Origin of the sequence: Pseudoflavonifractor sp. An187 (assembly GCF_002160275.1) — a bacterium.
Lineage (GTDB): Bacteria > Bacillota > Clostridia > Oscillospirales > Oscillospiraceae > Enterenecus > Enterenecus faecium.
In genome coordinates this window covers 1-47901 of record NZ_NFKG01000018.1, presented here as the reverse complement: position 1 = coordinate 47901, position 47901 = coordinate 1, and the positions used below count along the sequence as shown (strand labels likewise).

The window sequence follows — 47901 nt, the reverse complement described above, 5'->3', positions numbered from 1 at the left end:
CTCCCCCACCGCCACCCCGGAGCCTCAGGTGACGGTCACCCTGCCCGACGACACCCAGCTGCCCGTCTCCAACCAGCTGCCCGAGGGCGTCAGCGTCCCGGCGGGATTTGAGCAGTCCCAGCTGGAGGTGGACGGCCAGACCCTTCCCACCGCCGTGCACCAGGACGGCGGACTGGTGGCTGTGTATCTGGCTGGCGACGAGGGCCATCCCGCAGGCTTCTACTTCTACAACGAGAAGACCCGGGAGGTCCAGGCCATGACCCCGGTGGCCATGTCCACGGGCAAGCTGACCCTGGTGGACCTGCCCCAGGAGCTGGTGGTTCCCGAAGGCTATACCTCCACCCTGATGGAGCTGGGGGGCCAGCAGCACACCCTGCTGGTGCCCGACGACACCGAGGAGCCCAACCACTACATTGTCTATGCCATGGACGAGGAGGGCAAGCTGGGGCTGTACCTGTACGACGTGGAGCAGGAGACCTTCCAGCGCTACCAGTTCACCCAGCTGGGGGACGCCCCCCTGGTGCTGGCTGAGGTGGCAGAGGAGCCCCAGAGCGAGGGCTTTGTGTTCACCCTCTTTGGCCGGGAGATCCGCACAGGCTGGAGCAACCGCGCCGTGTCCTACCTGATGGTGGGCCTGGCTGCCCTGGCGGTGGTGCTGTTGGTGGCGGTGATCGTGCTGGTGGTGTGCCTGGTGAAGGCACGCAAGGCCCTGCATCTGGCCTGGATGCGCCAGGAGGAGGAGCGGCAGCGCCGCATCATCCAGGGCACTTGCCTGAGCGTGGATGAGATTCTGGCCGAACACACCAGCCGAAATGCACCCATGCTGGAGGACCGGGACAGCCGGACCTTGCCCTCCCAGACCCAGCAGCCCACCCCGGAGACCATCGAGGTGTCCTGGCAGGAGGCGGAGCCGTCCCAGGAGGACCGGAACCACTACAACTAAATCCAGCCCTGCAACGCCCCACGGCCCGCCGTGGGGCGTTTTTCGGGAGGAGCCCCCGAATTCGACTAAATTACCAAAAAATCGCATGTACTTTTGTATGGAATTGGAATGGACAAGGGGGAGGAAAAGGGCTATACTGTCTCCAGCAACTGAATATTCGGATTGTAACTGGTAAGGCAGGCAAGACCACGTAGAACTCGATTGCAACGGGTTTTATTTGTGGTGCCTGTTTTTTTCTTTGCCTGAAAGGGGGGATGAACCGTGGGAACCTATGTGGTACGTCGCATACTCAACAACAACGCCTTTGTGTCGGTGGATGCCAATGGCCAGGAAATTGTGGTCATGGGAAAGGGAATTGTATTTCAAAAGAGCGGAGGAGATCGGATTCCTTGCAGCAGAGCGGAGCAGGTGTTCCAGCTGTCTCAGGAAAACACCAGCCGCTTTCAGGAGCTGATTGCCCGTATCCCCATGAACTACATGGTCCTCAGCGAGAAAATCATCTCTATGGCTGAGAAAAACATGAACAAGACATTGGATGAGAGCATTCACATCACCATTACCGACCATATCTACTCTGCCGTACAGCGCTACCAGCGGGGGCTGGTGCTGCGCAACTCCATGCGCTGGGAGATCCAGCGCTACTATCCCCAAGAGTACGCTGTGGGGCTGGAGGCGGCCCGGATGGTGCGCCAGGCCCTGGAAGTGCCCTTTGCCGAGGATGAGGCGGCCTTTATGGCGCTGCACTTTGTCAACGCAGGTACGGGCATGGAAATTGGGCAGATGTATGAGGTGACAGAGCTGATTTCCGGCGTGTGCACCATCGTACACCAGGAGTTTGGGATGGAGTTTGACACCCAGGCCCTGGCCTACCATCGCTTTATCACCCATGTCAGGTTCTTTGCCCAGCGTCTGCTGCTGGGCACCTATTACCAGGAGGATGACGGAGATCTGTTGGATATGATCTGCGTCAAGTACCCCCAGGCCTATGCCTGTACCCAAAAGATTGCAGCCTACATTTTGCAGCTGCGGGGGCAGAATCTGGGCCGGGAGGAGGAGCTGTACCTCACGGTGCACATTGCCAGAGTGGCAAAGCACGGTCTTTTGAAGGACGAGAATTAAGATTAGAAGATTCAGTTGAAAAGAGGGATTAAACCATGGATTGGAAGAAGACTGCGGAACAAATTGTGGCCCATGTGGGCGGCAAAGAGAATATTTTAGGGGCGACCTACTGCACCACCCGGCTGCGTCTGGCCCTGGCCGACGAGTCCCTGGCCAACGATGCGGCGGTATCTGAGGTCCCCGGCGTCATCAGCGTGGTCCACGCCAGCGGCCAGTATCAGATCATCATCGGCAACCGGGTGCCCAAGGTTTACGAGGCCTTGCAGGAGATGGGGGTGCTGGAGAACAAGGGCCAGCCCGTCCAGGAGGAAGAGGAGAAAAAGAAAAAGCCCATCCCCGCCCGGATGATGGACGCCCTGCTGGGCTCCATGACCCCCGTCATTCCCGCCATCATCGGCTGCGCCATGATGAAGGTGCTGCTGGTGCTGCTGCCCATGCTGGGGATTCTGGCTGAGGAGAGCTCCACCTATCAGGTGCTCAACGTCATCGGCGACGGCTCCTTCTACTTCCTGCCCATCCTGGTGGCCGCTTCCGCCGCCCGGTACTTCAACACCAACATCTATCTGAGCATCACCATTGCGGGTATTTTGGTGCACCCCACCCTCCAGGCCATGTTTACTGCCGGAGACCCCATCTCCCTGTTCGGGGTGCCTGTGACTGCGGCCAACTACCCCTACTCCATTTTGCCCGCCATCATCATGGCCTGGGTGCTGTCCAAGGTGGAGAAGCTGGTGGACCGCATCACCCCCGCCATCACCAAGACCTTCCTCAACCCCATGCTCATCGTGCTCATCTGCGCCCCCATTGCCCTGTGGGCGGTGGGCCCTGCCGGAGCCATTGCCGGTGAGGCCATTTCCGGCGGTCTGGAGTGGATTCAGACCAATCTGGGCTGGCTGGCCGTGGGCATCATCGGCGGTATTTACCCCGTGCTGGTGCTCTTTGGCATGCACCACGTGCTCACCCCCATCGCCATCGCCTCCATCAGCTCTCTGGGCTTTGACAGCCTGGTGATGGTGGCCCAGCTGGGCGCCAACCTGGCCCAGGGCGGCGCCTCCATGGCTGTGGCCCTGCGCTCCAAGAACAAGAACATGCGCCAGACCGCCGCCGCCGCTGGCTTCTCCGCTTTGGTGGCTGGTATCACCGAGCCCGCCATGTACGGCGTCACCCTGCGCCTCAAGCGCCCCTTCATCGCCGTGCTCATCGCCTCCTTCGCCTCCGGCTGCTTTGCCGGTCTGATGCAGCTCAAGAGCTTTTCCACCGCCTGCCCCGGTCTGGTGACCACCATTCAGTACCTGGAGGCGGGACGGCCCAGCTCCATCCTATACATCGGCCTGACCTGCCTGATCGCCGTGGTGGTGTCCTTTGTCCTCACCTTTATCCTGGGCTTCCGTGACCCCCAGGGCAGCGGAGAGGCGGCTACCACCACCAAGAATACCGCCCCCAAGGGCACCCAGGTGCAGGCCCCTCAGCGCCTGGTGGTGAACAGCCCCATGACCGGCAAGCTGATGCCTCTCAGCCAGGTGTCCGATGAGACCTTTGCCTCCGGCGTGCTGGGCACCGGTGCGGCTATCATTCCCACCGATGGCCGAGTGTACGCCCCCTTTGACGGGGTGGTGGAGACCCTGATGGATTCCAGCCATGCGGTGGGCCTGCGCAGCGACGACGGCCTGGAGGTGCTGGTCCATGTGGGCCGGGACACGGTGGCCCTGAACGGCAAGTATTTTACTCCCCATGTGAAGGTGGGAGACGTGGTGCGAAAGGGCCAGCTGCTCCTCACCTGTGATTTGAACGGGCTTCGGGCAGAGGGCTATGATGTGACCACCCCGGTCATCGTCACCAACTCCGAGGAATACCTGGAAGTGGTGCCCACCAAGGAGATCAACATTGAGCACGGCGCACGCCTGCTCACCGTACTGTAAAAGGAGGAACCACCATGAACCGGAGCTTCCCGGATGGCTTTTTGTGGGGCGGCGCCACCGCCGCCAACCAGTATGAAGGTGGATGGAACGAAGGGGGCCGCGGCCCCTCCATTGACGACGTGTTCACCGGGGGCTCGGTGAACACCCCCCGCCGCATCACCATTCCCGCCCAGCCTGACGCCTTCTATCCCAATCACGAGGCCACCGACTTCTACCACCACTGGAAAGAGGACATCGCCCTGTTTGCTGAGATGGGCTTCAAGGTCTACCGCATGTCCATCTCCTGGTCCCGCATCTTCCCCCGGGGGGATGAGGAGCAGCCCAACGAGGAGGGGCTGGCCTTTTACGACCAGGTGTTTGACGAGCTGGCCAAGTACGGCATTGAGCCTCTGGTCACCCTGTCCCACTATGAAAATCCCCTGTACCTGACCACTCAATATGGGGGGTGGAAGAACCGCAAGCTGGTGGACTTCTTTGTTCACTACGCCAAGACGGTGATGGAGCGGTACAAGGGCAAGGTGCGCCGCTGGCTGACCTTCAACGAGATCAACATGCTGTCTGTGCCCTTTGGCACCTTCATCGCCGGAGGTATGCTCCCGGAGACCACCACCGAGCAAGACCGCTGGCAGGCCATGCACCACCAGCTGGTGGCCTCCGCTCAGGCGGTGCGCCTGGGCCACCAGATCGACCCGGACAACCGGCTGGGCTGTATGATCGCCTACATGTGCGTCTACCCCCGTACCTGCGCCCCGGAGGATCAGCTCACCCAGCTGTCCATGGACCGCCTGCACAACCTGTTGGCGGGAGATGTGCACGTGCGGGGAGCCTATCCCAGCTATGCCCGCCGCCTGCTGGCGGAGAAGGGGGTCACTTTGGACATCACCCCCCAGGACGAGGTGGACCTGCGGGAGGGCACCGTGGACTTCTACACCTTCAGCTACTACGACTCCCGGTGTGTGGGCACCAAGCAGGAGGGAGACCCCTCCACGGGCAACGGCGCTCTGGGCGGCATTCGAAACCCCTATTTGCCGGTCACCGAGTGGGGCTGGCAGATCGATCCCCAGGGTCTGCGCTGGGTGCTCAACCACCTGTATGACCGCTATCAGATTCCCCTGATGGTGGTGGAGAATGGCCTGGGGGCCATGGACACCATGGGGGCGGATGGCACCATCCACGACCCCTACCGCATCGACTACCTGCGGGCCCACATCCAGGCCATGGCCGAGGCGGTGGCCGACGGGGTAGACCTCCAGGGTTACACCCCCTGGGGCTGTATCGACCTGGTGTCTGCCAGTACCGGAGAGATGCGCAAGCGCTACGGCATGATTTACGTGGACAAGCACGACGACGGCAGCGGCGACCTGTCCCGCCACCGCAAGGACTCGTTCTACTGGTATCAGAAGGTGATTGCCACCAACGGCCAGGACCTGACCTAACAGAAAATCCCCGGTGGGATGCATGAGCATCCAACCGGGGATTTTAGATTATCCAAAAGGCAAAAGTTCGTGGGGGGCTTAGGGTAAATAGGCCCTCGGCAGAGTTTTCCCATCCGCAGATGGGAAAATAAATTGAAATCCGTTTTTCCCGGGGACATGCGCATCGGGAAAAACACATCTCAGCCCGCCAGTGTGGAATTGGGTCGCCCTTTGACCCAATTATGCATGCAGCGGGCTGCATCCCCTCAAAAAAATGCTTGCATTTTTTTGATTACTTTTAGGAGTTGGGGCGGCAGGCCCGCACCACCGACAGAGGCGGCACCGGGCGAGGGAGCTTCATGTGAAACACCATCTGCGGGTGCCGGGGCTGGGCCAGGGTGAAGCCCTCCCCGTCGGTCATGAGGGGGGCGGTGAGGGGGAAGGCGGGCACATCGGGGCCCACCACCTCAATCTGGTCCCCGGCGGTGAACTTGTTGCGCAGGGAGAGGGTGGCGTTGCCGTCCTCGTCGCAGTCGGTGACGATGGCCAGCACCTGCCAGTCCCGGATGTACCGGGCGGAGTCGGTGTACTGCCCCGGCTGGCCGTAGTAGAAGCCGGTGGAGTAGTGGCGGTGGCTGACCTTGTCCACCTCCGCCCGCCAGATGGGCTCCAGGGGCTTGCCCTCCACCGCGGCGTCAATGGCGTGGCGGTAGGCGGCGGTGGTCATGGCGGCATAGTAGGCGCTCTTGGCCCGGCCCTCGATTTTCAGAGAGTCCAGACCCGCCTGAAGCAGCTCGGGCACGTGGTCGATCATGCACATGTCCCGGCTGTTCATGATGAAGGTCTCGCCGTTTTCCTCGAACACGGGGAAGTACTCCCCGGGCCGCTTCTCCTCCATGAGGGCGTACTGGTAGCGGCAGGGCTGGGCGCAGGCGCCCCGGGCGGCATCCCGCCCGGTCATATAGTTGGACAGCAGGCAGCGGCCGGAGTAGCTGACGCACATGGCGCCGTGGACAAAGGCTTCCACTTCCAAATCACGGGGGGCCTTGGCGCAGATCTCCGCCGCCTCGTCCAGGGACAGCTCCCGGGCCAGGATGACCCGCTTGGCGCCCAGGTCGTGCCACACCCGGGCCATCTCATAGTTGGTGATGCCCGTCTGGGTGGACATGTGCACCTCCACATGGGGGGCGTAGCGGTGGGCCAGGCTCAGCACGTCCACGCCTGCACTGATGACGGCGTCCACACCGATGGACTCCAGAAATTCCAGGTACTCGGGCAGACAGGCGATCTCATCGTTGCGGGCCAGGGTGTTGCAGGTCACGTGGACCCGCACCCCCTTGTCGTGGGCCAGCTGCACGGCCTGGGTCATCTCGTCCCGGTCGAAGTTGCCGGCAAAGGCCCGCATACCGAAGGCGTTGCCCGCCAGATACACGGCGTCAGCCCCGTAGGCCAGGGACATGGTCAGACGTTCCATGTCCCCGGCGGGGGATAATAACTCTATGTTCTTCATTCTTCCACTCCGTACTTCTCCACCAGGGCCTGGTGCTGGGCGTAGGTCTTGGTGAACTCGTGCTTCTTGGTCTCGGGGTTGAGCACATAGTAGTAGTAGCTGGTGTTCTCCGGGTTGAGAGCCGCATACAGGGCGGTCATACCGGGGTTGGAGATGGGTCCGGCGGGCAGGCCCTGGTACAGGTAGGTGTTGTAGGGGGAGTCAATGGCCTTGTCTGCCTCAGTGGGCACCTTGCCGCCGTTGAGATACACCAGGGTGGCGTCGATTTGCAGGTAGCCCTGGGTCTCGGCATTGGTGTTCTCCAGACGGTTGTAGATGACCGAGGAGATCTTGGCGTAGTCCTCGCCGTCGGTCTCCTTTTCAATCATGGAGGCGATGGTGACAATGTCGTGGAGGGAGTACTTGCTCTCCTCGTTGAACTGGTCCATATAGTCCTCCATCTTGGACTCGAAGTTCACCAGCATCTTGTTGATGACGTACTTGGGGTCCTCACCCAGATAGAAGGTGTAGGTGTCGGGGAAGAGGTAGCCCTCCAGACGGTGGTAGTCGCCCAGGGGCAGGTCCTTGAGCCAGCTGAAGTTGTAGTCCCAGTTGGCGGACATATCCTGGAGCTGCTCCACCGTGGTGACCCCCTTCTCCTCCAGCAGCTGGAAGATCTGGTCGATGGTATAGCCCTCCTGGATGGTGATGTCAATGGTCTGACGGGTGGAAGAGGACGAGCTCATGTTGGTCACCAGGGCCCGGTAGTCCATATCGGTGTTCAGTTCATAGGTGCCCGGGGTGATCTTGTCGCTGGCGTTGGAGAACAGGCCATAGAGGTGGAAGAGGAACTTGTACTCAATGAGGCCGTTGTCCTTGAGGGAATCCACCACATCGCTGAACTTCTCGTCGTTTTCCACCTTGACGATGGCGGAGGTGTACTCCTTGTTCAGGGCCAGCAGGTCGTTGGCCCAGATCCAGCCCACGGTGGCCAGCACGGCGGACAGACCCACCACGAACAGCACATACAGCAGGGCGCTGGCCGCCTTGGTGCGGTGGGGTTTCTTCCGGTTGCGGGAGACCCGTGGCCGTCGCTGGGGCTCCTGGGGGGCGTGGGAACGTTGTTCTGACATGTCTTGTTTCACTCCTCATCAGGATAGGTTGTCTGAAAAATTTCTTCTAAGGTCGGGGAACCAATCTCGCCGTGACCACATAGTATAACGCAGAAACGGGGACGGGCGCCGACTCCGGCGCCGCAGGCCATGTGGTGTGCGGCGTCCGAGCCGGTACCTGTACCGGAAATTTGATGTGAGGTGACTTGTTATGTGTTGTGGTAACAATGGTTTCGGTGGCGGCTGCTGGTGGATCATCATCCTGGTACTCATTCTCTGCTGCTGCTGCGGTGGCGGTAACATGGGCGGCAACGGCTGTGGCTGCGGCAATGGCTGTGGCAACAACTGCGGCTGCGGCTGCAACGACGGCTGCTGCTAAAAAGCGCACGTATCCGTTGGGCGGAGAGGGGACCCCTCTCCGCCCTTGGCGTTTGTCAGGCATCGGTGAGTACCAGCTGCACCGGCACGTCGTACTCGGCGTGGGGCAGCTGCTCCTGGAATCGGTCGGCGGGACACACGGACACGGTGAACCCGGTATAGCCCTTCAGCCACCGGTCGTAGTAGCCGCCGCCCTGGCCCAGGCGGTATCCCGCCCGGTCACACATCATGTTGGGCACCAGCACCACGTCCACGTCCTTCTGGGGGACGATGGGGCACACCCCGTCCGGCTCCGGAATGCCGTAGTGGTTGGGGATGAGCTGGTCCTGGCTGGTGATGATACGGGCCTCCATTTTCCGCTGGGGCAGACACACCGGAAGGGCCACCCGCTTGCCCATGGCCAGAAGCTGGTCAATGAGGGCGGTGGTGTCCGGCTCCCGACCCACGCCGTAGAAGACCATCACGGTGTGGGCCGCTTCCACCTGGGGCAGAGCCAGAAACTGCTCCAACAGGTGGGGGACATTGGCACGGGGAAGGGCTGCGGCCTGCCGGCGCAGCCGCTCCTTGAGCTCCTGGGGGGTCATGCCATGTAGTGAATGGCGTTCTGGACCTGGCGGGCCACGTCAGCCCCAGAAAGAGCGGTGAGTAGCGCCAGACCGAAGTCGAAGCTGGACCCGGCGGCCCGTCCGGTGATGAGGTGTCCCTCCACCACGAAAGGCTGGTCCATGCAGGGCTCCACGCCCGCCTTCACCAGGTCCCCCTCCATGCCGGGGTAGCACACGGCGCGGGCTCCGGCGGGGATGAGCCCGGCCCGAGCCAGCAGGGTGGGGGCGGCGCAGATGGCGGTGAGCCACACCTGGGAGTCGGCGGCGGCCTGGCGGATGAGGGCCATGGCGGCCTCGCTGTGCTCCAGGGCGTCCACACCACCCAGACCGCCGGGGAGCATCACCATGTCGCCGGGAGCCAGGGTCACCTCGGCCAGGGCCACGTCGGTGGTGACGGTGACACCCTGGGCGCTTTGGACGGTGGGGCCAGTGACACCCACCAGGGACACGGGCACATTGCCCCGGCGCAGCACGTCGGCGGGGGCCAAGGCCTCGGCGGTTTCAAAACCAGTGGCTAACAGAATGTAAACCATGATATCGTCCTCCTTATTCCAAAATCAGTTGCATAATTTCCTCATGAATGTCCTCTACGCCGCGCAGCTGGCCCTGGTCGTTGACACAGGGGATGCGCCTCCAGCCGTAGAGCTGGGCGGCCTGGGCGGCGGCCTGGGCGCAGGCGGTGAGGTAGTTGTTGTCCTCCTCGTGGATGTCCGCCTGGGTGTGGGTCACCGCCTCCCGGCGGCGGAGGTTGGCCACCGCCAGATGGGTGGGCATATCCAGCCAGATCACCTGGTCGGGGCTGGGCAGTCCCATGCGCTGGTACTCCAAATCAAAGAGCCAGTGGAAAAACGCCTCCCGCTGGTCCTCCGGCAGTTTGGAGGCCTGATGCACGGCGTTGGAGGTGGTGTAACGGTCCATCACCATCAATCCTCCGGCCTCGTAATAGGCCCCCCACTCCTGCTTGTACCCGGCGTACCGGTCCACAGCAAAGAAGGTGGAGGCGGCATAGGCGTTGACATCGTCGGGGTGGGAGCCGAAGGCGCCCCCCAGATACATCCGCACCAGGGCCGAGGATTCCTCCCGGTAGCGGGGATAGACGGTGGTACGGAATTCCCGCCCCGCCTCATTCAGTGCCTGACAGCACAGTTGAAATTGGGTGGACTTTCCCGAGCCGTCCGTTCCCTCAAACACGATCAGTTTTCCAGCCATGGGGCTGACCTCCTTGGGCATACCTATTTATATCTCGAACATGCCAGCATGTTCTCGAGGGGGATGCAGCCCGCTGCATGCACAATTGGGTCAAAGGGCGACCCAATTCCACACTGGCGGGCTCCAGATGTGTATTTTCCCATGCGCATGTCCTGGGAAAATACGAGATTTCAATTCATTTTCCCATCTGCGGATGGGAAAACTCTGCCGAGGGCTGCTGGATGATGCGAGATGATGGGGGTTCTTTACCATGAAGTTTTTTGGCAATCTACCATTGAACAGTATACCATACTCCCAGGGGAAAGTCCATGCCCGGCCAAGTTGTTTCCCTTTCGTTCACAAATGTGTAAATCCCCCTTGACATCAATGCATTAAAGCATTATACTGTTTGCAACGAGCCGGGAGGCTCTTTGTTCAGACTCAGACACTTTGATGGCTAAAAGCGTTGAAGTGCCCATTTGGATAGGAGGAAGGAACATGAAACACAGTTGGAGAGCAGGCGCAGCGCTGTTGGCGCTGACTATGGCAGCGGGACTGGCAGGCTGCGGCGGCCAGACTTCCCAGAATACCCAGTCCGGCGGGGACAAGGACAGCTATACCATCGGTATTGTGCAGCTGACCCCCCACGAGGCGCTGGACCAGGCCACCCAGGGGTTCCAGGACGCGTTAAAGGAGGCGTTTGGGGATAAGGTGACCTTTGATCTGGAGTACGCCGCCAACGACCCCGCCACCTGTGCCACCATCGCCAACACCTTTGTCTCCAGCGGGGTGGACCTCATCATGGCCAACGCCTCCTCTGCCTTGCAGGCGGCGGCCTCTGCCACCGGGGATATCCCGGTGCTGGGCACCTCAGTGACCGAGTACGGCGTGGCGTTGAAAATTGACGACTTCTCCGGCACCGTGGGCACCAACGTCTCCGGTACCTCCGACCTGGCCCCCCTGGACCAGCAGGCGGCCATGATTCAGGAGTGGTGTCCCGAGGCCAAGACCGTGGGTCTGCTCTATTGCTCCGGTGAGCCCAACAGCCAGTACCAGGTGGACACCGTCCAGGAGCATCTGGAGGAGCTGGGCTACACCTGCACCCAGTACGCCTTCTCCGACTCCAACGACATGGCGGCGGTGACTCAGACGGCGGCGGACAACAGCGACGTCATCTACGTGCCCACCGACAACACCGTGGCTTCCAACGCCTCCATCGTGGATAACATCTGCCGCCCCGCCAAGATTCCCGTGTTCACCGGAGAGCAGGGCATTTGCAAGGGCTGCGGCGTGGCCACTCTGTCCATCAGCTACTATGACCTGGGCGTCACCACCGGCGAGATGGCGGTGAAGGTGCTCCGTGGGGAGGCGGACATCTCCCAGATGCCCATTGAGTACGCCCCCCAGTTCACCAAGATGTACAACCAGGCCATCTGCGACGACCTGGGCCTGACACCCCCGGAGGGCTACACCGCCCTGGACGCAGAATAAGGGAACACATCAGCAAGAGAGCGGGGGAACCCCTCGCTCTCTTGTGTCTTGATTGCAAGGAGGAACAACCATGCTGGATTTTTTAAACGCCCTGCCTGGGGCCATCTCCCAGGGCCTGATCTGGGGCATTATGGCCATTGGCGTCTACCTCACCTATAAGATTCTGGACATCGCCGACTTGACCGTGGACGGCTCCTTCTGCACCGGAGGTGCGGTGTTCGTGGTGCTCTTCTCCCAGGGAATCAACCTGTGGGTGGCGCTGCTGGCGGCCACGGTGTCGGGCATGGCCGCGGGGCTGGTCACCGGACTGCTCCACACCGTGTGCGGCATCCCCGCCATTCTGGCCGGCATTCTGACCCAGCTGGGTCTGTGGTCGGTGAACCTGGCCATCATGTCCATGAAGGCCAATGTGGCCTTGAACATCATCAACCCCGACGTGCTCAACAAGCTGCTGGTGTCCCTGCGCTTTGTTCAGGACGTGGGGAAGGGCACCCGCCCCTTCTACCAGCACCCCATCTTTGTGGTGGGCGTGGTCACTCTGGTCATCATCGCGATTTTGTACTGGTTCTTCGGCACCGAGCTGGGCTGCTCCATCCGTGCCACCGGCGCCAACCAGGCCATGGCCCGGGCCCAGGGCATCAACACCCGGCGCAACCAGGTGCTGGGCCTGATGATCTCCAACGGCCTGGTGGCTCTGTCCGGGGCCCTGCTGAGCCAGTACCAGGGCTTTGCCGACGCCAACATGGGCCGGGGCGCCATCGTCATCGGCCTGGCCGCCGTCATCATCGGCGAGGTGATCTTCTCCAAGCTCTTCCGCAACTTCGGGTTGAAGCTGCTGGCGGTGTCCATCGGCGCCATCATCTACTACATGGTCATCCAGCTGGTGCTGTCTCTGAACCTCATGGACTCCAACTACCTCAAGCTGCTGTCTGCGGTGGTGGTGGCCGTGTTCCTGTCGGTGCCCTATTGGAAGGGCAAGTACTTTGCCAAGCCTGTGAAGCGGGGAGGTGTGAACCGTGCTTAAGATTGAGAATATCTACAAGACCTTCAACGCCGGGACGGTGAACGAGAAGACCGCCCTCAACGGCGTGTCCCTCCACTTGAAGGAAGGGGACTTTGTCACCGTCATCGGCGGCAACGGGGCTGGCAAATCCACCCTCCTCAACGCCGTGGCCGGGGTGTGGCCGGTGGACGAGGGCACCATCACCATCAGCGGGGTGGACGTGACCCGTCTGCCCGAGCACAAGCGGGCCCGCTACATTGGCCGGGTGTTCCAGGACCCCATGATGGGCACCGCCGCCACCATGCAGATTGAGGAAAATCTGGCTCTGGCCGCCCGCCGGGGCAAGCGCCGCTTTCTGGGTGCCGGTATCACCAAGGCGGAGCGGGAGGAGTACCGGGAGATGCTCAAGCTGCTGGACCTGGGACTGGAGGACCGCATGACCTCCAAGGTGGGGCTGCTCTCCGGTGGCCAGCGCCAGGCCCTGACCCTGTTGATGGCCAGCCTGGTGAAACCCAAGCTGCTGCTCTTGGACGAGCACACCGCAGCTCTGGACCCCAAGACGGCGGCCAAGGTGCTCGCTGCCACCGAGACCATCGTGCAGCGGGACCACCTCACCACCCTGATGATTACCCACAACATGCGAGACGCCATTGCCCACGGCAACCGACTCATCATGATGTACGAGGGCCGGGTGGCTCTGGATATCTCCGGGGAGGAGAAGAAAAAGCTCACCGTGGAGGACCTGCTGGCCAAGTTCGGCCAGGCCACCGGGTCCGACGAGGCGGACGACAAGCTGCTGCTGGGATAACAAAAAGGCCGCCTGTGGAGGTTCCACAGGCGGTATTCTTGTAATGAAGAATGAAAAAATGAAGAATGTGCCTGCGGCACGGATTTTGGTTAGAGTGGGGCCCTGGCAGAAACCGGACGTAGGGGCGGATCATCCGCCCGGGTGGGTGCGCTGCCCTGGGTTCGGGCGGATGATATCCGCCCCTACGAGGCGCAACACCGGAAGGCTGGCAAGTGTGCAGACGAGCGAACTGGAAAAATGGCTCCCTCCGGGAGGGAGCTGGCTGCCCCTAAGGGCAGTCTGAGGGAGCAAGCGGGCGGAAAGGTTACGCAATTGCCAGAGCATAGACCTCCACCTGCCTTCACGGCCACCCTGCACGGTTCCGCCCATTGTGCCAATGCCCTCGGGTACCTGCTACAGGCTCCCTCCCTGAGGGAGGCGTTGGGCTGGGGAATTCTTCAGGTCTCCGCCTCGTTTGAAATCCGTGCCGGAGGCACACCATACTTATTACCTATTCACTATTACTTCTTACCTTCCAAAAATCGACCCATCGGTTTTAGGGAAGAGTGAAGAGGGAAGAGGGAAGAAGTAAAAATCGACAAGCCCCTAACGGTGCTTGTCGATTTTTGGTGGAGGAGGATGGATTCGCTTTTCTGCGGAAAAGCCACGCCGGTTGCAGAGTGCCACTGGCACTCTGCTAAGAGCCGGCTTTCGAACCCACCCTCAGATGAAAAAAAGCAACCTCATTTGAGGTTGCCTTTTTTGGTGGAGGAGGATGGATTCGAACCATCGAAGTCGAAGACAACAGATTTACAGTCTGCCCCCTTTGGCCACTTGGGTACTCCTCCATATGAAATTGTAGAAACGTGGAGCTGGTGGACGGATTCGAACCCCCGACCTGCTGATTACAAATCAGCTGCTCTACCAGCTGAGCTACACCAGCGTGTGTGGCACATCACGTTTGCAGCGAAGGTTATTATAGCAGGGGTCCCCCCTATTGTCAACATGTTTTCTCAAAAAAATCAAAGTTTTTTTCAGCAGCCCCGGAACCCCCGGTCCCGGGGCTGTGATCGCCTCATTTCTCGCAGGCTCCAATGAGCTCCTTGGCGTAAGGCAGGGTGAGAATCACGTCACATAGGGTGTGCCACTCGTCCAGCTTGTGATTGCGCCGGGCATAATAGATGTTGGCCAGCACCTCATAGTTGAGGGTGACGGTGCGCATCTGGTTGTAGCTGGAGGGGAGCAGCTGGATGAGGTCATACCAGTGGGTCTTGTCCTTGGTCTCCAGATAGCGGTTGCGCACCTGCTCTAAGTAGGCGATGGTGCCGTCGAAGTGGGCCAGGGTTTCAGGGGTCATGTGGTCACAGCTGAAGTCGCTGCGCTCAAAGGCCTTGGCGTGGATTTTGTGCATGGTAGAGGTGGAGTTGGCCACGGTGCCCACCTTGTAGGTGTCAAACTCCTTCCACCAGTACATGGGGGCGGTGATGTCCATGGACACCATAATCTGACGGATGAACTTCCGGTGGTCGGTGCCGGCCGAGCACAGGCGCTGGGCCAGGCCAAGGTCGTTTTCACCCAGAATGTAGTTGCCCTGCTCGTCGTAGTGGCTGTCGCTGCGGGCCCAGCTGTTCAGGGGATTGCGGGCGCCCCGCATGGCGTTTTCCAGATTCATCACACTGATATGGTCAACGGTAAGCATGAAAGAAATACCTCCTGTTAGGTATGAATTTTCTCCAGTATACCAGAACTGGGGCAAAACTGCAAGAAAGATTCCCGCCCACCGGAGGGTGGGCGGGAAAAAGAAACTTAGACGGTCTGGGATTCCTGGGCGATGTCGGACAGAGCGTCCATGGCGCTCCAGTAGAAGGCGGACTCGCCCACCAGCTGGGTGACGCCGCCCCGGTCCATGGCGGTGCGGAAGGCGGGGCTGGCTCCGGTAAAGAAGACCCGGGTGCCGTGGGCCTGCTGGGCTTGGATGAACCGGGAGAAGGTCTGGATGCCTGTGGCGTCCACGGTGGACACGCCTCGCACCGAGAGAATCACCGAGGTGGTGTCCTCGGGCAGCTGGGCCAGGGACCGCTCCAGATACCCGGCAGAGCCGAAGAAGATGGCCCCGGAGATGTACACCACCCGCACCGAGGAGTGGCGGGGGTGATAGGACAGGTTGATGCGCTGGAGCCGCTGGGGGTCCACCTCGCTGATGGTCACCTCCACATGCTGCACGCACTTGACGGTGAAGATCACGCAGCACAGGGCCATACCCGCCACAATGGCAATGGACAGGTCAAAGAGCACGGTGCAGGCCAGGGTGACAAAGAAGGCCAGGGTGGCGCCCTTGAGCTTGTGGGAGAAGAGGTAGCGGATGGAAAAGAATTGCAAGATGGAAACATAACACCACCGCAAGCTCCCTTGCAGTGGTGTTATGTACAAAAAGCTGAATTTAGTTGGCGTTGATGTAGTCGCCCATGATGTAGCCGATCTTGGTGCTGGAATAGCGGATCTCATACCAGTTGTCCCCGGCGTAGGAGACCACGGTGATGGAGTCGCCGTTTTTCAGGCTGGCCAGCACGTCATAGCTGGTGCCGGGGCCGGAGCGCACCCGCAGGCCGTTGGCGGCGTTCATGATGGTGCCCTTGGAGCCGTTGGGGATGTCACCGGACTCAGGAGTGGGTTCGGGCGTGGGCTCGGCCGTGGGGGCGGGGGTGACGGGAGCCGTGGACTGGCAGTACACGGTGCAGGTCACGGTCTGGCCGCCTGCGGTGGCGGTAATCACGGCCCGGCGCTGGGTACCGGAAGCATTGACGTTGGTGACCACGCCGTCCTCGTCTACGGTGGCGCAGGTCTCATCGGAAGAGGACCAGGAGACGGTGCCCTCCCAATCGGCGGGGTCGAAGGTGACGGTGAGGGTGTGGGTCTGCTGGGGCTGGAGGGTGAAGTCGGTGGTGTCCAGGGTCATGCCAGCCAGGCCTTCAGGGGACAGGGTGGCGGTGGGGGACACGGATACCGACGCGGAGGGGTTGGCATCGGGGTTGGTCACATCCCGCAGATGGGGGTAGACCACGGTGAACACCATCACCAGAGCGGCGGCGATGATGACCAGAGAGCACAGGAAGGTGATCAGTCGGGGCCAGTTGATGGGCGGGGGCGGAGTGGGAGCCTGACCGCCGGCTCCGGGCAGACGCTTGCCGCCCTTTCCGGCGGGCTGGGCGTCGGGGCGATCAAACACATCCTGTCCGTCAAATTCATAGCCGCTCTCGTCGGCCATGGCGGGCTGGCTGGTGGGGGTTTGAGCGCCGCCGCAGAAGGGACAGAACTTATATGTGGCACTGTAATCCTCGCCGCAGGATGCACAGTGCACCACGTTGGAATCTTTTTTACGAACCATGGTGTCATACCTCCGTTGACCATAGATACACATATAGTACACGTTTTGCACCATTTCGTCAATCCCTGAAACCGTAGATTCCAGTCTGGCAGCGGAGAGGGAAGAGGGAAAATAACAAAATTTTCTCTTGCGAAATGGGAAATAATATAGTATAATACCATTCGCACCATGCCGGTGTGATGGAATTGGTAGACGTAGTGGACTCAAAATCCACCGGTGGCGACACCGTGCCGGTTCGAGTCCGGCCACCGGCACCAAAAATCGACAAGCACCGTCAGGGGCTTGTCGATTTTTACTTATTCGCTATTCACTTTTCACTCTTCACTAAACTGGATGGGTCGATTTTTGGAAGTGAATAAGTAATAGTGAATAGTGAAGAAGTAAGGTGTGCCGCAAGGCGGCACGGATTTTATTTTTGGGGAGAAGATTATGCCCAGTCCCCTTCAAGATAAATCCAAGGCATTTGCGTTGGAAATCATCAAAGTGTGCAATGAGATTAAACACTCCAAACGGGAAAGCGTCTTGACCAATCAACTCATTCGCTCGGGAACCAGCATCGGTGCCAACATCCGGGAAGCCATGTATGCCCATGGAAAGGCTGATTTTATTGCAAAATTGCAAATCGCACTGAAAGAACGTTCGGAAAGCGAATACTGGCTGGAGCTGCTCATTGAAAGTGGCTACTATGATGATCCTACCATTTTGAAACAATGTACCGAGGTCAAGCGATTGCTCATTGCTTCCATCAACACAGCGAAAAAGAATCAGGTATAAGGGTATCTATATTGTTGTGATATTTAAAAAATCCCGAATGCAAGCGCATTCGGGATTTTTGTTTTATGCTTTTTGGTTTGGTTGCCCTCGAATGCCACTGCATTCGGGGCTTTTTCTCACTCGTTTACAGAAAATTGAGCAATCACCTGGTGCTTGGCTTCCATGAGGGTGTCCGTGCCCTGCTGGGTCTGGGTGCAAAATTCGTGCCAGCGTGCTTCCTTGTACAACATCGTGTCCCCCTGGCCTTCCTCCACCTCTGCGTTCCAATCGGTACAGCAGAGAATGGGGGTAAGGGTGAGATCGTCCCGGAGCTGGTAGACAGGCTGTTCGTAGATGGGCTGGAACTCATCCGCTGGCCCCTGGAGAAACACCAAGTATTCCCAGTTATTTTGGGGCAGATTGACATAGCCGGTCTGTAGATGGCCCGATGTGGGGGACTCAGGAAGTTTCCACTGGGAGCTGGTGAGCCAAATGAGATCACCATTCTGTAGTCCTTCCCCGGCATACACATCCACCACATAAAAGCGCTGTACCATGGCCCCGTCATGGGACATGGAAGAGGAGGTGGCTTCCACACGGGCGATGATGGGGGAGTCGGGCAACTGCTCCACCATCTCTTGGGCGGCGGTGGAACAGGCTTCATCCGGGAGGAGAGGGACGGACAAGGGGGTCAAGTCCTCCAGTTCCAGAGCGGTTGGCCCATCCTGGGCATCAGCGGTGGGGGCGGATTGCTGGTGGATGGCCCAGAATACCCCCGCACCTATCAGGGCCAGAAAGGCCAGCAGGGTAACCAGATGTAAGAAACTCTGTTTCCTCTTTTTCATGACGATTCCTCCAATCTTTTGTTATTTCGGGGGGGGGACAGAAGTGGTTTGAGTTTGGGTTATGACCCGTGTTTTGTGGCTCTTATGCACCTCTGGGGTACTGCTCCAGAAGGGAGTGCTTGAGCTCCAGCATCCTCTCCAGCCCCTCTTGGGTCGTGGAGAAAAATTCGTTGCCGGACACCTGGGAATAGGGGACATAGGTGCCAAAGCCATCACAGGGCACCACCTCCATGGTGCCAAAATCCTCATAGCAGAAGAAGGGGGTGGGGGTGACCCGGGCGAAATTCGGCATCAGATAGGTGGGGATGGTGGGGAAGCCGTCTACGATTTCTGCCTGACCGGAGAGAAAGACCAGGTACTCCCGCCCCGGTTGTGGGGCGTTGGTATAGCCGTACTCCAGGGAACTGGGGTTGCTGTTGGGGAGGATGCTCCAGCCATGTTCCTTCCCAATATAGATGGTATCGCCCGGGGTCAGGCCCTCCCCCTTGAATACTTGGAGCACCTGGAACTTCTGCCGAGCGGCGCGACACAGAGGCTCCAGCTCCTCGGTGGGCGTGACCCGGGCGATGATGGGGGATTTGGGCAGCTCCTGGGCTGCATACTGGCACGCATCTGTACACATCTCTCCGGAGAGTTCCGCCACCATAAAGTCCTGGGTGTAGTTGGGCTGGGCGGTGAGGTCGGTGTAGGTGGAGCGGTACTTGACCCCGAACAGGCCGAAGCCCACCACCACCAGGCAAATGAGAATGGGGGGAATCCATCGCAGTGGTTTCATGACAATTCCTCCAATCTTCCCTGTTCCATGCGGAACAGATGGTCGGACAGGATGCGGATATCCTCTTGGTTGTGGCTGGCCAGCAGGACGATGGCCCCCCGGGCCTTTTCCACCAGGATCAAGTCCCGGATCTTTCGCACGCCGTCGTCATCCAGGCCGTTGGTGGGCTCGTCCAACATGAGCACATCCGGCTTTTCCATGATGGCCTGGGCGATGGCCAGCCGCTGCTTCATGCCCAGGGAGTACTTGCGGTAGGTGCGCTTGTCGTCAGGGTCCAGGCCCACCCGTTCGATGGCGGTTCGGATGTCTGACTCCCCCGCCCGGCGGGTCAAGCCTGCCAGATAGCGCAGATTTTCCGCCCCGGTGAGGTTGGGGTACATCCCCACATGCTCCAGCACGATGCCCAGGCTGGGCAGAACGGCGAAGTCCTGGCCCAGCACCTGACCGTCCAGGGTGACGGTGCCCCGGGTCAGCTTCATCAGCCCTGACAGGGCCCGGAACAGCATGGTCTTGCCGCTGCCGTTGCGGCCCACAAAGCCGTAGATGGTGCCCCCCTCCAGGGTGAGGTCCACATCCTGGAGGATGGGGGCCCCGTGAATGGTCTTATATACATGTTCTGCGGTGAGTTTCATATCCGTTACCCTCCATCCATTTCTGTTTTGAGTAAGTCGTGGCGGCGGATCAACCAGCCGCCCACCGCTGCCACCACCACGGCGGCCAGGAGCAAAAAGGTCAGGGAGTCCCCCACAGACAGGGTATAGCTGGACGAGGGGAATATGCTTCTGTGCCAGCTGAGGACCAGGCAGCTGACGGGATTGATGCGCAGGAACTGCTGGGCCAGTTCGGGCTGCTCGATGAGGGGGACCAGGGCGATGAGTGCACCGATGCACGCCACCTGGACCCCGGCCAGGGCGGCAAAGGCGGCAGAGCTGCCCACATAGATGGCCAACAGATTGACGCCCAAGGTGAAGGTGAAGGTCCACAGACTCCAGAGGGTCAGGTGGATGAGCAGGACCGGAAGCCCCTGGGAGACATCGGTGATGGTCCAGCGCACCGCAGCCAGCCCCACCGCTGTGGCCAGCACCAGAGCCTGGTAGAGCAGGGTTTGCAGGGCCAGGATGCCGCACTCCTTCCCATACCATTTCAGGCGGTTGGGCATGCGGGAAAAGACGTAGACGCTGGCGGTGCAGGTGTGGCGGTAGAGGGAGATGCCCGCCAGAGCCTGGAAGATCAGCGAGGGGAGCAGTCGAAGGGTGAGGTCCAGCAGTGCATGGAGGTTGATATCCAAGGAGAAGTCTCCCCGGGCTCCGCTGAGCTGACACACCAGGGAGGACAGAGAGGTGACACCTCCATAGGGGTTGACGTAGGACCAGGACAGCCACAGCCCAAAAAAGAGAGCGGCGGGGAACATCCAGGCGTTTTGCTTCAGCCGCATCCTCATGACAACCAGTCCTTTCGGGAAGCGCACAGGGTACCCAGGATGACGAAGGCCAGCAGGGCCAAAATGACCACCCCAAAGACCAGGTCATTGCGGGGCTCCCCGTGGAAGAGGGTGACGTAGTGGGCCCAATATACATCAAAGAATTGAGACAGGTATGCCGACAGCTCGAGGAGGAGAAAGGCGGGGAGGAGGAGCACCACCCGGAATTTCACCCGCACCAGGGCGGAGAGGGTGGTGGTGGCAGCGGCCAGCAGCCCCATGACTATGCCGAAGTGGAGAATCCCCACCACGGTGTAGAGGTAGGGGGAAATGCGGTAAATGGGATAGAAGAGAAAGTTTTTGGTGGTTTCGATATACTCCGAGCCGTACAGATTCCCGTTTCCAAAGTCTCCGGCACCCTTGAGGGGGAAGGAGATGCAGTTCAAGGCCAGTTCAATGAAAAAGGGGACGGAAAACACCAGGGTGGTCACCACGAATACGGCGGTGATCTTGGAAAACAGATAGGTGCGGGCGCCCAGCCGGGCCACCATGGCCACCGACTCCCCGGTGTGCTGCTCCTTGGACAGGGAGAGGGCGGCGGGGATGCAGATGAGCAGAGGGACCAGCTGTACCAGCATCATGATGGTGTCTGCCATGTAGTAGCTTCTGTTGTGGCTGAGGCTGAGCATTTTGGCGGGATGATACATGAGCAGTGCGTCGGTGCCCTGGAACTCCAGCACGTTCTCCACGAAGTTGTTCAGGGCCAGGGCCAGCAGCAACAGGAAGGCCAGCAGGGCGCCCCACTGGCTCAGGAGCAGCTTGATCTGGGTGCGGGTGGCTTTGCAGTACATACTCGATTCCCTCCTTTGGATTCCTGTGGGGATTTGGTGTATTCACTGTACCATGGAATTCCAAGGCAAAAAAGCCCTTTTGTCCAAGTGCAAGAAAATCCCGTCAAAGTGCGGACGGGGGGCGGTTGACGGCCCAGCAAGGGGAATGCTAAGATATTTTTGAACAGAAAACCAGGGGGTGAGAAGTGGCGATGAATGTGCTGATTTGCGATGATGAGCCCGTATTTTTGGAGCAGGTGCGGGAGCATGTCCAGGCGTACCTGGCCCAACGGGGCATTGTCGCCCACCTGGACACCGCCACCGACCCCCGGCAGGTGATGGACAGCCAGACGGCCTATACCCTGGCCTTTCTGGACATTCAGATGGAGGGGGTGGACGGCATTACCTTGGCCCATGAGCTGAAACGCCGCAACGGCAAGGTGGCCCTGTTCTTTGTCACCGCCTACCGGGAGTACCAGGACGACGCCATGGACCTCCACGCCTTCCGCTACCTGGAAAAGCCCTTTGACCCGAAGCGGCTGTATGCGGGGCTGGACAAGGCCATGGAGTACATTGACGGGGTCTATGTGGATGTATTCGTGTACAATCAGCAGGCCCAGGTGCGGGTGCTGGCGGATGATGTACTGTATGTCACCCGGGAGAACCGCCGGGTGGTGGTGGTAACCGAGACCCAGCGGTATGTCACTGGGGATCGGTTGGAGGTGTGGGAGGAGAAGCTGCCCAACCTGTTTTTCTATCCCGTCCACAAGTCCTTTCTGGTCAACCTCCACCATGTGACCAAATATGCCTATTCCGAGCTGTATCTGGTGACCGGAGAGCGTATCCCCATTGCGCCCCGGCGACAGGCGGCCTTTCACAAATACTGGTTTGACTATTTGAGGAGGCGATAGGAATGATTGAACTGTTTGGAGAGTGGAACTTCGCCACCTCTCCGGTGGTGGCCTTGCTGGAATTGGTGATTATGTATCTGTTCTTTTCTCGGCTGGCAAAGCCGCGGATACCCGAATGGGAGTTGCTGTTGCTGGGCCTTACGGTCTTGGTGGTACAACCCATGCTGGTGGCGGAACTGTCCCATATGGGGCTGTCTGTATGGAAAGCTTCTGGTGTGGGCACCTTTTTTGTCGTCTGTTTTGCCATGGGCTGGCTGGCCTTCCGAATTTCACCCTGGAGGGTGGTGGGATACGCAGGGGTCCTCTCCATCCTGCGTGTGCTGGCGGCGGTGATTGCCCGTGAATTTGTGTTCAAGCAGCATGGAGATTTTTTTGAGGCGTTGGATATGACACAAGCGGCGCTCTCCTGTCTGCTCTTTGAACTGGGAGCCCTGGTGATTGCCAATCTGGTGGCAGGCGATAAGGGGCGGCCCAAGCTTCCGGTGCCTGTGTATCTGTGTCCTGCCGCTGTGCTGGCGGGGGTGATATGGCTGGCCAAAGGCATAGCCCAGGAGCCGGTGACCATGTCCGGGCGCACGATGATGCTGATGGTCAGCATGGCCCTGTGCGTGGCCACAGTAGTGGTGGTGTTGGTGTACCAGCTGGGGTGGGAGCGGAAACGGATTGCCTTGGCCCAGCGCCAAAAGGAAGAACAGCTCCAGATGGAGCAGTCCTATTATGAGATTTTGGAGCGGCAGAATCAGCAGCTGAGAAGCTATGCCCACGACGCCAAAAATCACCTGGAGGCCATCCGAAACCTGAACCAGGACCCCAAAGTGGAGCAATACATCGCCCAGATGGAGCAGCAGCTCCAGGCATACACCCGCCGCTGTCACAGCGGCAACCGGGCCCTGGACGTGATGGTGGACAAGTACGTCACCGCTTGTGAGCTGAAGAACATCGCCTTCACCTATGATGTGCAGCTGTGCAACCTGGAGGGCGTGGAGGATTTCGACCTGGTGGCCATTCTGGGCAACCTCCTGGACAACGCCCTCACCGCCGCCCGGGACTCCCAGGAAAAGTGGGTGGAGCTGGCCACCGCCCTGCGCAACGGCTACCAGGTGGTGGTGGTGGAAAACAGCTGTGATCGGCCCCCCATTGTGGGAGAAGAAGGGCTGCGCTCCACCAAGGCGGGGGGAGAGGGCCACGGTTTTGGGCTGAAAAGTGTGGCCAAGGCCCTGAAAAAGTATGAAGGGGACTTCCAGTGGGACTATGATCCGGAGAAGCGGCGGTTTACCATGACGGTGATGATTGGGCAGAGGGTATCGGTCCGAGAATCACGGAGGATGGCACAGGACACAAAGTGTTGACAACCGCCGAAAAAAGGACTAAACTGGCATGTTGACAGGGGAGCTCCAGGGAAGGAGCTGAGAGGCAGGTATATCCTGCGACCCTTAACCTGATCTGGGTAATGCCAGCGTAGGGAGCATCCGTGTTTTGTCATGCCCCGCCGGTATTGCCGGCGGGGTATTTTTTATGGATATGGAGGAAGTGCTATGAAAGCAAGTGTTGCCATTCAGAGTCTGCCCCAGGCGGACAACGACCAGGAACTGGTGCGCATGGTGGACGAGGTCATCGACTACATCCGCTCCACCGGCCTGAACTACTATGTGGGCCCCTTTGAGACCACCATCGAGGGGGATAACTACGACCAGCTCATGGATATTGTCAAGGAGTGCCAGCACGTGGCCGTCCGGGCGGGGGCCCCCAAGGTGTCCGCCTACATCAAGGTGGTCTACGAGCCGGAAGGGGAGATTCTCACCATTGATCAGAAAGTTACCAAACACCACCAGGGCTAAACTGCCCGGGATTGCCGGGGTGGCGGTGCTGCTGGTGGTGTGGCAGCTGGTGTGTGTGTCCGGGCTGGTGCCCAGCTACATGCTGCCCTCCCCGGTGCAGGTGGTCACCGCCTTTGTCACCGACGCCCCATCCTTGTGGGAAAACCTGCTCATCACCTTGCAGGAGGCCGCCTTGGGCCTGTGCATCGGGGTGGCGGTGGGCTTTGTGTTCGCCGTGGCCATGGATGCCTTTGAACTGCTGTACAAGATTTTCTACCCCATTCTGGTTATCACCCAGACCATCCCCACCGTGGCCATTGCGCCCCTGCTGGTGTTGTGGTTTGGCTACGAGATGACTCCTAAGGTTATTTTGGTGGTGCTGGTCACCTTTTTCCCGGTGACGGTGGGGCTGCTGGACGGCTTCCGGGGGGTGGACCCCGACGCCGTGGGGCTGCTGCGCTCCATGGGAGCGGGGCGGTGGCAGATTTTCCGCTACTTGAAATGCCCTTGGGCTCTGCCCCAGTTCTTTTCCGGGCTGCGCATCGCCGCCGCCTACTCCATCGTGGGCGCCGTCATCAGCGAGTGGCTGGGCGGCTTCGGCGGCCTGGGCGTGTACATGACCCGGGTGAAAAAGGCCTTTGCCTTTGACAAGATGTTTGCTGTGATCTTTTTGATTTCCGCCCTGTCCCTGGCCCTCATGGCCCTGGTGGGGTGGCTGGAGCGGCGGTGTATGCCCTACCGCTCCGTGGATGAGGAGAAGAGGAGGAACAAATGATGAAGAAATGGACGTATCGTCTGCTGGCCGGGGCGCTGACCCTGGGTCTGGCGGCGTCTCTCACTGCCTGCGGGCAGAAGACCGAGAACAACACCCAGGACGGAGAGAAGGACCTGGAGAAGATCACCTTCGTGCTGGACTGGACCCCCAACACCAACCACACCGGCATCTATGTGGCCATGGCCAACGGCTATTTTGAGGATGTCGGCCTGGAGGTGGAGGTGGTGCAGCCCCCCGAGGACGGCGCGGAGGTGCTGGTGGCCTCGGGCAAGGCCCAGTTCGGCGTGTCCTTCCAGGACTACATCGCCCCCGGCCTCATTGGGGACGACCCCCTGCCCATCACCGCTGTGGCTGCCATCATCCAGCACAACACCTCCGGCATCATCTCCCGGGCTGGAGAGGGTATGGACACCCCCAAGGGCCTGGAGGGCCACAAGTACGCCACCTGGGACCTGCCCGTGGAGAAGGCCACCATCCAGCAGGTGATGGAGGCCGACGGCGGCGACTTCTCCAAGGTGGAGCTCATCCCCTCCACCGTCACCGACGAGGTGTCTGCCCTGGAGAGCAAGTCTGTGGACGCCATCTGGATTTACTACGGCTGGGCGGGCATCGCCTGTGAGGTGGCGGGTCTGGACACCGACTACTTCGAATTTGCCGACATTGACCCGGTGTTTGACTTCTACACCCCCGTGATCATCGGCAACAACACCTATCTCAGCGAGCACGAAGAGGAGTCTAAGGCATTTATGGCCGCTGTGACCCAGGGCTATGAGTACGCCATGGAGCACCCCGAGGAGGCCGCCCAAATTCTCATGGAGGCCGCCCCCGAGCTCAAGAGCAACGAGGAGCTGGTGGTGGCCAGCCAGAAGTACCTGGCCAAGGAGTACCAGGCGGACGCGGAGCGCTGGGGTGAGATGGACCCGGACCGCTGGAGCGGCTTCTTCACCTGGCTCAACGACAACCAGCTGCTGGAGGGCACCGTGGACCCCAACGCCGGATTCTCCAACGACTACCTGCCCCAGAAGTGACCGTGGACAAGCTGGAAGTACGCAACGTCAGCCTGGCCTTTGGAGACAACCAGGTCCTCCGTGACGTGTCCATCCACCTCAAGGAGGGGGAACTGGTGTGCCTGCTGGGGGTGAGCGGCGGCGGAAAGACCACCCTGTTTAACGTCATTTCCGGCCTGCTCCGACCCGATGAAGGGCAGGTATTTCTGGACGGGGAGGACGTGACGGGCCAGCCCGGCCGCATCAGCTACATGCTGCAAAAGGACCTGTTGCTGCCCTACCGCACCATTGAGGACAACGTGGCGTTGCCCCTAATGCTGCGGGGAATGAAAAAGAAGGAGGCCCGGGCCCAGGCCGCCGCCCTGTTTGCCCAGTTCGGGCTGGAGGGCACCGAGAAGAAGTGGCCGGGGCAGCTGTCCGGCGGCATGCGCCAGCGGGCGGCGCTGCTGCGCACCTACCTGTTCTCCCAGAACGTGGCGCTGCTGGACGAGCCCTTCTCCGCCCTGGACACCCTCACCAAGTCCTCGGTGCACGAGTGGTATTTGAAGGTGATGGAGGACATTCGCCTGTCCACCCTCTTCATCACCCACGACATTGACGAGGCCATCCTCCTCTCCGACCGCATCTATCTGCTCATGGACGGGCGCATTGGGGACGAGATCGTGGTGCAAGAGCCCCGGCCCCGCCACGTGGAGTTCAACCTCACCCCGGAATTTTTGGCGTACAAGCGGCGCATCATCGCCGCCCTCCACGCCCAGGGGTGAGAGAGTTACATTTTATACCAGAAATTTACCCCCGTACCCCCGGGAAATTGGCGAGGCCGTGCCTTGACTTGTCCCGGGGTACGGGGGTAAAATATTTCGTATTATTTTTTGACAGGGCCGGACAATGGGGTCCGGCGCAAGGGCGCATCTTCCTGTCCAAAGGAGGAAGCACATATGGCCATGAATACGAAATTTATCTTTGTCACCGGGGGTGTGGTGTCCGGTCTGGGCAAGGGCATCACCGCCGCCTCTCTGGGCCGCCTGCTGAAACAGCGGGGGCTGCGGGTGAAGGTGCAGAAGCTGGACCCCTACCTCAACGTGGACCCGGGCACCATGAGCCCCTACCAGCACGGGGAGGTGTTCGTCACCGACGACGGGGCGGAGACCGACCTGGATTTGGGCCATTACGAGCGATTTATTGACGAAAACCTCACCTTTAACTCCTCGGTGTCCTCGGGTAAGGTGTACTGGAACGTGCTCAACCGGGAGCGGCGCGGGGACTACCTGGGGGGCACGGTGCAGATCATCCCCCACATCACCAACGAGATCAAGGCCAACATCTACTCTCTGGAGGGGCCCGACACCGATGTGGCCATTGTGGAGATCGGCGGTACCGTGGGCGACATTGAGTCCCAGCCCTTCCTGGAGGCCATCCGGCAGGTGGCCGCCGAGCGGGGGCGTCAGGACGTGATGTTCATTCACGTCTCCCTCATTGTCTCCATTCCCGGCTCTGGGGAGCTCAAGAGCAAGCCCACCCAGCACTCGGCCAAGGAGCTGTTGAGCCTGGGGATTCAGCCGGATGTCATCATGTGCCGCAGCGATGCCCCCATTCCCCAGGATATTTTGGACAAGATTGCCCTGTTCTGTAACATTCCGGTGGAAAACGCCATCCCCAACCTCACCGCCGACATTCTCTATGAGGTGCCCCTGATGCTGGAGCGGGAGGGGCTGGCCAACGTGGTGGTGCGTCGTCTGGGGCTCATCTGCCACGCCCCCGACCTCACCGAGTGGGCCACCATGGTGTACCGGGCCAAGAACGTGAAAGACACCGTGGAGATCGCTTTGGTGGGCAAGTACGTCTCCCTCCACGACGCCTACCTGTCCGTGGTGGAGGCCCTCACCCACGGCGGCATTGAAAACGACGTGAAGGTGCACATCCGCTGGGTGGACTCCGAGACGGTCACCCAGGACAACGTGGCCCAGGTGCTGGAGGGCGTGCAGGGTATTCTGGTGCCCGGCGGCTTTGGCAACCGGGGCATTGAGGGCAAAATTTCCGCCATCCGTTACGCCCGGGAGAACAACATCCCCTTCCTGGGCATCTGCCTGGGCATGCAGCTGGCTGTGGTGGAGTTTGCCCGCCATGTGTGCGGCATGACCGACGCCCACTCCTCCGAACTCAATCCCGCCACCACCCATCCCGTCATTGACCTGATGCCCGACCAGGTGGGGGTCACCGACATGGGCGGCACCATGCGTCTGGGCAGTTACCCCTGCCACCTGGTGGAGGGCACTCGGGCCGCTGACATCTACGGGGTCCAGGACATCCACGAGCGCCACCGCCACCGCTACGAGGTAAACAACACCTTCCGGGAGGAGCTAACCAAGGCGGGGCTGGTGCTCTCCGGCCTGTCCCCGGATGGACGGCTGGTGGAGATGGTGGAGCTGCCCGGTCACCCCTGGTTTGTGGCAGGCCAGTTCCACCCCGAGCTGAAGAGCCGACCCAACCGGGCCCATCCCCTGTTCCGGGGCTTTGTGGGGGCGGCCAAGGCGTACCAGAAGTAAAAGATACACAAAAGCGGATGCAGCTGTGGAAGTTGCATCCGCTTTTTCGACTTATTTCTCAGGTGTGGGACCTGCGCCCCTGGCAGGGGACGCGCTCCGCTGGGCCCGATTTCTCAGCGATGAGAAATCGGGGAAAGAATCGCCAAAGGCGGGGCCTTCCCCCGCCTTGTGGAATCCACCCCGCCGGTACTGGTTGGAGTGTGCGCCGTTCTATTTTCAGCCCTTGGCCCGGTGAGGTCACATGGATGGCTTGGCGTTCTATGGGGGGTATCTACTTCTCTGCTGGAGCGTCCATCTACCGCCAGGGCTTTACCTTGGTGAACCGCTGTTCCCAGCTACCGGATGCCTGGTTCCCAGCGGCGGGAACGCCGCTTCTCCAAGGTAGGCCCGGGCATGGAAACCACCTAGCTATAGGGCCAGCTGCCCAAGATAGCCTGGTGTGGTGGCACAAACAGGGGCCGCAGCAAGGGTGACGGGCCGAATAGAGACTTGACGCAGTTCCAGCCTCGCACCCCAAGGGAGGTCCTTAGGGGGGAACGCCCTAAGCGGGTTTTGGTTTCTTTTGCCCGCTCAAAAGAAACCCCCAGCGGGGAGCGTCCCCACCAGGCTGGCAAGCCTGATTGCGAAAAGTTGAAGAAGGGTGCACCTTCTCCATCACTCCCATGGATTTCAGACAAAAGGGACGCTGCACATGGAATGCAGCGTCCTTTTTCAACTTATTCCACGGGTACCACCCAGCCGTGGGTGTCGGGAATGGTGCCCCACTGGATGCCAGTGAGGGTGTCGTACAGCTTCTGGGTCAGCGCTCCGATTTGACCGCCGCTGACCTCCACCTTCTGGTCCTCCCAGGCCAGCAGGCCGATGGGGGAGACCACGGCGGCGGTACCGGTGCCCCAGGCCTCTTCCAGGGTGCCCGCCTTGGCGGCATCAAACAGCTCCTGGGCGGTGACCAGTCGCTCCTCCACGGGAATGCCCCAATCCTTCAAAAGCTCCAGGCAGCTCTTGCGGGTGATGCCGGGAAGCACGGAGCCGGTGAGCTGGGGGGTGATGACGGTGCCGTTGACCTTGAACAGCACGTTCATGGCCCCCACTTCCTCAATATACTTGCGGTGCACGCCGTCCAGCCACAGCACCTGAGAGTAGCCCTGGGCCTCTGCCCGCTCTCCGGCCCGGATGGAGGCGGCATAGTTGCCGCCGCACTTGGTGTAGCCGGTGCCGCCCCGCACCGCCCGCACGTCCTCGCTCTCCACGTAGATTTTCACCGGGTTGATGCCCTCGGGGTAGTAGGCGCCTACAGGGCAGCAGATGATGGCGAAGAGGTAGCTGTGGGAGGCGTGGACACCCAGGGAGCAGTCGGTGGCGATGATGAAGGGGCGGATATACAGGGAGGTACCCAGCTTGTTGGGCACCCAGGCCTCATCCACCTTCACCAGGGCCTTCACCGCCTGGACGAAATCCTCCTCGGGAATCTCGGGGATGCACAGGCGCTGGCAAGAGGAGTTGAGCCGCCGGGCGTTCTCCACCGGGCGGAACAGCTGCACCTTGCCCTCCGGGGTGCGGTAGGCCTTCAAGCCCTCAAAAATTTCCTGGGCGTAGTGGAACACCATGCAGGAGGGCTCCATGGACAGGGGGCCGTAGGGCACCACCCGGGCATCGTGCCAGCCCTGGCCGGCGTCGTAGTTCATCAAAAACATGTGGTCGGTAAACACCTTGCCAAATTGCAGGGTGTCGGGGTCGGGCAGGGGCTTGCGCTGCTCCGCCAGCTTGACTTGAATATCCAGCATGGAACTCGTCTCCTTTACACAGTAAAGCGGTAAATGCTCGGGGTGAGAAGATTGCGTCAACCGATAACTTCGGCTGACGCAAATACTTCCAGGCAGATACCTGAATGATTGGTAAAAACTATTATAGCAACTGGGACGGGGATGTGCAATGGCATTTTATCCAATCTGTCCACATTTCTTGCGGCCCTTCCATTTTGATTTCCAATCCCTTGTTTTTACGGGTGGGATTTGATATAATAATTCATCTATATGGAGTTTTGTATTTTCCCGGGGAACGGGGGCGAAAAACCGCCCAAACACCCCGGAGGACCCCTGTGAGACGGGGATTTTGGGACAAAAGGAGTGAATGAGATGAATCGGACATTGTCCCGGCTGCTGGGCCCTCGGTTTGGCCTGTACTTTTTGGTTATGATTGTCTTTGCCGCCATCACCGCCCTGCTGGGCAATGTACAGATGGCCTTGGGAGAGGCTGCGGTGGTGCTGGTGCTGTATCTGCTCTATCTCCGGGCCTCTCTGCTGCGCCGCCGGGAGGCCACTCGGTACCTGGACCAGCTGCTGGGCAGCGTGGACGAGGCCACCCGGGACAGCACCCTCAACTGCCCCCTGCCGGTGATGATGTTCCGCCCCGACACCGAGGAGATCGTGTGGTCCAACGACCGCTTCCTCCACCTGTCCGGGGACCGGAACCGCCTGTTTGACACCAAGCTCACCGACATTGCCCCCCAGTTCGACAGCCGCTGGCTGCTGGAGGGCAAGCACGAGTGCCCCCACGAGGTGGCCATGGGCCGCCGCCGCTACCAGGTGTTCGGCAACGTGGGCCGCACCCAGGAGGAGGGCCAGGAGAGCCTGCTGGCTACCACCTACTGGCTGGACGTCACCGAGGCCAGCAATTTGAAAGAGATCTACCAGGCCACCCGTCCGGTGGTGGCCATCCTGCTGCTGGACAACTACGAGGACACCATCAAGGGGCTGCCGGAAAATGTGGCCTCCAACATGATCGCAGACATCAACCAGCGCATCTCTCAGTGGATGGGGGATGTGGGGGGCATCTTCTGCCGCCTGGATCGGGACCGCTTCCTCTACATCTTTGAGGAGCAGTATTTGCAGGGGTACAAGGAGGAGAAGTTCTCCATTCTCGACTCCATCCGCCAGGTGCAGACCCCCAACGGCATCTCGGTGACCCTGTCGTTGGGGCTGGGCGTGGACGGGGAGACCCCGGCGGACCTGTACCGCTTTGCCTCTCTGTCCGTGGAGATGGCCCTGTCCCGGGGCGGCGATCAGGCGGTGGTGAAAAACCGCTTCAACTTCGAGTTCTTCGGCGGCCGGGCCAAGGAGACCGAGAAGCGCACCAAGGTCAAGAGCCGGGTCATGGCCTCCGCCCTGGGCGAGCTGGTGGCGGACGCCTCCTGTGTGTTCGTCATGGGCCACGCCGCCGCCGACATGGACGCCGTGGGCGCCGCCGTGGGCGTGTGCGCCATTGCCCGCAAGAAGGGCGTGCCCCACTACATCGTCCGGGAGAGCGGCCCCACCCCCGCCGACCAGCTGTACCGCAAGCTGGAGGGGATGGAAGAGTACAAGGACCTGTTTTTGGACAGCCAGGAGACCCTCTTGAAGGCAGACTCCCGGTCCCTGCTGGTGGTGGTGGACACCAACCGCCCCGAGCAGGTGGCCAGCCGAGAGGTGCTCCAGTCCTGCAACAAGGTGGCGGTCATCGACCACCACCGCCGGGCCGCCACCTACATCGAGGGCGGCGCCCTCTACTTCCACGAGCCCTACGCCTCTTCCACCTGTGAGCTGGTCAGCGAGCTGCTGGGCTACCTCATGGAGCCCGGAGAGCTGCTGCGGGGCGAGGCAGAGGCCATGATGGCGGGCCTGATGCTGGACACCAAGAACTTCACCATGCGCACCGGAGGCCGCACCTTTGAGGCCGCCGCCTTCCTGCGCCGGGCCGGAGGAGACACCGGAGAGGTGAAGAAGATGTTCCAGACCGGCCTGGCCGACACCGTGGCCAAGTACGGCATCATTCAAAATGCCAAGATGTACCGGCAGGATATTGCCATTGCGCCGGTAGACCATACCGTCAATCGGGTCACAGCCGCCCAGGCGGCCGATGAGCTGTTGAATATTGCAGGCATCAACACCTCCTTCGTCCTCTATCCCGACGGAGACCGGGTGGTGGTGTCGGCCAGAAGCATCAACGACACCAATGTCCAGGTGATTTTGGAGGCCCTGGGGGGCGGCGGAAACGCCGGAGCCGCCGGAGCCCAGATCGCCGGGCAGACGTTGAAGCAGGTGACGGAATCCCTCATGGCCACTCTGGAGCGGTATTTTAAGACCGACGACCCGGAGGAGATGGGGGAAGAGGAGGAGTAAGTTCTCCCTAGGGGCTTTCTGAAAAGTCGAAATCATTGACTTTCCCAACAATCAACGCCAGCTACTGCGTTAAAAATGCTCGGAATCCACCCAGGATTCCTGCGCTTTTTGCCTTGTATCTGTCTGTTGCTTGTGGAAAATTCGGCGATTTCTTGGTTTTCAGATACGCCCTCCAAGCAAACCATATTTTTAGGAGGAACACATCATGAAAGTGATTTTACAGCAGGACGTGAAGGGCCACGGCAAGAAGGGCCAGATGGTGGACGTGTCCGACGGGTACGCCCGCAACTTCCTTCTGCCCCGCAAGCTGGCGGTGGAGGCCAGCGCCGAGAACATCAACACCATGAAGATGCAGGACAAGGCCCGCCGTGCCCGTGAGGCCGAGGAGCGTCAGGCCGCCATGGACCTGGTGAGCCGTTTGAAGGAATGCCCGGTGAAGATCGTGGCCAAGGCTGGCCAGGGTGGCCGCCTGTTCGGCTCGGTGACCACCAAGGAGATCTCCGAGGGCCTCAAGCAGCAGTACAACATCGACATCAACAAGTCCAAGCTGGTGCTGGCCGACCCCATCAAGGCCTTTGGCGGCTACGAGGTCAAATGCAAGCTGGGCTATGAGATCACCGGAACCGTCCGTGTGATGGTCACTGAGGAGGCGTAAGATTACGCCCACAGTATACAACTGGGAGGGATGACAGTGGACGAATTCAATGGCCTGCGCCTGCCCCACTCGGTGGAGGCGGAACAGGCGGTGCTGGGCTCCATGCTCATCGACGACCGGTGTATTCCCGACGTGGTGGCCCGCCTGACCCCCGACGACTTCTATCTGCGGCAAAACCGGGAGCTGTATCAGGTGCTGTTCACCATGTTCAACCGCTTCGAGACCATCGACCCGGTGACGGTGCTGGACCGCATGAAACAGGCGGGGGTGTACGACGAGAACACCTCAGTGGCCTACCTGCGCCAGCTCATGGAGATCACCCCCACGGCGGCCAACGTCATGGAGTACGTCAGCATTGTGGCCGACAAGGCCCTGCTGAGAAGAGTGGGGGAGACCGCCGGGGAGCTGGAGGAGATGGTGCGCAGCGAGAGCGGCACCGCCCAGCAGATTCTGGAGGCCGCCGAACAGCGCATTTACGCCATCCGCCAGGGCCGCTCCGCCCAGGGCATGACCCACATCGCCACGGTGATGAGCCAGGTGTGGGAGACCATCAAGGAGCGGCAGGAGAACGGGGCGGAGTTCCCCGGCATCTCCACCGGCCTCATTGACCTGGACCGGAGAATTTCCGGTCTGAACAACTCCGACCTTTTGATTCTCGCCGCCCGACCCGGTATGGGTAAGACATCTCTGGCTCTGAACATCGGCCTGGAGGCGGGCAAGCACTCGGGCAAGAGCGTGGCCATCTTCTCTCTGGAAATGAGCCGGGAGCAGCTGGGTTTGCGCCTGATCTCCACCGAGTGCCTCATTGACAACAAAAAACTGCTCACCGGCCGCATTGTGGGGGAGGAGGAGTGGTCCCGGCTGGCCATGGCGGTGGCTACCCTCAGCCAGGCCAAGATCTACATGGACGACGACTCCTCCCTGTCCGTGGCGGACATGAACGCCAAGTGCCGCCGCATCAAGGATTTGGGGCTGGTGATCGTGGACTACCTCCAGCTGATGACCTCCGCCGGGGGGCCCACCCGGGCCAGCGACAACCGCCAGCAGATTGTCTCCGACATCTCCCGTTCCATGAAGCTCATGGCCAAGGAGCTCAACGTCCCCGTCATCTGCCTGTCCCAGCTCTCCCGTGCCAACGAGAGCCGGGCGGCGGGCCAGCGGCGGCCCATGCTCTCCGACCTGCGGGAGTCCGGCTCCATCGAGCAGGACGCCGACATCGTCATGTTCATCTACCGGGAGAGCTACTACGAGGACGACACCGAGAACCCCAACGTGGCCGAGTGCATTGTGGCCAAAAACCGCCACGGCGAGACGGGCACCGTCATGCTGGAGTGGCGGCCAGAGTTCACCACCTTCCGCAATCTGGCCTACAACTACGACGAAGAGGACTACTGATGGCAGAGCTGTTTTCCTACCACCTGATTGCCCCCGGGGACCGGGTGCTGTGCGCGGTGTCCGGGGGAGCGGACTCCATGTATCTGCTCTGCCGCCTCTTGGACGGGGCGAGCCGGGGCGGCTACCAGGTGGGGGCCGCCCACTTCCACCACGGCATCCGTCAGGCCTCCGACGGAGAGGAGGACTTTGTCCGTGCCTGGTGTGAACGCCACCAGGTCCCCCTCCATGTGGGCCACGGAGACGTGCCCACCGCTGCCGCCCAGCGGGGGCAGGGGGTGGAGGAGACCGCCCGGGCGCTGCGCTATGCCTTTCTCTACGACACCGCCCGGCGGGAGGGGTACACCCTCATTGCCACCGGACACCACGCCGGAGACCAGGCGGAGACGGTGCTCATGCACCTCATACGGGGCTCTGGCCTCCAGGGCCTGCGGGGCATTCAGCCCCGGCAGGGGATGCTTATCCGCCCCATGCTGGAGGTGACCCGGGAGCAGGTGGAGGACTACCTCCGCCGCCGCCACGTCCCCCACGTGGAGGACGAGAGCAACGCCGACCCCGCCTACACCCGCAACCGGATGCGCCACCAGGTGCTGCCCCTGCTCTTTGAACTCAACCCCCAGGCGGTACACCACATCGCCCAGGCAGCGGCCAAGCTGCGGGAGGACGCCCAGCTGCTGGACACCCTGGCCCAAGCTGTGCCCGGGGTGACCCAGGGGCCGGATGGGGTGGCGGTGGACATTTCCCAGCTTCTCTCTCAGCCCAAACCGCTGGTGATGCGGCGGCTGGCCCAGGTGCTCACCGGGCTGCACATCCACCCCTCCCAGGTGTATTTGGATGGGCTGTATGGACTCATGGCCCAGGCCCAGAGCGGGGCCCGGCTGGATTTGCCCGGCTATGTGGCCCGGAAAAGCTGGAATCGGCTGGACATCACCCCCGTGAGGGAGGAAAAAACCCTCAGTCCGGTGCCCCTTCGGGACGGATACACCCCGTGGGGGGAATGGCGGGTGGAGTGCCGCACGGCGATATGCCCCCAAGAGAAGGGGAAAGGGCTGTGGCTCGTCCCCGGGGACTATGTGCTCCGCCCCAGAGAGGTGGGGGACACCCTGCAATTGCCCAAGCGACCCACCAAGACGGTGAAAAAACTCATGATCGAGAAGAAAATCCCCTCCCACCTCCGCCCCCGCCTTCCGGTGGTGGCCCAGGGGGAGCGGGTGGCAGCGGTGGCGCTGCTGGGGGTGGACCAGGCCTTTTTGGCCCAGCCCGGACAGCCCGCCCGATCTATCAATGTGACAAAGGAGAACGAAGACCATGCATGAACACGTGGAATCCATTCTGTATAGTGAAGAGCAGCTCCGTCAGCGCGTGAAGGAGCTGGGGGGCCAGATCACCGCCGACTACGCCGGGAAGGAGCCGGTGCTGGCCTCGGTGCTCCGGGGGTCCTACATCTTCATGGCGGACCTGACCCGGGCCATTGACCTGCCGGTGACGGTGGACTTTATGGCGGTGTCCTCCTACGGAGCGGGCACCAAGAGCTCCGGCCAGGTGGAAATTAAGAAGGACCTGTCCGACTCCATCGAGGGCCGGGACCTCATCATCGTGGAGGACATTCTGGACTCCGGCAACACCCTGTTTTACCTCATGGAGATTCTCAAGGCCCGCAAGCCCGCCTCCATCCGCATCTGTACCCTGATGGATAAGCCCGACCGCCGCACCCAGCCCATCGTGGCCGACTATGTGGGCTTTACCATCCCCGACGCCTTTGTGGTGGGCTATGGCCTGGACTACGACGAAAAGTACCGCAATCTGCCCTATGTGGGCATTTTGAAGCCCTCCGTCTACGGCGGCGAGTGAGCCCCTTCGGGGAGAAAAGGAGCTGTATTCAATTTTGAATCGTGGAAAACATGTGCGCAGCGCCGTGGTGTATGTGGTGCTCATTCTGCTGCTGGTGTGGAGCTTTACCGCCTTCCGCTCCGCCCAACAGGAGAACTTCATCTCATACAGCCAGGTGCGAAGCTATTTCTTAAACGAACAGGTCACCGCCTTCCAGGTGGAGGACAACCAGACCCTGGTGCTCCAGATGGAGGACGGAAAGGTGTGGTACCACCGCCTGGCGGATGTGGAGCTGTTCTACAACGACCTGGGGGACGTCATCGACCAGCAGCAGGCCGACGGCACCTTAAAGGAGTTTGACATCCAGCCCGCCTATGAGATGCCTCTGTGGCTGCAAATCACCATCCCCATTGTGGGTACCGTGGTGGTGGTCATGGTGATCTGGGGCGTGATGGCCATGCGCCAGCAAAACGCCCAGGGCGGACAGGGGGGCATGAGCCGCTTCGGCAAGGCCCGCACCGTCCAGGGGGACGGCACCGTGAAGGTCACCTTTGCCGACGTGGCGGGTGCCGACGAGGAGAAGGCCGAGCTGCAAGAGCTGGTGGACTTTTTGCGCAACCCCCAAAAATACATCGACCTGGGCGCCCGCATCCCCAAGGGCGTGCTGCTGGTGGGCCCTCCGGGCACCGGTAAGACCCTGCTGGCCAAGGCCGTGGCAGGGGAGGCGGGGGTGAAGTTCCTGTCCATCTCCGGCTCCGACTTTGTGGAGCTGTACGTGGGCGTGGGCGCCTCCCGTGTCCGTGACCTGTTCGACCAGGCCAAGAAAGAGGCCCCCGCCATTGTCTTCATCGACGAGATCGACGCCGTGGGCCGCCAGCGTGGCGCTGGCCTGGGCGGCGGCCACGACGAGCGAGAGCAGACCCTCAACCAGCTGCTGGTGGAGATGGACGGCTTTGCCGCCAACGAGGGGGTCATCGTGCTGGCCGCCACCAACCGCCAGGACATTCTGGACCCCGCCCTGCTGCGCCCCGGCCGCTTTGACCGCCAGGTGTATGTGGGCCGCCCCGACATGAAGGGCCGGGAGGAGATTCTGAAGGTCCATGCCCGGCGCAAGCCCCTGGCCGAGGACGTGGACCTCAAAGAGGTGTCCCGGGAGACCACCGGCTTCACCGGGGCCGACCTGGAGAACCTGATGAACGAGGCCGCCCTGCTGGCCGCCCGGAAAAATCAGCCCTTTATCACCCTCAAGGACATTCAGGAGTCGGTGATTAAGGTGATTGCCGGCCCCGAGAAGAAGAGCCGGGCCCAGCTGGAGGAGGACCGCCGCATCACCGCCTACCATGAGGCGGGCCACGCCGTGGTCAGCCACGCTCTGTCCACCCAGGACCCGGTGCATCAGATCACCATCGTTCCCCGAGGCCAGGCCGCTGGCATGACCATCAACCGACCCCAGGAGGACAAAGGCCATGTGAGCCGCCAGGAGCTGTGCGAGACCCTGTGCACCCTGCTGGGCGGCCGGGCCGCCGAGGCCCACGCCCTGGGCTTTGTGTGCACCGGGGCCATCAGCGACTTGCAGCGGGCCTCCGCCATCGCCCGGGACATGGTGACCAAGTACGGCATGAGCGAGAAGCTGGGACTGGTCACCTTCTCCTCCGAGCACGACGAGGTGTTCCTGGGCCGCTCCATGGCCCAGGCCAAGCCCTACTCGGAAGAGACCGCTGCCCTCATTGACAGCGAGGTCAAGCACCTGCTGGACCAGGCCTATGAGGCCTGTCAGGCGATTTTGAAGCGGGACAGCGACAAGCTGGAGCTGGTGGCCCGCTATCTGCTGGCCTTTGAGACCATGGACGCCGCCACCTTCCAGATGGTGTACGACGACCCCCAGGCTCTGGCCCAACAAATCCCCACAGAGGAAGTGGAAAACAATGGATGAACTATGGCAGGACAGCCAGCCCACCACCCCGTCTGAGCCGGAGGGCACCGACGGCCTGGAGAATCTGAATCTCGGTGATCTCTCGGACCTCACCGACCTCACGGAGACCACCACACCCACCCCGCCGTCCAATTCTACCCGGACCAAGAAGGACACCTCCCTGGGCTACGAGCTGTACTTGAATGTCCGCACCCTGGTGTTTGTGCTGGCCGCCCTCATTTTGATCTTCACCTTCGTGGTGCGCATCATCGTGGTCAGCGGCAGCTCCATGGAGAACACCCTGCAAAACGGGGACTCCATGCTGGTGTGGTGCCTGGGCTATGAGCCCAAGCAGGGGGACATTGTGGTGCTCACCCAGCGCTCCTACCAGGAGGACTCTCTGGTCAAGCGGGTCATCGCCACCGAGGGCCAGCGGGTGGACATTGACTACGACACCGGGACCGTCTATGTGGACGGCACCCCATTGGAAGAGGATTATATCAAGGAGGCCATGAAGGTGCCCAACTACGGCGAGGGCGTCAACCATGTGACGGTGCCGGAAGGGTGTATTTTCGTCATGGGCGACAACCGCAACGACTCCGCCGACAGCCGTTACCCCAGCATCGGCATCATCGACACCCGCAGCGTCATTGGGCGGGCGGTGATGGTGCTCTTCCCCTTCCAGGATTTCACCCTGTTGTAACGGAAGGAGGAGAATTCCATGCGTGGAAAGAAACCCTATCAGATTTTGTGGCTGGTGTGCACCCTGGCTCTGGCCGGGCTTGCCACCGGAGTGCGGCTGTGGCAGGAGTCCACCGTCTTTGAGGGGGACTTCGGTCTGCCCGTCCGGGGCGCCACCGCCAGCGTGGCCATGGTGTGTGTGCTGGTGATGGCGGCGGCGGTGTTGTGCATTCTGGCCGCCCGTCAGCCGATTGTTCGGCCCCCGCGCGCTCAGGTCCGGGGCCGGAGATGGGCCATGAGCTTTTTCGCCACCGGAGACCTGGTCTTTCTGGCCTTGATGTGGTTCAGTGCCTTCAGCGCTCTGGCCGCTGTGCCTATGCTCTTTGGACAGGGCCGGGCCCTGTGGAAGGCCTATCAGGTGGCTTTGGCCATGAAGACCTGGCAGGGGGGCGACAACGGTGTGCTGAGTATGGTCACCGCCGTGCTGGCCCTGCTGGCCTTCTTCGGACTGCTGCAAATTGGCCGGGACGGCTACCACCCCGGGCGGAGAAGCCGGGGCGGCTTCTGGGCGGCCCTGCCCGCCTGTGCCGGGTGCGGCTGGCTGCTGAACACCTACCGCAACTGCGCCGCTGACCCGGTGCTGTGGGACTATGTGCCCCTGCTGCTGGCGGTGATCGCCGGAATGCTGATGTACACCGACTGGGCGGGCATGTCCTGTGCCGCCGCCCGGCCCCGCCGCACCCTGTGGCTGGCGGGCATGACGGTGGTGTGCTCCTGGGTGGCCCTGGCCTCCAGTCCGGACACCGGCACCGCCATGCTGCTCATCTCCCAGTCTGCCGCCGCCCTGGCGGCCCTGTGGCGGCTGCCCATCAACCTGCAAAATCCGCCCAAGGTGGGCTGGGAGGGCAATCTGGACACCTGCTCCATTCAGGATGCAGAGCCCCAGGTTGAGCCCCAGGAGCCGCAGCCGCCTTTGACCCAGCCGGAGCCTCAGCCCCGGGTGGAAGAGGACTGGAGCTGGAGCCGGGAGGAATCCCAAGCCATGAATTGTACCGGAGAGAACAAGGAGGAGGATACCCATGTCTGACAATCGTTTTTATATCACAACCCCCATCTACTACCCCAGCGATAAGCTGCACATCGGCCACACCTACTGCACCGTGGCCACCGACGCCATCGCCCGCTATCAGCGTCTGCGGGGCCGTGAGGTGATGTTCCTCACCGGCACCGACGAGCACGGCCAGAAGATCGAGGACAAGGCCGCCGAGGCCGGTGTGTCCCCCAAGGAGTTCGTGGACAAGATCGTGTGCGGCGACCGGGGCGTGCTGGACCTGTGGAAGCTGATGAACATCTCCAATGACCGCTTCATCCGCACCACCGACGACTACCATGTCTCCGCCATCCAGAAGATTTTTAAGAAGATGTACGAGAATGGGGACATCTATAAGGGCAAGTATGTGGGCAAGTACTGCAAGCCCTGCGAGTCCTTCTGGACCGAGTCCCAGCTGGTGGACGGCAAGTGTCCCGACTGTGGCCGGGAAGTGCAGGACGCTGAGGAGGAGGCCTACTTCTTCCGCCTGTCCAAGTACGCCGACCGCATCCAGGACCTGCTGGAAAACTCCGACTTCCTGGAGCCCCGCAGCCGGGTCAACGAGATGGTGAACAACTTCATCAAGCCCGGCCTGGAGGACCTGTGCGTGTCCCGTACCTCCTTCACCTGGGGTGTGCCCGTGGACTTCGACCCCGGCCACGTGGTGTATGTGTGGGTGGACGCCCTGTCCAACTACATCACCGCTCTGGGCTATGACAACGACAAGTACGACGACTTCGACAAGTTCTGGCCTGCCGACGTGCACATCGTGGGCAAGGAGATCGTCCGCTTCCACTCCATCATCTGGCCCGCCATGCTCATGAGCCTGGGACTGCCTTTGCCCCGCAAGGTGTTCGGCCACGGCTGGCTGCTGCTGGACGGCGGCAAGATGTCCAAGTCCAAGGGCAACGTGGTGGACCCTTATATCCTGGCTGAGATGTTCGGCGTGGACGCCCTGCGCTTCTTCCTCATGCGCACCTTCCCCTTCGGCTCTGACGGCAACTTCTCCAACGAGCTGCTCATCCAGACCATCAACACCGATCTGGCCAACGACCTGGGCAACCTGGTCAGCCGCACCACCGCCATGGTGGGCAAGTACTTCGGCGGTCAGCTGCCCGCCGGGTGCAAGACCTGGGCCGAGCCCCAGGAGGTGGACACACAGCTCATCGGCATGGCCTCCGCCCTGCGGGACGCCTACCAGAAGGACATGGACACCTACGCCCCCCACAAGGCTCTGGAGGAAGTGTTCAAGGTCATTCAGCGGGCCAACAAGTATATCGACGAGAACGCCCCCTGGGCCCTGGCCAAGGACATGGAGCAAAGCGGCGCCCGGCTGGCCCACGTGCTGTACAACCTGCTGGAGACCACCCGCATCTGCGGCGTGCTCCTCACCCCCTTCATGCCCGAGAGCATGGACAAGCTGTTTGCCCAGATCGGCGCCTGCGAGGGCTGCCGCACTTGGGACAGCGCCGGTGTGTGGGGCAGCTTGAGCGACGCTGCCACCGTGTCCAAGGGTGAGAACCTGTTCCCCCGTGTGGACGCCGAGAAGGCCCTGGAGGAGCTGGAGCGGGTGGCCGAGGAGGCCAAAAAGGCCGCTCTCCCCGCCCTGGAGGTGGAGCCCCTGAGCGCCGAGCAGGTGGACTTTGACACCTTCTGCAAGAATGACCTCCGTGCTGTGAAGGTGGTCAACTGTGAGAACGTGAAGAAGAGCAACAAACTTCTCAAGTTCACCCTGGACGATGGCTCCGGCACTCCCCGACAGATTCTCTCCGGCATTGCCCAGTACTATAAGCCCGAGGAGCTCATTGGTAAGACCCTGGTGGCCATTGTCAACCTGCCCCCCCGCAAGATGATGGGCCAGGAGAGCCAGGGCATGCTCATCTCCGCCGTGCACACCGAGCGTGGCGAGGAGAAGCTGAACCTGCTCATGGTCAGCGACGCCATCCCCGCTGGCGCCAAGCTGTGCTAACGAGGGTGTCTACCATGCTCTTTGACACCCACGCCCACTACGACTCCAACCAGTTCAAGGACGACCGCATGGAGGTCTTGGCCGCCCTGCCCCAGGCCGGGGTGGGGCTGGTGGTGAACCCCGGCTGTGACCTGGCCACCTCCCGCACCGCTGTGGAGCTCTCTGAGACCTTCCCCCACGTGTACGCCGCGGTGGGTGTCCACCCCGGGGACTGCGCCGATTGGCAGGACAGCTGGCTTTCTGAATTGGAACAGCTGGCCCGGGAACATGAAAAAGTGCGGGCCATCGGCGAGATCGGCCTGGACTACTACTGGAAGGACAACCCGCCCCGCCAGCTGCAAAAGCACGTCTTCCACGCCCAAATGGACCTGGCGGAGAAGCTGAATCTTCCCATCATTGTCCACGACCGGGAGGCCCACGGGGACTGCCTGGAGGCGGTTCAGGCCCATCCCAATATCACGGGGGTGTACCACTGCTACTCCGGCAGCCTGGAGGATGCCAAGACTTTGGTGAAGATGGGGTGGATGCTCTCCTTTACCGGGGTGGTCACCTACAAAAATGCCCGCAAGGCGTTGGAGGTGCTGGAGTGGCTGCCTCTGGACCGGATTATGATTGAGACGGATTCTCCCTATCTCTCTCCCGAGCCCTTTAGGGGCCGCCGCAACGACTCCCGCCACGTCTACCGGGTGGCGGAGACCATCGCCCTGGTGAAAAACCTCACCGTGGCGGAGGTGGTGGAGGCCACCTGTGCAAACGGGTGCCGCTTCTTTGGCATCCAGAAACCAGAATGATGAAACATCACCCAATCTCTGGGAGAAATCCCGGGGATTGGGTGTTTTTGCAAATACTCACCCATATAGGGGCGTAGGGGAGGGGCTTGCTCCTCCCCGTCTTCCTGGTTTTGCCCTGCCACCCTGGCAGGGGAGACGCGCTCCGCTGGGCCCCATTTCTTAGCGATAAGAAATGGGGGAAAGAATCGCTTAGGGCGTTCCCCCCTAAGGACCCCCTTTTGATACGGGGTTGGAACTGCGTCAAGGCTATGGTCGGCCCTTGGCCCGGTGGGGTCACATGGATGATTGGGTCATTCTATGGGTGGTGCCCGATCTTCTGTGGGATGGTACTTCTATTGCCAGGGCCTTAGTTTGGAGTGTTGCAGCCGTTCCCGGCTGCCGGGAGCCTGGCTACCCACGGCTGGGAACAGTCGTTTCTCCAGGGTAGGCCCGGACGGGAAAACCGCCACGCCATAGGGCCAGCTGCCCAGGATGGCCTGGTGTGGCGGCACCAACAGGAACACGGCCAGACAAACGGGCCGAACAAGCACCTTGACGCAGTTCCAGCCCTGTACCCCAGGGGAGGTTCTTAGGGGGGAACGCCCTAAGTGGCTTTTCGTCCATTTTGGCCAGTCAAAATGGACCCCAGCGGAGCGTCCCCCGCCAGGCTGGCAAGCCGGCACCTGAGACATTGGAGGAGGATGATCCCTCCCGGAGGGAGCCGATACGGTGCACCCTACCCTTGACAATTCCCCCCACAGGTGATATAGTGTCCTCATCAAAATGGCGTGGACGGAGAAGAGCCGAAATCAGCAGCTGCCCAGAGAGGGATGTGTTTGGTGCAAGCATCCTGCAATTGCCTTCGGCGGTACCACTCCCGAGCTGCCCGGGACATGACCGGGACGGGACCCTCCCGTTACAGAGGACACAAGCGGCAAGACGTTATGTGCAGGCACTGGCGCACTTTTGGTGTCATGCTCGCACCCTTCGCAACGGCCAACTGCTCCACACTCCGCCGAACATGCCGCCGGGCTGCACCCGGCCTGTTTTTCGGTCTGCGTGTGTCGCTGTTGCCCTGCTCTCGGGTGCTCCGCACTTCTTCTTGTAAGCAGGGTGGAACCGTGGAGTATAAGTGCGTGGAACCGTCGTGAGCAGCACGGATGGACCGGAGCAAGGGCGAAAAATAAGATTTGCTGGCAAATCTGTTTTTTGCCCGAGTCGGAGGGAAGCCGTGCGTCGCGAACAGGTGCAGCGTAGCTACATACCTCACCCCTGAACCAATCTCAGGGGTGAGGCTTTTTGCATACCTTCGCCCCGAACCAATTTGAATAGGAGGGCAATACCATGAGCGAAGAAAAGAATCTGTATACCTTTGAAAATCCGGAGTACCGCAAGACCTATTGGCACACCTGTTCCCATGTGCTGGCCCAGGCCATGAAGCGGCTGCACCCCGAGGTGAAGCTGGCCATCGGTCCCGCCATTGAGAATGGCTTCTACTACGACTTTGACACCCCCGAGCCCTTCTCCGAGACCCAGCTGGCTGAGCTGGAGGCGGAGATGCGCAAGATCTGCAAGGAGAAGCTGAAGCTGGAGCGGTTTGAGCTGCCCCGGGCCGAGGCTCTGGCCCTGATGGAGGAGCGTGAGGAGCCCTACAAGGTGGAGCTCATCAACGACCTGCCCGAGGACGCCGTCATCTCCTTCTATAAGCAGGGTGAGTTCACCGACCTGTGCGCCGGTCCCCACCTGGACTCCACCGGCCGCATCAAGGGCAACGCCATCAAGCTTACCGCCTGCAACGCCGCCTACTGGCGTGGCGACTCCAACCGCCAGACCCTCCAGCGTATCTACGGCGTGGCCTTCCCCAAGAAGGACGAACTGGATGAGTACCTGGCCAAGATCGAGGAGGCCAAGAAGCGGGACCACCGGAAGCTGGGCCGTGAGCTGGGCCTGTTTATGCTCCGGGACGAGGGCCCCGGCTTCCCCTTCTTCCTGCCCAAGGGCATGGTGCTGCGCAACACCCTGATTGACTACTGGCGTCAGGTGCACAAGCGCTACGGCTATGTGGAGATCTCCACCCCCATGATGCTCAACCGTCAGCTGTGGGAGCGGTCCGGCCACTGGGACCACTACAAGGACAACATGTACACCACCGTCATCGACGGCACCGACTTTGCCATCAAGCCCATGAACTGCCCCGGCGGCATGCTGGTGTACTCCAGCCAGCCCCACTCCTACCGGGACCTGCCCCTGCGTGTGGGTGAGCTGGGCCTGGTGCACCGCCACGAGCTGTCCGGCGCCCTCCACGGCCTGTTCCGGGTGCGCTGCTTCACCCAGGACGACGCCCACATCTTTATGACCTGGGACCAGATGAAGGACGAGATCAAAAACGTGGTGCGCCTGTTCGATGAGGTGTACTCCGTGTTCGGCCTGAGCTATCAGATCGAGGTGTCCACCATGCCCGAGGACCACATGGGCGACGAGAAGGACTGGGACTTCGCCACCGAGACCCTGAAGGCCGCTGTGGAGGAGCTGGGCAAGGACTACGTCATCAACGAGGGCGACGGCGCCTTCTACGGCCCCAAGCTGGACTTCCATCTGGCCGACTCCCTGGGCCGTACCTGGCAGTGCGGCACCATCCAGCTGGACATGCAGCTGCCTGAGCGCTTCGAGCTGGAGTACGTGGGCGAAGACGGCGAGAAGCACCGCCCCGTCATGATCCACCGGGTGGTGCTGGGCTCCATCGAGCGGTTCATCGGCGTCATCACCGAGCACTTTGCCGGTGCTTTCCCCACCTGGCTGTCCCCGGTGCAGGTGAAGGTGCTGCCCGTCACCGACCGGGCCGCCGAGTACGCCGACCAGGTGGCTTCCAAGCTGGACAACATGGGCTTCCGGGTGGAAGTGGACCACCGCAACGAGAAGATCGGCAAGAAGATCCGGGAGGCCCAGCTGGAGAAGGTCCCCTACATGCTGGTGGTGGGCGACCGGGATATGGAGAACGGCACCGTCTCGCCCCGTCACCGCGCCGACGGCGACCTGGGTGCCATGTCCTTCGACGAGTTTGTGGCTCTGCTCACCGACGTGGTGGAGTCCAAGGCCAAGAAGTAAGAAATGAATGTTAAACTGACGATACAGTACGACGGCACACGCTACGACGGCTGGCAGCGTCAGGGCAACACCGACAACACCCTCCAGGGCCGCCTGGAGGGTGTGTTGTCCCGTATGGTGGGGAAGCCTGTGGAAATCCAGGGAGCGGGCCGCACCGATGCCGGGGTCCACGCCCGTGGCCAGGTGGCCAGCGTCCACTTGCCGGAAGGGTACACCCCCCAAGAGGTACAGAACTACCTCAACCGCTATCTCCCCGAGGATGTGGCGGTGGTGGAAGTGGTGGAAGTGGGGGAGCGGTTCCATGCCCGGCTGTCCGCCACGGGCAAGGAGTACCGCTACCACATCCGTATGGGCAATGTTCCCGATGTGTTCGCCCGGAAATACCAGTACCGGGTGGAGGAGTCTTTGGACCTGGCCGCCATGGAGCGGGCCGCCGGGTACCTCACCGGGAAGCACGACTTCCGCTCCTTTTGTGGAAATCGCCGCTTCAAAAAGTCCACGGTGCGGGAAGTGTTCCACATCGGGGTCGAGGTGTGTGGAAGTGATTTGACCCTGGTGTACCGGGGGGACGGCTTCCTGTACAACATGGTGCGCATTTTGACCGGTACCCTGCTGGAGGTGGGGCTGGGCCAGCGCACCCCCGAGAGTATGGTGGATATTTTGGAGGCCCGTGAGCGCACCGCAGCGGGGAAAACTGCCCCCGCCCAGGGCCTGGTGCTGCAAGAGGTGTACTACCCTTGAGATTTTATAAATATTTGTGAAAGTCCATTTACACCGGGTGGAATTTCCGGTAAACTGAGGGTAACTGTACATCCGGCCTCCATGGGAGGCGGAGAGAAAGCGAGGAACGGCCATGAGAGACAAGCGTTTGGTGGCTCTGGCGGCCTGGGCGGCAGCCCTGGCCCTGTTGGCCGCAGGGTGTGGAGACACCGCCAACCAGGTAGGGACCCAGGCCCCCGCTACCCAAGGGGTGGAGCACACCCAGCCGGGGACGACGGAGTCGGAACTGCCCCAGGCGAGTCCAACTCCCTCTCCCAGCCCCGAGGTGACCCAGCAGCCCCAGGAGACGGCCACCCCCACCACGCCGCCCACGCCCAAGCCCACCCAGTCCGGGCAGGGGGGCAGCTCGCTGGGAGGCGGGGGCAGTCAGGGAGGCGGCTCCTCCACCGGGGGTTCGTCCACCTCCAAGCCCCAGACCCTCAGCCCCAGCGGTAAGGCGTACCGCTACTATGACACCGTGCAGCCCACCTACCTCAAGGGGGTGCTCATCGTCAACAAGACCTACGCTCTACCCCGCAGCTATGGCGGCTATAACGCCACAGCCAGCGCCGCCCTCAGCCGTCTCCAGGCGGGGGCGAGAAACGCCGGGTTCTCCATGCCTCTGCTCAGCGGTTACCGCTCCTTTGACTATCAGGACAAGCTGTACCGCAAGTATGCCGCCGCAGACGGGGTGGCGGCGGCCAACACCTATTCCGCCTGGCCGGGGCACTCGGAGCACCAGACAGGATTGGCCTTTGACATTGGCAGCATCAACAACAACTACGGCAACACCCCGGCGGGGAAGTGGCTGGCCGCCCACGCCCACGAGTACGGGTTCATCATCCGCTACCCCAAGGGGAAAGAGGGCATCACCGGGTACCAGTACGAGCCCTGGCATGTGCGCTACCTGGGGGTAGAGCTGGCCACAAAGGTGTATGAGAGCGGGCTGTGCCTGGAGGAGTATCTCTCCCAGCCCGACCCAACGCCGGGGTGTTGCCGTAGTTGTTGTTGATGCTGCCAATGTCAAAGGCCAATCCTGTCTGGTGCTCCGAGTGCCCCGGCCAGGCG

General features: G+C 61.3%; 43 protein-coding genes, 3 tRNA genes and 1 riboswitch. Of the genes, 30 read left to right on the top strand and 16 right to left on the bottom strand.

The features are described from left to right. The 4 genes from B5F22_RS12315 to B5F22_RS08575 all read left to right on the top strand — a co-directional run. On the top strand, positions 1-943 hold a 943-nt coding region (locus tag B5F22_RS12315; RefSeq protein ID WP_158096666.1), incomplete at its 5' end, for a hypothetical protein. Between the two features lie 261 nt (positions 944-1204). Then, on the top strand, positions 1205-2062 hold the full coding sequence (locus B5F22_RS08585) for a PRD domain-containing protein (protein WP_087232159.1): 858 nt from the start codon (positions 1205-1207) through the stop codon (positions 2060-2062). 35 nt (positions 2063-2097) lie between these two features. Then, positions 2098-3981 carry a beta-glucoside-specific PTS transporter subunit IIABC gene (locus tag B5F22_RS08580; RefSeq protein ID WP_087392243.1) on the top strand — a complete coding sequence of 628 codons (1884 nt, stop codon included), beginning with the start codon at positions 2098-2100 and terminating at the stop codon, positions 3979-3981. Positions 3982-3995: 14 nt separating this feature from the next. Next, positions 3996-5417 (top strand): 6-phospho-beta-glucosidase, encoded by a 1422-nt coding sequence (locus B5F22_RS08575; RefSeq protein WP_087392242.1) that lies wholly within the window; start codon positions 3996-3998, stop codon positions 5415-5417. 277 nt (positions 5418-5694) lie between these two features. Here the strand turns inward: B5F22_RS08575 and B5F22_RS08570 are convergent, their stop codons facing one another. Then, positions 5695-6906, bottom strand: coding sequence for a U32 family peptidase (locus B5F22_RS08570; RefSeq protein WP_087392241.1), 1212 nt, complete (start codon positions 6904-6906; stop codon positions 5695-5697). Next, a complete protein-coding gene (mltG, locus tag B5F22_RS08565; RefSeq protein WP_087392240.1) occupies positions 6903-8018 on the bottom strand; it encodes an endolytic transglycosylase MltG in 1116 nt (371 codons plus the stop codon). Before mltG ends, B5F22_RS08570 begins: the two co-directional genes overlap by 4 nt. 190 nt (positions 8019-8208) lie before the next feature. Between mltG and B5F22_RS12480 the strand changes: the two genes are divergently transcribed. After that, positions 8209-8376, top strand: coding sequence for a hypothetical protein (locus B5F22_RS12480; protein WP_164488793.1), 168 nt, complete (start codon positions 8209-8211; stop codon positions 8374-8376). 55 nt (positions 8377-8431) lie between these two features. Here B5F22_RS12480 and B5F22_RS08560 read toward each other — a convergent pair whose 3' ends face one another. Genes B5F22_RS08560 through B5F22_RS08550 form a run of 3 tightly spaced genes read right to left on the bottom strand, consistent with a single transcriptional unit; the run spans position 8432 to position 10189 of the window. Further along, positions 8432-8959 carry a 5-formyltetrahydrofolate cyclo-ligase gene (locus tag B5F22_RS08560; RefSeq protein WP_087392239.1) on the bottom strand — a complete coding sequence of 176 codons (528 nt, stop codon included), beginning with the start codon at positions 8957-8959 and terminating at the stop codon, positions 8432-8434. Next, complete coding sequence (locus B5F22_RS08555; protein ID WP_087392238.1) at positions 8956-9513, bottom strand: DJ-1 family glyoxalase III; 558 nt, start codon at positions 9511-9513, stop codon at positions 8956-8958. Before B5F22_RS08555 ends, B5F22_RS08560 begins: the two co-directional genes overlap by 4 nt. Positions 9514-9526: 13 nt before the next feature. Beyond that, a complete protein-coding gene (locus B5F22_RS08550; RefSeq protein WP_087392237.1) occupies positions 9527-10189 on the bottom strand; it encodes a thymidylate kinase in 663 nt (220 codons plus the stop codon). Between the two features lie 477 nt (positions 10190-10666). Between B5F22_RS08550 and B5F22_RS08545 the strand changes: the two genes are divergently transcribed. The 3 genes from B5F22_RS08545 (at position 10667) to B5F22_RS08535 (ending at position 13470) form a co-directional block, all read left to right on the top strand. Then, positions 10667-11659 (top strand): ABC transporter substrate-binding protein, encoded by a 993-nt coding sequence (locus tag B5F22_RS08545; RefSeq protein ID WP_087392236.1) that lies wholly within the window; start codon positions 10667-10669, stop codon positions 11657-11659. A gap of 70 nt (positions 11660-11729) precedes the next feature. Beyond that, the gene (locus tag B5F22_RS08540) at positions 11730-12683 is read left to right on the top strand and encodes an ABC transporter permease (protein ID WP_087392235.1); all 954 of its coding nucleotides are present in this window, start codon (positions 11730-11732) and stop codon (positions 12681-12683) included. Next, positions 12676-13470, top strand: a complete 795-nt coding sequence (locus B5F22_RS08535) for an ABC transporter ATP-binding protein (RefSeq protein WP_087392234.1) — start codon at positions 12676-12678, stop codon at positions 13468-13470. The genes B5F22_RS08540 and B5F22_RS08535 overlap by 8 nt, the downstream gene beginning before the upstream one ends. Before the next feature lie 742 nt (positions 13471-14212). Here the strand turns inward: B5F22_RS08535 and B5F22_RS08530 are convergent. The 5 genes from B5F22_RS08530 to B5F22_RS08510 form a co-directional block, all read right to left on the bottom strand. Continuing rightward, a tRNA-Tyr gene (locus B5F22_RS08530) sits at positions 14213-14297 on the bottom strand. A gap of 19 nt (positions 14298-14316) precedes the next feature. Beyond that, positions 14317-14392: transfer RNA gene (locus tag B5F22_RS08525), tRNA-Thr, on the bottom strand. A gap of 132 nt (positions 14393-14524) precedes the next feature. Next, positions 14525-15148 carry a hypothetical protein gene (locus B5F22_RS08520; protein ID WP_087232126.1) on the bottom strand — a complete coding sequence of 208 codons (624 nt, stop codon included), beginning with the start codon at positions 15146-15148 and terminating at the stop codon, positions 14525-14527. Positions 15149-15255: 107 nt separating this feature from the next. Further along, positions 15256-15828 carry an STAS domain-containing protein gene (locus B5F22_RS08515; RefSeq protein WP_158096665.1) on the bottom strand — a complete coding sequence of 191 codons (573 nt, stop codon included), beginning with the start codon at positions 15826-15828 and terminating at the stop codon, positions 15256-15258. Positions 15829-15889: 61 nt separating this feature from the next. Continuing rightward, positions 15890-16834 carry an SH3 domain-containing protein gene (locus B5F22_RS08510; protein ID WP_158096664.1) on the bottom strand — a complete coding sequence of 315 codons (945 nt, stop codon included), beginning with the start codon at positions 16832-16834 and terminating at the stop codon, positions 15890-15892. A 170-nt stretch (positions 16835-17004) separates the two neighbouring features. Here B5F22_RS08510 and B5F22_RS08505 point away from each other — a divergent pair. After that, positions 17005-17091: transfer RNA gene (locus B5F22_RS08505), tRNA-Leu, on the top strand. Between the two features lie 130 nt (positions 17092-17221). Beyond that, the gene (locus B5F22_RS08500; RefSeq protein WP_242955087.1) at positions 17222-17608 is read left to right on the top strand and encodes a four helix bundle protein; all 387 of its coding nucleotides are present in this window, start codon (positions 17222-17224) and stop codon (positions 17606-17608) included. Positions 17609-17724: 116 nt separating this feature from the next. Here the strand turns inward: B5F22_RS08500 and B5F22_RS08495 are convergent, their stop codons facing one another. From B5F22_RS08495 to B5F22_RS08475, 5 genes are all read right to left on the bottom strand, one after another. After that, positions 17725-18432, bottom strand: a complete 708-nt coding sequence (locus B5F22_RS08495) for a hypothetical protein (RefSeq protein WP_087392231.1) — start codon at positions 18430-18432, stop codon at positions 17725-17727. 82 nt (positions 18433-18514) lie between these two features. After that, positions 18515-19207 carry a hypothetical protein gene (locus B5F22_RS08490; protein WP_087392230.1) on the bottom strand — a complete coding sequence of 231 codons (693 nt, stop codon included), beginning with the start codon at positions 19205-19207 and terminating at the stop codon, positions 18515-18517. After that, a complete protein-coding gene (locus tag B5F22_RS08485) occupies positions 19204-19839 on the bottom strand; it encodes an ATP-binding cassette domain-containing protein (protein ID WP_087392229.1) in 636 nt (211 codons plus the stop codon). The genes B5F22_RS08490 and B5F22_RS08485 overlap by 4 nt, the downstream gene beginning before the upstream one ends. 5 nt (positions 19840-19844) lie before the next feature. After that, positions 19845-20648 (bottom strand): hypothetical protein, encoded by an 804-nt coding sequence (locus B5F22_RS08480; protein ID WP_143482219.1) that lies wholly within the window; start codon positions 20646-20648, stop codon positions 19845-19847. Further along, on the bottom strand, positions 20645-21478 hold the full coding sequence (locus B5F22_RS08475; protein ID WP_087392227.1) for a hypothetical protein: 834 nt from the start codon (positions 21476-21478) through the stop codon (positions 20645-20647). Before B5F22_RS08475 ends, B5F22_RS08480 begins: the two co-directional genes overlap by 4 nt. A gap of 191 nt (positions 21479-21669) precedes the next feature. Here B5F22_RS08475 and B5F22_RS08470 point away from each other — a divergent pair, with 191 nt between their 5' ends. The 7 genes from B5F22_RS08470 to B5F22_RS08440 all read left to right on the top strand — a co-directional run bounded on the left by B5F22_RS08470 (position 21670) and on the right by B5F22_RS08440 (position 28513). Beyond that, positions 21670-22368, top strand: coding sequence for a LytTR family DNA-binding domain-containing protein (locus B5F22_RS08470; protein ID WP_087392226.1), 699 nt, complete (start codon positions 21670-21672; stop codon positions 22366-22368). Between the two features lie 2 nt (positions 22369-22370). Then, the gene (locus B5F22_RS08465) at positions 22371-23717 is read left to right on the top strand and encodes a GHKL domain-containing protein (RefSeq protein ID WP_087392225.1); all 1347 of its coding nucleotides are present in this window, start codon (positions 22371-22373) and stop codon (positions 23715-23717) included. Between the two features lie 26 nt (positions 23718-23743). Beyond that, positions 23744-23850: riboswitch (TPP riboswitch) on the top strand. Positions 23851-23903: 53 nt separating this feature from the next. Then, on the top strand, positions 23904-24206 hold the full coding sequence (locus tag B5F22_RS08460; protein ID WP_087369412.1) for a thiamine-binding protein: 303 nt from the start codon (positions 23904-23906) through the stop codon (positions 24204-24206). Continuing rightward, positions 24172-24960, top strand: a complete 789-nt coding sequence (locus B5F22_RS08455; protein ID WP_087392224.1) for an ABC transporter permease — start codon at positions 24172-24174, stop codon at positions 24958-24960. Before B5F22_RS08460 ends, B5F22_RS08455 begins: the two co-directional genes overlap by 35 nt. Then, positions 24960-25988 carry an ABC transporter substrate-binding protein gene (locus B5F22_RS08450; protein ID WP_204210563.1) on the top strand — a complete coding sequence of 343 codons (1029 nt, stop codon included), beginning with the start codon at positions 24960-24962 and terminating at the stop codon, positions 25986-25988. Before B5F22_RS08455 ends, B5F22_RS08450 begins: the two co-directional genes overlap by 1 nt. After that, entirely contained in the window at positions 25985-26731 is a 747-nt protein-coding gene (locus B5F22_RS08445) for an ABC transporter ATP-binding protein (RefSeq protein WP_343223937.1), read from the top strand. The genes B5F22_RS08450 and B5F22_RS08445 overlap by 4 nt, the downstream gene beginning before the upstream one ends. A 180-nt stretch (positions 26732-26911) precedes the next feature. Further along, complete coding sequence (locus B5F22_RS08440; protein ID WP_087392245.1) at positions 26912-28513, top strand: CTP synthase; 1602 nt, start codon at positions 26912-26914, stop codon at positions 28511-28513. Positions 28514-29229: 716 nt separating this feature from the next. Here the strand turns inward: B5F22_RS08440 and B5F22_RS08435 are convergent. Beyond that, entirely contained in the window at positions 29230-30297 is a 1068-nt protein-coding gene (locus B5F22_RS08435) for a branched-chain amino acid aminotransferase (RefSeq protein WP_087392221.1), read from the bottom strand. Positions 30298-30648: 351 nt separating this feature from the next. Between B5F22_RS08435 and B5F22_RS08430 the strand changes: the two genes are divergently transcribed. The 13 genes from B5F22_RS08430 to B5F22_RS12770 all read left to right on the top strand — a co-directional run bounded on the left by B5F22_RS08430 (position 30649) and on the right by B5F22_RS12770 (position 47845). Further along, complete coding sequence (locus B5F22_RS08430; RefSeq protein ID WP_087392220.1) at positions 30649-32670, top strand: DHH family phosphoesterase; 2022 nt, start codon at positions 30649-30651, stop codon at positions 32668-32670. A 205-nt stretch (positions 32671-32875) separates the two neighbouring features. Next, entirely contained in the window at positions 32876-33325 is a 450-nt protein-coding gene (gene rplI / locus B5F22_RS08425) for a 50S ribosomal protein L9 (protein WP_087232080.1), read from the top strand. 30 nt (positions 33326-33355) lie between these two features. Further along, positions 33356-34720 (top strand): replicative DNA helicase, encoded by a 1365-nt coding sequence (gene dnaB, locus B5F22_RS08420; protein ID WP_087232077.1) that lies wholly within the window; start codon positions 33356-33358, stop codon positions 34718-34720. Next, the gene (gene tilS / locus B5F22_RS08415) at positions 34720-36033 is read left to right on the top strand and encodes a tRNA lysidine(34) synthetase TilS (protein WP_087392219.1); all 1314 of its coding nucleotides are present in this window, start codon (positions 34720-34722) and stop codon (positions 36031-36033) included. Before dnaB ends, tilS begins: the two co-directional genes overlap by 1 nt. Further along, positions 36026-36568 carry a hypoxanthine phosphoribosyltransferase gene (gene hpt / locus B5F22_RS08410; protein ID WP_087392218.1) on the top strand — a complete coding sequence of 181 codons (543 nt, stop codon included), beginning with the start codon at positions 36026-36028 and terminating at the stop codon, positions 36566-36568. The genes tilS and hpt overlap by 8 nt, the downstream gene beginning before the upstream one ends. Before the next feature lie 34 nt (positions 36569-36602). Further along, complete coding sequence (gene ftsH / locus B5F22_RS08405) at positions 36603-38480, top strand: ATP-dependent zinc metalloprotease FtsH (protein WP_242955086.1); 1878 nt, start codon at positions 36603-36605, stop codon at positions 38478-38480. After that, positions 38473-39162: a signal peptidase I gene (gene lepB / locus B5F22_RS08400; protein ID WP_087392217.1), complete on the top strand. Its 690-nt coding sequence runs from the start codon at positions 38473-38475 to the stop codon at positions 39160-39162. The genes ftsH and lepB overlap by 8 nt, the downstream gene beginning before the upstream one ends. Positions 39163-39180: 18 nt before the next feature. Beyond that, complete coding sequence (locus B5F22_RS08395) at positions 39181-40227, top strand: hypothetical protein (RefSeq protein WP_087392216.1); 1047 nt, start codon at positions 39181-39183, stop codon at positions 40225-40227. After that, positions 40220-42199, top strand: coding sequence for a methionine--tRNA ligase (gene metG, locus B5F22_RS08390; protein WP_087392215.1), 1980 nt, complete (start codon positions 40220-40222; stop codon positions 42197-42199). Before B5F22_RS08395 ends, metG begins: the two co-directional genes overlap by 8 nt. 14 nt (positions 42200-42213) lie before the next feature. Next, positions 42214-42990: a TatD family hydrolase gene (locus B5F22_RS08385; protein WP_087392214.1), complete on the top strand. Its 777-nt coding sequence runs from the start codon at positions 42214-42216 to the stop codon at positions 42988-42990. Between the two features lie 1323 nt (positions 42991-44313). Continuing rightward, positions 44314-46074, top strand: a complete 1761-nt coding sequence (gene thrS / locus B5F22_RS08380) for a threonine--tRNA ligase (RefSeq protein WP_087392213.1) — start codon at positions 44314-44316, stop codon at positions 46072-46074. A gap of 3 nt (positions 46075-46077) precedes the next feature. After that, the gene (gene truA, locus B5F22_RS08375) at positions 46078-46815 is read left to right on the top strand and encodes a tRNA pseudouridine(38-40) synthase TruA (protein ID WP_087392212.1); all 738 of its coding nucleotides are present in this window, start codon (positions 46078-46080) and stop codon (positions 46813-46815) included. Between the two features lie 112 nt (positions 46816-46927). Then, positions 46928-47845 carry a M15 family metallopeptidase gene (locus B5F22_RS12770; RefSeq protein ID WP_087392211.1) on the top strand — a complete coding sequence of 306 codons (918 nt, stop codon included), beginning with the start codon at positions 46928-46930 and terminating at the stop codon, positions 47843-47845. The last annotated feature ends 56 nt before the right edge of the window (positions 47846-47901 follow it).

Excerpts from the sequence above, each read along its gene's own strand:
- truA (WP_087392212.1), top strand. The coding sequence starts at position 46,078 with ATGAATGTTAAACTGACGATACAGTACGACGGCACACGCTACGACGGC.
- B5F22_RS08440 (WP_087392245.1), top strand. The coding sequence starts at position 26,912 with ATGAATACGAAATTTATCTTTGTCACCGGGGGTGTGGTGTCCGGTCTG.
- B5F22_RS12480 (WP_164488793.1), top strand. The coding sequence starts at position 8,209 with ATGTGTTGTGGTAACAATGGTTTCGGTGGCGGCTGCTGGTGGATCATC.
- B5F22_RS08385 (WP_087392214.1), top strand. The coding sequence starts at position 42,214 with ATGCTCTTTGACACCCACGCCCACTACGACTCCAACCAGTTCAAGGAC.
- B5F22_RS08570 (WP_087392241.1), bottom strand. The coding sequence starts at position 6,906 with ATGAAGAACATAGAGTTATTATCCCCCGCCGGGGACATGGAACGTCTG.
- lepB (WP_087392217.1), top strand. The coding sequence starts at position 38,473 with ATGGATGAACTATGGCAGGACAGCCAGCCCACCACCCCGTCTGAGCCG.
- dnaB (WP_087232077.1), top strand. The coding sequence starts at position 33,356 with ATGACAGTGGACGAATTCAATGGCCTGCGCCTGCCCCACTCGGTGGAG.
- B5F22_RS08490 (WP_087392230.1), bottom strand. The coding sequence starts at position 19,207 with ATGAAACCACTGCGATGGATTCCCCCCATTCTCATTTGCCTGGTGGTG.
- B5F22_RS08575 (WP_087392242.1), top strand. The coding sequence starts at position 3,996 with ATGAACCGGAGCTTCCCGGATGGCTTTTTGTGGGGCGGCGCCACCGCC.
- B5F22_RS08475 (WP_087392227.1), bottom strand. The coding sequence starts at position 21,478 with ATGTACTGCAAAGCCACCCGCACCCAGATCAAGCTGCTCCTGAGCCAG.
- B5F22_RS08465 (WP_087392225.1), top strand. The coding sequence starts at position 22,371 with ATGATTGAACTGTTTGGAGAGTGGAACTTCGCCACCTCTCCGGTGGTG.
- B5F22_RS08485 (WP_087392229.1), bottom strand. The coding sequence starts at position 19,839 with ATGAAACTCACCGCAGAACATGTATATAAGACCATTCACGGGGCCCCC.
- rplI (WP_087232080.1), top strand. The coding sequence starts at position 32,876 with ATGAAAGTGATTTTACAGCAGGACGTGAAGGGCCACGGCAAGAAGGGC.
- B5F22_RS08495 (WP_087392231.1), bottom strand. The coding sequence starts at position 18,432 with ATGAAAAAGAGGAAACAGAGTTTCTTACATCTGGTTACCCTGCTGGCC.
- B5F22_RS12770 (WP_087392211.1), top strand. The coding sequence starts at position 46,928 with ATGAGAGACAAGCGTTTGGTGGCTCTGGCGGCCTGGGCGGCAGCCCTG.
- B5F22_RS08560 (WP_087392239.1), bottom strand. The coding sequence starts at position 8,959 with ATGACCCCCCAGGAGCTCAAGGAGCGGCTGCGCCGGCAGGCCGCAGCC.
- B5F22_RS08555 (WP_087392238.1), bottom strand. The coding sequence starts at position 9,513 with ATGGTTTACATTCTGTTAGCCACTGGTTTTGAAACCGCCGAGGCCTTG.
- B5F22_RS08430 (WP_087392220.1), top strand. The coding sequence starts at position 30,649 with ATGAATCGGACATTGTCCCGGCTGCTGGGCCCTCGGTTTGGCCTGTAC.
- B5F22_RS08550 (WP_087392237.1), bottom strand. The coding sequence starts at position 10,189 with ATGGCTGGAAAACTGATCGTGTTTGAGGGAACGGACGGCTCGGGAAAG.
- B5F22_RS08510 (WP_158096664.1), bottom strand. The coding sequence starts at position 16,834 with ATGGTTCGTAAAAAAGATTCCAACGTGGTGCACTGTGCATCCTGCGGC.
- thrS (WP_087392213.1), top strand. The coding sequence starts at position 44,314 with ATGAGCGAAGAAAAGAATCTGTATACCTTTGAAAATCCGGAGTACCGC.
- B5F22_RS08450 (WP_204210563.1), top strand. The coding sequence starts at position 24,960 with ATGAAGAAATGGACGTATCGTCTGCTGGCCGGGGCGCTGACCCTGGGT.
- B5F22_RS08480 (WP_143482219.1), bottom strand. The coding sequence starts at position 20,648 with ATGAGGATGCGGCTGAAGCAAAACGCCTGGATGTTCCCCGCCGCTCTC.
- B5F22_RS08470 (WP_087392226.1), top strand. The coding sequence starts at position 21,670 with ATGAATGTGCTGATTTGCGATGATGAGCCCGTATTTTTGGAGCAGGTG.
- mltG (WP_087392240.1), bottom strand. The coding sequence starts at position 8,018 with ATGTCAGAACAACGTTCCCACGCCCCCCAGGAGCCCCAGCGACGGCCA.
- tilS (WP_087392219.1), top strand. The coding sequence starts at position 34,720 with ATGGCAGAGCTGTTTTCCTACCACCTGATTGCCCCCGGGGACCGGGTG.
- metG (WP_087392215.1), top strand. The coding sequence starts at position 40,220 with ATGTCTGACAATCGTTTTTATATCACAACCCCCATCTACTACCCCAGC.
- B5F22_RS08540 (WP_087392235.1), top strand. The coding sequence starts at position 11,730 with ATGCTGGATTTTTTAAACGCCCTGCCTGGGGCCATCTCCCAGGGCCTG.
- B5F22_RS08460 (WP_087369412.1), top strand. The coding sequence starts at position 23,904 with ATGAAAGCAAGTGTTGCCATTCAGAGTCTGCCCCAGGCGGACAACGAC.
- B5F22_RS08520 (WP_087232126.1), bottom strand. The coding sequence starts at position 15,148 with ATGCTTACCGTTGACCATATCAGTGTGATGAATCTGGAAAACGCCATG.
- B5F22_RS08395 (WP_087392216.1), top strand. The coding sequence starts at position 39,181 with ATGCGTGGAAAGAAACCCTATCAGATTTTGTGGCTGGTGTGCACCCTG.
- B5F22_RS08545 (WP_087392236.1), top strand. The coding sequence starts at position 10,667 with ATGAAACACAGTTGGAGAGCAGGCGCAGCGCTGTTGGCGCTGACTATG.
- B5F22_RS08580 (WP_087392243.1), top strand. The coding sequence starts at position 2,098 with ATGGATTGGAAGAAGACTGCGGAACAAATTGTGGCCCATGTGGGCGGC.
- B5F22_RS08435 (WP_087392221.1), bottom strand. The coding sequence starts at position 30,297 with ATGCTGGATATTCAAGTCAAGCTGGCGGAGCAGCGCAAGCCCCTGCCC.
- hpt (WP_087392218.1), top strand. The coding sequence starts at position 36,026 with ATGCATGAACACGTGGAATCCATTCTGTATAGTGAAGAGCAGCTCCGT.